General features: G+C 34.0%; 55 protein-coding genes (2 of these 55 cut by a window edge). 31 read left to right on the top strand and 24 right to left on the bottom strand.

The window, feature by feature from the left end; genetic code table 11:
* Positions 1 to 606: the 5' portion of a GDP-L-fucose synthase gene (locus J7574_RS08415; RefSeq protein WP_290966956.1), read on the bottom strand. The gene continues 345 nt to the left of window position 1, outside the view; 606 of the gene's 951 nt are visible here — the first part of the coding sequence; the start codon lies at positions 604 to 606; its stop codon lies off the left edge, out of view.
* Between the two features lie 14 nt (positions 607 to 620).
* Positions 621 to 1,046, bottom strand: coding sequence for an adenylyltransferase/cytidyltransferase family protein (locus J7574_RS08420; RefSeq protein WP_290966958.1), 426 nt, complete (start codon positions 1,044 to 1,046; stop codon positions 621 to 623).
* A gap of 326 nt (positions 1,047 to 1,372) precedes the next feature.
* Here J7574_RS08420 and J7574_RS08425 point away from each other — a divergent pair, with 326 nt between their 5' ends.
* The 4 genes from J7574_RS08425 to J7574_RS08440 all read left to right on the top strand — a co-directional run bounded on the left by J7574_RS08425 (position 1,373) and on the right by J7574_RS08440 (position 5,659).
* Positions 1,373 to 2,302: a T9SS C-terminal target domain-containing protein gene (locus tag J7574_RS08425; RefSeq protein WP_290966961.1), complete on the top strand. Its 930-nt coding sequence runs from the start codon at positions 1,373 to 1,375 to the stop codon at positions 2,300 to 2,302.
* Positions 2,303 to 2,393: 91 nt separating this feature from the next.
* The gene (locus J7574_RS08430) at positions 2,394 to 4,256 is read left to right on the top strand and encodes an ABC-F family ATP-binding cassette domain-containing protein (RefSeq protein WP_290966964.1); all 1,863 of its coding nucleotides are present in this window, start codon (positions 2,394 to 2,396) and stop codon (positions 4,254 to 4,256) included.
* Between the two features lie 125 nt (positions 4,257 to 4,381).
* Positions 4,382 to 4,852, top strand: a complete 471-nt coding sequence (locus J7574_RS08435) for an FKBP-type peptidyl-prolyl cis-trans isomerase (protein ID WP_290966967.1) — start codon at positions 4,382 to 4,384, stop codon at positions 4,850 to 4,852.
* Between the two features lie 27 nt (positions 4,853 to 4,879).
* The gene (locus tag J7574_RS08440) at positions 4,880 to 5,659 is read left to right on the top strand and encodes an O-methyltransferase (protein WP_290966970.1); all 780 of its coding nucleotides are present in this window, start codon (positions 4,880 to 4,882) and stop codon (positions 5,657 to 5,659) included.
* Positions 5,660 to 5,715: 56 nt separating this feature from the next.
* Here J7574_RS08440 and J7574_RS08445 read toward each other — a convergent pair whose 3' ends face one another.
* On the bottom strand, positions 5,716 to 6,381 hold the full coding sequence (locus tag J7574_RS08445) for a DUF6565 domain-containing protein (RefSeq protein WP_290966972.1): 666 nt from the start codon (positions 6,379 to 6,381) through the stop codon (positions 5,716 to 5,718).
* 288 nt (positions 6,382 to 6,669) lie between these two features.
* On the opposite strand from J7574_RS08445, the gene J7574_RS08450 reads away from it, so the two are divergent.
* The 7 genes from J7574_RS08450 to J7574_RS08480 all read left to right on the top strand — a co-directional run bounded on the left by J7574_RS08450 (position 6,670) and on the right by J7574_RS08480 (position 16,344).
* Positions 6,670 to 7,362, top strand: coding sequence for an ABC transporter ATP-binding protein (locus tag J7574_RS08450; RefSeq protein WP_290966975.1), 693 nt, complete (start codon positions 6,670 to 6,672; stop codon positions 7,360 to 7,362).
* Between the two features lie 82 nt (positions 7,363 to 7,444).
* A complete protein-coding gene (locus tag J7574_RS08455) occupies positions 7,445 to 8,014 on the top strand; it encodes a cob(I)yrinic acid a,c-diamide adenosyltransferase (protein ID WP_290966978.1) in 570 nt (189 codons plus the stop codon).
* 239 nt (positions 8,015 to 8,253) lie between these two features.
* Positions 8,254 to 8,475, top strand: coding sequence for a DUF2795 domain-containing protein (locus J7574_RS08460; protein WP_007138072.1), 222 nt, complete (start codon positions 8,254 to 8,256; stop codon positions 8,473 to 8,475).
* An 86-nt stretch (positions 8,476 to 8,561) separates the two neighbouring features.
* Positions 8,562 to 11,903 (top strand): preprotein translocase subunit SecA, encoded by a 3,342-nt coding sequence (secA, locus tag J7574_RS08465; protein WP_290966981.1) that lies wholly within the window; start codon positions 8,562 to 8,564, stop codon positions 11,901 to 11,903.
* Between the two features lie 205 nt (positions 11,904 to 12,108).
* Positions 12,109 to 12,453 carry a hypothetical protein gene (locus J7574_RS08470; RefSeq protein ID WP_290966983.1) on the top strand — a complete coding sequence of 115 codons (345 nt, stop codon included), beginning with the start codon at positions 12,109 to 12,111 and terminating at the stop codon, positions 12,451 to 12,453.
* Positions 12,454 to 12,540: 87 nt separating this feature from the next.
* Complete coding sequence (locus J7574_RS08475; protein WP_290966985.1) at positions 12,541 to 14,700, top strand: TonB-dependent receptor; 2,160 nt, start codon at positions 12,541 to 12,543, stop codon at positions 14,698 to 14,700.
* Positions 14,701 to 14,748: 48 nt separating this feature from the next.
* A complete protein-coding gene (locus J7574_RS08480; RefSeq protein ID WP_290966988.1) occupies positions 14,749 to 16,344 on the top strand; it encodes a PepSY-associated TM helix domain-containing protein in 1,596 nt (531 codons plus the stop codon).
* Between the two features lie 97 nt (positions 16,345 to 16,441).
* Here J7574_RS08480 and J7574_RS08485 read toward each other — a convergent pair whose 3' ends face one another.
* Genes J7574_RS08485 through cysC form a run of 4 tightly spaced genes read right to left on the bottom strand, consistent with a single transcriptional unit; the run spans position 16,442 to position 19,356 of the window.
* Positions 16,442 to 17,104, bottom strand: a complete 663-nt coding sequence (locus J7574_RS08485; protein ID WP_290966991.1) for an RNA methyltransferase — start codon at positions 17,102 to 17,104, stop codon at positions 16,442 to 16,444.
* 60 nt (positions 17,105 to 17,164) lie between these two features.
* Positions 17,165 to 18,133: a sulfotransferase family protein gene (locus J7574_RS08490; RefSeq protein ID WP_290966993.1), complete on the bottom strand. Its 969-nt coding sequence runs from the start codon at positions 18,131 to 18,133 to the stop codon at positions 17,165 to 17,167.
* 1 nt (position 18,134) lies between these two features.
* The gene (locus tag J7574_RS08495; protein ID WP_290966995.1) at positions 18,135 to 18,824 is read right to left on the bottom strand and encodes an aspartyl/asparaginyl beta-hydroxylase domain-containing protein; all 690 of its coding nucleotides are present in this window, start codon (positions 18,822 to 18,824) and stop codon (positions 18,135 to 18,137) included.
* A gap of 4 nt (positions 18,825 to 18,828) precedes the next feature.
* The gene (gene cysC / locus J7574_RS08500) at positions 18,829 to 19,356 is read right to left on the bottom strand and encodes an adenylyl-sulfate kinase (RefSeq protein WP_290966997.1); all 528 of its coding nucleotides are present in this window, start codon (positions 19,354 to 19,356) and stop codon (positions 18,829 to 18,831) included.
* A gap of 166 nt (positions 19,357 to 19,522) precedes the next feature.
* Here cysC and J7574_RS08505 point away from each other — a divergent pair, with 166 nt between their 5' ends.
* The 4 genes from J7574_RS08505 to J7574_RS08520 all read left to right on the top strand — a co-directional run bounded on the left by J7574_RS08505 (position 19,523) and on the right by J7574_RS08520 (position 24,741).
* On the top strand, positions 19,523 to 20,224 hold the full coding sequence (locus J7574_RS08505) for an NAD-dependent deacylase (protein WP_290966999.1): 702 nt from the start codon (positions 19,523 to 19,525) through the stop codon (positions 20,222 to 20,224).
* The gene (locus J7574_RS08510; RefSeq protein ID WP_290967001.1) at positions 20,221 to 20,913 is read left to right on the top strand and encodes a sterol desaturase family protein; all 693 of its coding nucleotides are present in this window, start codon (positions 20,221 to 20,223) and stop codon (positions 20,911 to 20,913) included. The genes J7574_RS08505 and J7574_RS08510 overlap by 4 nt, the downstream gene beginning before the upstream one ends.
* A gap of 69 nt (positions 20,914 to 20,982) precedes the next feature.
* Positions 20,983 to 22,329: an adenylosuccinate lyase gene (gene purB, locus J7574_RS08515; protein ID WP_290967003.1), complete on the top strand. Its 1,347-nt coding sequence runs from the start codon at positions 20,983 to 20,985 to the stop codon at positions 22,327 to 22,329.
* Positions 22,330 to 22,503: 174 nt separating this feature from the next.
* Entirely contained in the window at positions 22,504 to 24,741 is a 2,238-nt protein-coding gene (locus J7574_RS08520; protein ID WP_290967005.1) for a cation:proton antiporter, read from the top strand.
* Positions 24,742 to 24,927: 186 nt separating this feature from the next.
* Here the strand turns inward: J7574_RS08520 and J7574_RS08525 are convergent, their stop codons facing one another.
* Together J7574_RS08525 and J7574_RS08530 are read right to left on the bottom strand one after the other, a co-directional pair.
* The gene (locus J7574_RS08525; protein ID WP_290967008.1) at positions 24,928 to 25,566 is read right to left on the bottom strand and encodes a peroxiredoxin; all 639 of its coding nucleotides are present in this window, start codon (positions 25,564 to 25,566) and stop codon (positions 24,928 to 24,930) included.
* A gap of 112 nt (positions 25,567 to 25,678) precedes the next feature.
* Positions 25,679 to 26,590, bottom strand: coding sequence for an AEC family transporter (locus tag J7574_RS08530; RefSeq protein WP_290967009.1), 912 nt, complete (start codon positions 26,588 to 26,590; stop codon positions 25,679 to 25,681).
* A 102-nt stretch (positions 26,591 to 26,692) separates the two neighbouring features.
* On the opposite strand from J7574_RS08530, the gene J7574_RS08535 reads away from it, so the two are divergent.
* The 5 genes from J7574_RS08535 (at position 26,693) to meaB (ending at position 30,410) form a co-directional block, all read left to right on the top strand.
* Positions 26,693 to 27,259 carry a Crp/Fnr family transcriptional regulator gene (locus tag J7574_RS08535; protein ID WP_290967011.1) on the top strand — a complete coding sequence of 189 codons (567 nt, stop codon included), beginning with the start codon at positions 26,693 to 26,695 and terminating at the stop codon, positions 27,257 to 27,259.
* A 61-nt stretch (positions 27,260 to 27,320) separates the two neighbouring features.
* Positions 27,321 to 27,806: a hypothetical protein gene (locus J7574_RS08540; protein WP_290967013.1), complete on the top strand. Its 486-nt coding sequence runs from the start codon at positions 27,321 to 27,323 to the stop codon at positions 27,804 to 27,806.
* Positions 27,807 to 27,955: 149 nt separating this feature from the next.
* A complete protein-coding gene (locus J7574_RS08545; RefSeq protein WP_290967015.1) occupies positions 27,956 to 28,363 on the top strand; it encodes an Rrf2 family transcriptional regulator in 408 nt (135 codons plus the stop codon).
* 58 nt (positions 28,364 to 28,421) lie between these two features.
* Positions 28,422 to 29,063 carry an NAD(P)-dependent oxidoreductase gene (locus J7574_RS08550; protein WP_290967016.1) on the top strand — a complete coding sequence of 214 codons (642 nt, stop codon included), beginning with the start codon at positions 28,422 to 28,424 and terminating at the stop codon, positions 29,061 to 29,063.
* A 249-nt stretch (positions 29,064 to 29,312) separates the two neighbouring features.
* Positions 29,313 to 30,410, top strand: coding sequence for a methylmalonyl Co-A mutase-associated GTPase MeaB (gene meaB / locus J7574_RS08555; protein ID WP_290967017.1), 1,098 nt, complete (start codon positions 29,313 to 29,315; stop codon positions 30,408 to 30,410).
* A gap of 61 nt (positions 30,411 to 30,471) precedes the next feature.
* Here the strand turns inward: meaB and J7574_RS08560 are convergent, their stop codons facing one another.
* The 3 genes from J7574_RS08560 to J7574_RS08570 form a co-directional block, all read right to left on the bottom strand.
* Positions 30,472 to 32,409, bottom strand: a complete 1,938-nt coding sequence (locus J7574_RS08560; protein WP_290967018.1) for an LTA synthase family protein — start codon at positions 32,407 to 32,409, stop codon at positions 30,472 to 30,474.
* A 32-nt stretch (positions 32,410 to 32,441) separates the two neighbouring features.
* On the bottom strand, positions 32,442 to 32,669 hold the full coding sequence (locus tag J7574_RS08565) for a hypothetical protein (RefSeq protein WP_072973177.1): 228 nt from the start codon (positions 32,667 to 32,669) through the stop codon (positions 32,442 to 32,444).
* A 106-nt stretch (positions 32,670 to 32,775) separates the two neighbouring features.
* Positions 32,776 to 34,158, bottom strand: a complete 1,383-nt coding sequence (locus J7574_RS08570; RefSeq protein WP_290967020.1) for an MATE family efflux transporter — start codon at positions 34,156 to 34,158, stop codon at positions 32,776 to 32,778.
* A gap of 190 nt (positions 34,159 to 34,348) precedes the next feature.
* On the opposite strand from J7574_RS08570, the gene J7574_RS08575 reads away from it, so the two are divergent.
* A complete protein-coding gene (locus J7574_RS08575; RefSeq protein ID WP_290967023.1) occupies positions 34,349 to 34,867 on the top strand; it encodes a hypothetical protein in 519 nt (172 codons plus the stop codon).
* Between the two features lie 173 nt (positions 34,868 to 35,040).
* Complete coding sequence (locus J7574_RS08580) at positions 35,041 to 35,973, top strand: DUF6268 family outer membrane beta-barrel protein (RefSeq protein WP_290967024.1); 933 nt, start codon at positions 35,041 to 35,043, stop codon at positions 35,971 to 35,973.
* A 204-nt stretch (positions 35,974 to 36,177) separates the two neighbouring features.
* On the opposite strand, the gene J7574_RS08585 is transcribed toward J7574_RS08580, so the two are convergent.
* From J7574_RS08585 to J7574_RS08600, 4 genes are all read right to left on the bottom strand, one after another.
* Entirely contained in the window at positions 36,178 to 36,891 is a 714-nt protein-coding gene (locus J7574_RS08585) for a LytTR family DNA-binding domain-containing protein (protein WP_290967026.1), read from the bottom strand.
* A 305-nt stretch (positions 36,892 to 37,196) separates the two neighbouring features.
* Complete coding sequence (locus tag J7574_RS08590) at positions 37,197 to 38,216, bottom strand: sensor histidine kinase (RefSeq protein WP_290967029.1); 1,020 nt, start codon at positions 38,214 to 38,216, stop codon at positions 37,197 to 37,199.
* A 144-nt stretch (positions 38,217 to 38,360) separates the two neighbouring features.
* A complete protein-coding gene (locus tag J7574_RS08595) occupies positions 38,361 to 38,960 on the bottom strand; it encodes a porin family protein (RefSeq protein ID WP_290967032.1) in 600 nt (199 codons plus the stop codon).
* Positions 38,961 to 39,108: 148 nt separating this feature from the next.
* Entirely contained in the window at positions 39,109 to 39,993 is an 885-nt protein-coding gene (locus J7574_RS08600) for a PPK2 family polyphosphate kinase (protein WP_290967035.1), read from the bottom strand.
* A gap of 95 nt (positions 39,994 to 40,088) precedes the next feature.
* Here J7574_RS08600 and J7574_RS08605 point away from each other — a divergent pair, with 95 nt between their 5' ends.
* The 8 genes from J7574_RS08605 to J7574_RS08640 all read left to right on the top strand — a co-directional run bounded on the left by J7574_RS08605 (position 40,089) and on the right by J7574_RS08640 (position 49,150).
* On the top strand, positions 40,089 to 40,925 hold the full coding sequence (locus J7574_RS08605; protein WP_290967038.1) for a hypothetical protein: 837 nt from the start codon (positions 40,089 to 40,091) through the stop codon (positions 40,923 to 40,925).
* A gap of 73 nt (positions 40,926 to 40,998) precedes the next feature.
* Positions 40,999 to 43,155, top strand: a complete 2,157-nt coding sequence (locus J7574_RS08610) for a prolyl oligopeptidase family serine peptidase (RefSeq protein ID WP_290967040.1) — start codon at positions 40,999 to 41,001, stop codon at positions 43,153 to 43,155.
* Between the two features lie 198 nt (positions 43,156 to 43,353).
* Entirely contained in the window at positions 43,354 to 43,854 is a 501-nt protein-coding gene (locus J7574_RS08615) for a sigma-70 family RNA polymerase sigma factor (protein ID WP_290967161.1), read from the top strand.
* Positions 43,855 to 43,856: 2 nt separating this feature from the next.
* Positions 43,857 to 44,825 carry a hypothetical protein gene (locus J7574_RS08620; protein WP_290967042.1) on the top strand — a complete coding sequence of 323 codons (969 nt, stop codon included), beginning with the start codon at positions 43,857 to 43,859 and terminating at the stop codon, positions 44,823 to 44,825.
* Between the two features lie 79 nt (positions 44,826 to 44,904).
* A complete protein-coding gene (locus J7574_RS08625) occupies positions 44,905 to 47,082 on the top strand; it encodes a von Willebrand factor type A domain-containing protein (protein WP_290967044.1) in 2,178 nt (725 codons plus the stop codon).
* Between the two features lie 52 nt (positions 47,083 to 47,134).
* Positions 47,135 to 47,722 (top strand): phospholipid scramblase-related protein, encoded by a 588-nt coding sequence (locus J7574_RS08630; protein ID WP_290967046.1) that lies wholly within the window; start codon positions 47,135 to 47,137, stop codon positions 47,720 to 47,722.
* A gap of 113 nt (positions 47,723 to 47,835) precedes the next feature.
* On the top strand, positions 47,836 to 48,552 hold the full coding sequence (locus J7574_RS08635; RefSeq protein WP_290967049.1) for a 3-ketoacyl-ACP reductase: 717 nt from the start codon (positions 47,836 to 47,838) through the stop codon (positions 48,550 to 48,552).
* Positions 48,553 to 48,646: 94 nt separating this feature from the next.
* The gene (locus tag J7574_RS08640) at positions 48,647 to 49,150 is read left to right on the top strand and encodes a hypothetical protein (RefSeq protein ID WP_290967051.1); all 504 of its coding nucleotides are present in this window, start codon (positions 48,647 to 48,649) and stop codon (positions 49,148 to 49,150) included.
* Positions 49,151 to 49,358: 208 nt separating this feature from the next.
* Here the strand turns inward: J7574_RS08640 and mtaB are convergent, their stop codons facing one another.
* On the bottom strand, positions 49,359 to 50,693 hold the full coding sequence (mtaB, locus tag J7574_RS08645) for a tRNA (N(6)-L-threonylcarbamoyladenosine(37)-C(2))-methylthiotransferase MtaB (protein WP_290967053.1): 1,335 nt from the start codon (positions 50,691 to 50,693) through the stop codon (positions 49,359 to 49,361).
* 486 nt (positions 50,694 to 51,179) lie between these two features.
* On the opposite strand from mtaB, the gene J7574_RS08650 reads away from it, so the two are divergent.
* Positions 51,180 to 51,704, top strand: a complete 525-nt coding sequence (locus J7574_RS08650) for a hypothetical protein (protein WP_290967055.1) — start codon at positions 51,180 to 51,182, stop codon at positions 51,702 to 51,704.
* 68 nt (positions 51,705 to 51,772) lie between these two features.
* Here the strand turns inward: J7574_RS08650 and J7574_RS08655 are convergent, their stop codons facing one another.
* The 7 genes from J7574_RS08655 to J7574_RS08685 form a co-directional block, all read right to left on the bottom strand.
* On the bottom strand, positions 51,773 to 52,303 hold the full coding sequence (locus J7574_RS08655; RefSeq protein WP_290967058.1) for a GNAT family N-acetyltransferase: 531 nt from the start codon (positions 52,301 to 52,303) through the stop codon (positions 51,773 to 51,775).
* Between the two features lie 6 nt (positions 52,304 to 52,309).
* Positions 52,310 to 53,113, bottom strand: a complete 804-nt coding sequence (locus J7574_RS08660; RefSeq protein ID WP_290967061.1) for a Cof-type HAD-IIB family hydrolase — start codon at positions 53,111 to 53,113, stop codon at positions 52,310 to 52,312.
* Positions 53,114 to 53,194: 81 nt separating this feature from the next.
* Positions 53,195 to 53,413, bottom strand: coding sequence for a DUF2007 domain-containing protein (locus tag J7574_RS08665; protein ID WP_290967064.1), 219 nt, complete (start codon positions 53,411 to 53,413; stop codon positions 53,195 to 53,197).
* An 84-nt stretch (positions 53,414 to 53,497) separates the two neighbouring features.
* Positions 53,498 to 54,241: an alpha/beta fold hydrolase gene (locus J7574_RS08670; protein ID WP_290967067.1), complete on the bottom strand. Its 744-nt coding sequence runs from the start codon at positions 54,239 to 54,241 to the stop codon at positions 53,498 to 53,500.
* A gap of 209 nt (positions 54,242 to 54,450) precedes the next feature.
* A complete protein-coding gene (locus tag J7574_RS08675) occupies positions 54,451 to 55,107 on the bottom strand; it encodes a DEAD/DEAH box helicase (protein WP_290967070.1) in 657 nt (218 codons plus the stop codon).
* Positions 55,108 to 55,207: 100 nt separating this feature from the next.
* Positions 55,208 to 56,371, bottom strand: a complete 1,164-nt coding sequence (locus tag J7574_RS08680; protein ID WP_290967074.1) for a sigma-54 dependent transcriptional regulator — start codon at positions 56,369 to 56,371, stop codon at positions 55,208 to 55,210.
* 174 nt (positions 56,372 to 56,545) lie between these two features.
* Positions 56,546 to 57,671 carry the 3' portion of an ABC transporter permease gene (locus tag J7574_RS08685; RefSeq protein ID WP_290967076.1) on the bottom strand. It continues 191 nt past the right edge of the window, so only the last 1,126 of its 1,317 coding nucleotides appear in the window; the start codon falls outside the window, past its right edge; it ends in the stop codon at positions 56,546 to 56,548.

Here is a 57,671-nt window from a genome sequence, read left to right on the forward strand (position 1 = left end):
AAGAGTTACAGGAGCATTATTATCTACTTTTGCATCATGAAACTTTCTTATCATTGCTGGCAAAACATGTGACGTATTTAGATCAAAATTATCATTTGGACCATACAAATTGGTTGGCATAAGACTTACGTAATCTTTTTGATATTGTTTCCTTATGGCTTGACAAACTTTTACTCCACTAATTTTTGCAATCGCATACCATTCATTTGTAGGTTCAAGCTTATCAGTTAACAAGTAATCTTCTTTTAAGGGTTGTGGTGCTAACTTTGGATAAATACAAGAACTTCCTAGAAAAATAAATTTCTGAATATCATTTTTAAGCGCTGCATCAATTAGATTATTTTGAATCTGCATGTTCTCCATAATAAACTGATACGGATAATCATTGTTAGCCAAAATTCCTCCTACACGAGCAGCAGCATCAATAATGACATCTGGTTTTTCTGTTGCAATAAAATCATAAACCGCTTGCTGATTTCTAAGATCTAGCTCTTTACTTGAAAGACCAATCAAATTAGTATATCCTTCAGATAACAAAGTTCTCCAAATGGCATTTCCAACCATTCCAGAGTGCCCAGCTATATAAATCTTATTTTTTTTATCCATTTTAATCTTTGAGTTTATTTTACTTTAGACAACTCCCTCACAGCCACTTCTTTTCTAAGCCCACTGCTTGAAAAACGATGATCACGTCTATTAAAGCACAATCTAATTCCTTTTTTTTCGCAATACTCCCTTCCTGTAAAATTTTTGTCTTTATACTCATCTCCAAGAATGCGCACATCAATTTTATATGATCTCAAAATATCTTCCAGATCAAGTTCTGTTGCGTATGGAATAATTTCATCAACAAACTTGCATCCTTTAAGCTGAATATATCTTTCGACCACAGTTTGTGCTGGTCTATTTTTTTCTGGTCTATCTAATGTTGGATCTGTTTGCAATCCTACGATCAAATAATCACATTCTGCTTTTGCCTCCTCCAACATTTTTATATGTCCTGCATGCAGTAAATCAAAAGCACTAAAAGTTATTCCTACTATCATATTAAATTTAAATCAATGAATGCTCTAAGCACAGCTCCGCTCTTCCAACTCACATGAGTCAGAGTAAAAAAATTATTAGTTAAACAATTAAAAAAGAATATGTTACACACTTAAAAAGCATATATATACTTTCAATTTTTTTGCAAAATTAGAATAACAAAGTGTTTATAAAAAGCCAGAAAGAAAGAAATGTCCTATATTGTTACTTTTAAAACTTATTGGTCTTACCATAGGAAAAGTGGCAAATATTCTACATTACAACTAGCATAAGTAGTTTTTAAGGAATAAGAGCTACTTTTACGACATAAAAATGGAATATTGATAAAATGAAAATCATAGCTTTTTTGTTAATTCTTAATACTGTTACTGGTCAAAATTTTGGCCTCACAACTATTAAAAACGATAGCTCTTATAATTATGATTTAAAGAAATTAAAACCTCAATATTCTTTTCGTCTAAGCGATTCCATAAAAGAGACTTCGGGATTAATTGCTTTTGAAAATTTACTTTGGACACATAATGACGATCACGATACCACCATTTACGGTTTGGATACTTTAGGAAAAATTAAAAAGAAAATTAATGTTCCCGGAATTACTAATCATGATTGGGAAGAAATCTCGCAAGACAGCACACATATTTATATCGGTGATTTTGGCAATAATTATTCGGGAAATAGAACGGATTTGAAAATCTTTAAAATTGAAAAGAAATCTTTTTTAGACCAAAACCCGAAAATTGAAACTATTTCATTTACTTATTCCAATCAAACCGATTTTTCTCCATCAAAACCAAACAAAACTGATTTTGACTGCGAAGCTTTTATTGTTTCTAAAGACAGCATTTATCTATTTACCAAAGAATGGAAATCGTCTAGAACTTCAATTTATATCCTCTCAAATCAATCAGGAACTCAAGTTGCAAAATTAAAATCGACGTTAGACACAAAAGGCTTGGTTACAGGTGCAACTTATTTAGAAAACAAAAAATTAATTGCTTTATGCGGCTATACTAAAGTTGGAAAACCTTTTTTGTATCTGCTTTACGATTTTAAAAATCAAGACTTTTTATCTGGAAATAAAAGACGAATCGATTTAAAACTCCCTTTTCACCAAGTTGAAGGAATTGCAACAAAAGACGGACTTCATTATTTTATCACTAACGAATCTCTTGTTCGAAAACCTATTGTAAACAATCCTCAGCAAATTCATTATTTAGATTTGAGCGCTGTTCTAGGTTTGTATCTCCATAAATAATTCGCAAATGCGAGATAATAGTTTACTTTTGCAGAAAGTTATGTTTTAGAAAACATTCATAACCCATAATTTATAACTTACAATTACAAAAGTGAATTACTTATCTGTAGAAAATATATCGAAGTCATTTGGCGAAAGAGTCCTCTTTGACAACATTTCTTTTGGAATTAATAAAGATCAAAAAATCGCTTTTATTGCAAAAAATGGTTCTGGAAAAACTACCATTATGAGTATTATTAATGGTTTGGAAGAACCAGATACTGGTCAAGTTGTTTTAAGAAAAGGAATCAGAATGGCTTTCCTTTCACAGAATAATAACCTGCAAGATGAGCTTACGATTGAAGAAAGCATTTTTGCTTCAGACAACGAAACGCTTAAAGTTATTGAGGCTTATGAAAAAGCTTTAGAAAATCCTTCTGACGAAGAAGCTTACCAAAAAGCCTTCGATGCTATGGATCAGCATAATGCTTGGGATTTTGAAACGCAATACAAACAAATTCTTTTCAAATTAAAACTGGAAGATTTTAAACTGAAAGTCAAAAATCTTTCTGGTGGACAGAAAAAACGTCTTTCATTAGCTATAATTTTAATCAACCGCCCAGATTTATTGATCCTAGATGAGCCAACCAACCATTTGGATCTTGAAATGATCGAATGGCTTGAAAGTTATTTTGCTAAAGAAAACATCACTTTGTTTATGGTAACGCACGACCGTTTCTTTTTGGAACGTGTCTGCAACGAAATTATCGAATTAGATAACGGAAAATTATACCAATACAAAGGAAATTATTCTTATTACTTGCAGAAAAAAGAAGAAAGAATTACTTCTGAGAATGCAAGTATTGACAAAGCTAAAAACTTATTTGTAAAAGAATTAGAATGGATGCGCCGCCAGCCAAAAGCGAGAACTACCAAGTCTAAATCACGTCAGGATGATTTTTATATTATTAAAGAAAAAGCGCAAAGCCGACGTAAAGAAAATAAAGTTGAGCTTGAAATCAATATGGAAAGAATGGGAAGCAAGATTATTGAGCTTCATAAACTTTCTAAAAAATTCAAAGACCGTGTTATTTTGGACAATTTCAGCTTTGATTTTCAGCGTGGAGAAAGAATCGGAATTATTGGTAAAAACGGAACCGGAAAATCGACTTTCTTAAACCTTCTTACAGGTACGATTCCGCCAGATAGCGGACGCGTTGTAAAAGGCGACACTATAAAAGTTGGATATTATACGCAATCTGGAATTAATCCGAAACCAGGACAGCGTGTAATTGATGTTATAAAAGAATACGGAGAATATATTCCGTTAGCAAAAGGAAAAATTATTTCGGCTTCACAATTATTGGAGCGTTTTCTTTTTGACGCCAAAAAACAATATGATTATGTTGAGAAATTAAGCGGTGGAGAATTAAAACGTTTGTATCTGTGTACCGTTTTGATTCAGAATCCAAACTTTTTGATTTTGGATGAGCCAACAAACGATTTGGATATTGTGACGCTTAACGTATTGGAAAGTTTTCTATTAGATTTTCCTGGCTGCTTATTGGTAGTTTCGCACGACCGTTATTTTATGGATAAAATTGTCGACCATTTATTTGTCTTTAGAGGACAAGGCGAAATCGAAAACTTTCCAGGAAACTATTCCGATTTTAGAGCTTATGAAGACAGCGCCGATGTAGCTCAAAAAGAAGAAAACAAGGCGGAAAAAAAAGACTGGAAACAGAATAATCCAACTGGAAATCTATCTTTTAACGAACAGAAAGAATATCAAAAAATCGAAAGAGAAATTAAAGATCTTGAAGCCGACAAAGCCAAAATAGAACAATTATTCTCTGACGGTAAAGTTGCTGATGCTGATATTGAAAAGAAAGCAAACGAACTTCAAAATATAATTAATAAAATAGAGGCAAAAGAAGAACGTTGGTTTGAGCTTTCTGCTAAGCTTGAAGGATAGTTGTTTTTTGTTTCATGTTTCAAGTTCCAAGTTCCAAGTTCCAAGTTTTAAACTAAATTGAAAAAGCCAAAATTGTAACTGAGACTAATTTTCATATATTTACGCACATTAAAAAATAATACCACATGAAAAAATTATTCGCATCATTGTTCATCCTAACATTTTTTGTTTCTTGTGTAAGCGATTCAGGATTAGAAAGAATTCCAGAAAAAATAGATTATCGTGTAGAAAACGAAAAAGAAATTAATGATTATTTGACTAAAAATAATTTAACAGCACAAAAATCAAGCACTGGCCTACATTATATTATCACACAAGAAGGAACAGGAAAACAACCTACTTTACAATCAAATGTTACTGTTACATATAAAGGAACTTTAACAAACGGAACTATTTTTGACCAAAATACTACAGGAGCAACTTTTCCATTAAACAAATTAATATTGGGATGGCAGGAAGCATTACCACTTTTTAAAGAAGGCGGAAGCGGGATTTTGTTTGTTCCAGCACATTTGGGCTACGGAAGCAGCAAGGTTGAAAATATTCCAGCAGGTTCTGTCTTAATTTTTGAAATAAAATTAATTACAGTAAATTAATTTTATTAAAAATAGAATATAACCCGAATGCTTTTTCAAATAAAATCTTATCTAAAATTTCTTTGGCATTCTAAAAACGAACACGCTGTACATTCGCCTTTTGTTTTTAGTTTATTGACAAAATGTTTTTACGATAAGAAACCCAAACCAGAATATGCAATTTTAAAAAAGTACCGAAAATCGCTTTTGGAAAATAAAAATTTCATAGAAGTAACCGATTTTGGAGCGGGTTCTAGAGTTTTCAAATCCAATAGAAGGCAAATTTCTAAAATTGCGCAGACAGCCGGAATTTCGCCAAAACGAGCAGAATTATTATTTCGCGTAACAAACTACTTTCAGTCTGCAACTATTTTAGAAATAGGAACATCTTTAGGTTTAGCAACTTCTGCCCTAGCTTTAGGAAATCCCAAAACGAAAGTGGTTACTATTGAAGGTTGTCCAAATACGGCAAATGTTGCCCAAAAACAATTGGCTGAATTTGATTGCAATAATGTTGAAAATGTAATTTCAGAATTTGAATCTTTTTTAATTTCTGAAAACATTCAAGCTACAAATTATAATCTTATATATTTTGATGGAAATCATTCTAAAAAAGCAACTTTAGCCTATTTTGATCTTTTGCTGCCAACCATCGACAATGACTCGGTTTGGATTTTTGACGATATTCATTGGTCAGAAGACATGGAAGAAGCTTGGGAAATGATTAAAAACCATCCTCAAGTAAAAGTCACGATTGATACTTTTCAATGGGGATTTGTATTTTTTAGAAGAGAACAACCGAAAGAGCATTTTATAATTCGAGCATAAAAAAAAGACGATCATTTCAGATCGTCTTTTTTATTCTAATTCAAAATTTTCAAAATTTATTTTTTTGCTTCTTTGTTTTCTTCAGATTTAGCTCCCATTCTATTTACAGTGTACATAGGTGCAAACTTAATTTTCAAACCAGCAATTTTTCGATTATCCTCAGCCGTGAGACCTTCTTTTTCAACTGTATTTTTACGGCTGTCAAGAGCTTCATACATTAATTTAATTTCATCCCAGTCTTCTCTAGAATATTTGTCTTTATTATTTTCTACAGTATGAACAAACTGCTGGTAAACGCTATGAATGTTTTTAGCATTTACCCAGCTAAAACTCATATCATCACCAATTCTTCCTGCACCAAATAAAGCATCTCTTAATTGCTGTTTTGGACTAGGAGCTGGGGCTGGAGGGGCAAATTGGGCGGTAATTTCATTTTTAAATTCTTCGTACTTAATTTTACTTGCATTTATTTTTTCTGTCGCTGCAGCATTATCTTTAATATCGGCCAAAGCAGCTTGAGCTTCCTGAGATCTTCTGTCATATTCGGCTTCTACACTTTTCCAATTGTCTTTTAAATCGGCTGCAGCCACATTTTTAACAGAGTCTACATATATTACGTAGTTTTCTACTGTTTTTTGAGCTTTCTCTTGTTTTTCATCTTTACACGATGTTAATCCTAGCACTAATACGGCAATTCCTGTAGCTATTTTGATATTTTTCATAATCTTGATTATTTTAATTAATTAATCAAATTTACCCATTACAAAACTTAAAAAATTACATTATTATCACATTTTTAAAAATAAAAACATTTTAAAACTATAAAAAACACTCAATACTGATAATTATGCAAAACAATCTCAAAAACATATAACTTTTTTCTTTTCGAAAAACATATACTCTATTGCCTTATTTATAAAAGAGCTTTTGTAACAAAATCCAATTCTGAACTACTTATCCTTTTTATTGAAAAGTGTTTTGTACTTTTAAATCCAAAATTGTAAAATGAGATGGCTGAACCATTAATTAAAATAACCGACATCAAACGAAATTTTATTTTGGGAAATGAAACGGTTTATGTTTTAAAAGGAATAGATCTAGAGATACAAAAAGGCGAATATGTTGCTTTAATGGGACCTTCTGGATCTGGAAAATCTACATTAATGAATTTATTAGGTTGCTTAGATACGCCAACTTCTGGACATTATGTTTTGAATGGAAAAGATGTCAGCCAAATGCGAGATGACGAATTAGCTGAAATTAGAAATAAGGAAATTGGTTTCGTTTTTCAGACTTTCAACCTTTTGCCAAGAACTACCGCTTTAGATAATGTTGCTTTACCCATGATTTATGCCGGTTATGGAAAATCGGAAAGAATTGCCCGTGCCACCGAAGTTTTAAAACAAGTTAATCTAGCCGACAGAATGGATCACCAGCCGAATCAACTTTCTGGAGGACAACGTCAGCGTGTTGCTGTTGCCCGAGCTTTGGTCAACAAACCTTCCATTATTTTGGCCGATGAACCGACTGGAAACCTCGATAGTAAAACTTCTGTAGAAATCATGAAGCTTTTTGGCGATATCCATGCTCAAGGAAATACGGTAATTCTAGTAACTCACGAAGAAGATATCGCTGCATACGCACATCGTATTATTCGTTTAAGAGATGGTTTGATTGAAAGCGACACGAGAAAATCTGTCTAACCGTTTATTTGGTTAATCGTTTAATCGCAAAAGAGAAAAACTTAGCATCTCAGCACCTTAGAACCTTAGCATCTTAATAAAAATGAAAGTATATACCAAAACAGGCGATAAAGGAACGACAGCTCTTTTTGGAGGAACTCGCGTACCAAAAGACCATATAAGAATTGACAGTTACGGAACTGTTGACGAATTGAATTCTTATATCGGATTAATTCGTGATCAGGAAATGGATTCGCATTATAAAACCATTTTAATCGAAGTGCAAGATCGTCTTTTTACTGTTGGTGCCATTTTGGCAACTCCGCAAGAAAAAGAAGTTTTAAAAAACGGAAAACTTCGCTTAGAAAATCTTGGCATAATTGACTCTGATATTGAATTACTCGAAAACGAAATAGATAAAATGGACGAAAGTCTTCCGCCAATGACTCATTTTGTTTTACCAGGAGGCCACCCAACCGTGTCACATTGTCATATAGCACGCTGTATTTGTCGTAGAGCAGAACGTTTAGCAGTGCATTTAAGTCATAATGAGCATGTTCCTGAAATTGCAATTACCTACTTAAACCGACTTTCTGACTACCTTTTTGTCTTGGCACGAAAGTTGTCCTCTGACTTAAAAGCGGACGAGGTGAAATGGATACCCAGAAAATAAATCTTCTGGAAATTCCAAATTTTTGAAATCCCAAATTCCAAGGAAAAAAGTAAAAATCCAGGAATTTAAATTACATAGCAAAATTCCGAAACTAGGCGCTGTAACTGCCTTTTTTGGGGTTTGGAATTTAAAAATTGGAATTTAGCAATTGACGTTCTTAAATTTTATTAAAATAAATCAAAATTTACTTGTCTTTTTCAGTAAAAAATTTATTTTTGCACAAACTAAACAGATAACAGATGTATTGGACATTAGAATTAGCATCTTATTTAAGTGATGCGCCATGGCCTGCTAACAAAGATGAACTTATTGACTACGCCATTAGAGCTGGTGCTCCATTAGAGGTGGTAGAAAACCTTCAGTCAATCGAAGATGAGGGTGAGATATATGAATCAATGGAAGAAATTTGGCCTGATTATCCAACAGACGAAGATTATCTTTGGAATGAGGATGAATATTAAAAAATAAACCAAAGAAAAAAGTCTCATCATAGAGACTTTTTTTTTGGTTCAAATACATATTATATAATAAAGAAATACAATAAATCATGAGTTTCATAAACAGTATTATTAAAGTCTTTGTCGGCGATAAGTCGCAAAAAGATGTCAAAGCTTTACAACCTTACTTAAATAAAATTAAAACATTCGAAGCTCCTTTAATGAGTCTATCAAACGACGAATTAAGAGGAAGAACCGTTTATTTTAAAGATAGAATCAAAGAAGCTAGAGCTGATAAGGATGCTAAAATTGCTGCGCTTAAAGCTGAAGTAGAAAACATTGAAGACATCGATAAAAGAGAAGATATTTATGATGCTATAGATGCTCTTGAAAAAGAAGCTTATGAAATCTCTGAGAAAACTTTATTGGAAATTCTTCCAGAAGCGTTTTCTGTAGTAAAAGAAACGGCTCGCCGTTTTAAAGAAAACTCTCATATCGAAGTTACAGCAACTCCAAAAGACCGCGAATTCTCTGCAACAAAATCATATATTACGATTGATGGCGACAAAGCAATTTGGGCAAATAAATGGAATGCTGCTGGAAAAGATATCACTTGGGACATGATTCACTATGATGTTCAGTTAATTGGTGGTATGGTATTGCACGAAGGTAAAGTTGCCGAAATGCAAACGGGTGAAGGTAAAACTTTGGTTGCTACGCTTCCACTTTACTTAAACGCTTTGACAGGAAACGGAGTTCACTTAGTAACTGTGAATGACTACTTGGCAAAACGTGATAGCACATGGAAAGCACCTTTATTCGAATTCCACGGCTTATCTGTAGATTGTATCGATAACCACCAGCCAAGTACAGAGCAAAGAAAAAAAGCTTACGATGCTGATATCACTTACGGAACAAACAATGAGTTTGGTTTCGACTACTTAAGAGATAATATGGCGCACTCTCCAAGCGATTTAGTACAGAGAAAACACAATTTTGCCATTGTCGACGAGGTTGACTCTGTATTAATTGATGATGCTAGAACACCGCTTATCATTTCTGGACCAGTTCCTCAAGGAGATCGTCACGAGTTCAACGAATTGAAACCAAAAATCGAAAACTTAGTTGCACAACAACGCCAGTTAGCGAATGGTTTCTTAGCTGAAGCTAAAAAATTAATCAAAGAAGGTAATACAAAAGATGGAGGTTTCCAATTATTGAGAGCTTACAGAAGTTTACCTAAAAATAAAGCATTAATTAAATTTTTAAGTGAAGAAGGAATTAAACAATTGCTTCAAAAAACTGAAAATCAATACATGCAAGATAACAATCGCGAAATGCATAAAGTGGATGAAGCTTTATACTTTGTGATTGAAGAAAAAAACAATCAAGTTGAATTGACAGATAATGGTATCAAATACCTTTCTGGAGATACTGATGCTGATTTCTTCGTTTTACCAGATATTGGAACAGAAATCGCTGCAATTGAAAAACAAAAATTAGACAAAGACGCTGAAGCAGAAGCTAAAGAAAGATTATTCCAAGATTTCGGTGTAAAAAGCGAGCGTATCCATACTCTTACTCAACTTTTAAAAGCATATGCTTTATTCGAAAAAGATGTAGAGTACGTTATCATGGACAACAAGATTATGATTGTCGATGAGCAAACAGGTCGTATCATGGACGGTCGTCGTTACTCTGACGGTCTTCACCAAGCGATCGAAGCAAAAGAAAACGTAAAAATCGAAGCTGCTACTCAAACTTTTGCAACTGTAACATTACAGAACTATTTCAGAATGTACAGCAAATTGGCAGGTATGACCGGTACAGCTGTTACAGAAGCTGGCGAGTTATGGCAGATTTACAAATTGGATGTTGTTGAAATTCCAACCAACCGTCCAATTGCTAGACATGATAAAGAAGATTATATCTACAAAACAACACGTGAAAAATTCAATGCTGTTATTGAAGACGTTACCGAATTATCAAATGCTGGAAGACCGGTATTGATTGGAACAACTTCTGTAGAGATTTCAGAATTATTAAGCCGTATGCTTAAAATGAGAGGAATCACACACAACGTATTGAATGCTAAAATGCACAAGCAAGAAGCACAAATCGTTGAAGAAGCTGGTAAAGCTGGAGTGGTAACTATTGCAACAAACATGGCTGGTCGTGGTACCGATATTAAATTGTCTCCAGAAGTAAAAGCTGCAGGAGGTTTAGCAATCGTGGGTACAGAGCGTCACGATTCTCGTCGTGTAGACAGACAGTTGCGTGGTCGTTCTGGTCGTCAGGGAGATCCAGGAAGTTCTCAATTCTACGTTTCTCTTGAAGATAACTTAATGCGTTTATTCGGTTCTGAAAGAGTGGCAAAAGTAATGGACAGAATGGGACTTAAGGAAGGTGAAGTTATTCAGCATTCTATGATGACTAAATCTATCGAACGTGCTCAGAAAAAAGTAGAAGAAAACAACTTTGGTGTTCGTAAACGTTTATTAGAATATGATGACGTAATGAACTCTCAACGTGAAGTTGTGTACAAACGTCGTCGTCACGCATTGTTCGGAGAGCGTTTGAAACTGGATATTGCGAATATGCTTTATGATACTTGCGAATTAATCGTAAACAATAGTAAAGTAGCTAATGACTTTAAAGGATTTGAATTTGATTTAATTCGTTATTTCGGAATCACTTCTCCAATTTCAGAAGCAGATTTTGCTAAATTATCAGACATCGAAGTTACAGGAAAAGTATACAAAGAAGCTTTAGCATTCTATACAGAAAAAACAGAAAGAAGCGCAAGAGAAGCTTTCCCAATTATTAAAGGAGTTTACGAAGAGCCAAACAACCATTTTGAAAGAATTGTTGTTCCATTTACAGACGGAATCAAAACTTTAAATGTGGTAACTGACTTGAAAAAAGCCTATGATAGCGAAGGTGCTCAATTAATTGCTGATTTTGAGAAAAACATCACCCTTTCTATTGTTGATGAAGCTTGGAAAAAACACTTACGCAAAATGGACGAATTGAAACAATCTGTTCAATTGGCTGTTCACGAGCAAAAAGATCCATTGCTAATCTATAAATTAGAAGCTTTCAACTTGTTTAGAGGAATGTTGGACAACGTAAACAAAGAAGTTATTTCATTCTTATTTAAAGGTGATTTACCTGCTCAAAACGCTCCAGAAATTCACGAAGCAAGAGAAGTTCGTCAAAAAGAAAACTTACAATTAAGTAAAGACGAAATTCCAAATAGCGAAAGCATCAACCGTGAAGCTGGAGAAACACAACAGCGTCAGGTTACTGAAACTATCGTTAGAGATATGCCAAAAATCAACAGAAACGATACTGTTGTAGTTCAAGAAGTTGCGACTGGTAAAACAGAAACAATGAAATACAAAAAAGCAGAAGCTTTAATTGCTGCTGGAACTTGGGTTTTAATTAACTAATATTTTCTATACAAATAGTAAACATAAACAGACCCGACAGGTTTTTAAAATCTGTCGGGTTTGTTATATATACAAATTCCCTATTGTTGTTTTTTAACATTAAATCGCTAAAATCATTCTTGTAAATAATAATTAAAATGTATTTTTGCTCTCGAAAACAACGAAACACACTTTGAAACGACTTTTCGTCATATTTCTTTCCTGTATGCTATTAGTTCCTTCTTTTGGCAGTTTCTTTGTTTATACCTCATTCAAATTAAATCAAGAAGAAATTTCTAAAACGATTTGTGTGCAGCGTAAAATGGTTTTCAATACCTGTAACGGTCGTTGTGAACTTCAAAAAAGCTTAAAAAAATACGCTGACAACGAAAAAAGAATGCAAAACAATCTGAAAGAAAAAGCAGAAGTAGTTTACATTCAGACTCCAGTTTTAAACAACTTTAAATTAACAGGACTTATCGAATCAAAAGCAAAAATCTTCGCTTCATTCGACAAGAAACCTATTGCAATTGCAAATTCAATTTTTCATCCTCCATCCTATTTTATATAAATTTTAAAAGTCAAAATTCTAGGACTTACAGTTTATAGCTTACGGCCTAAAGCCTACAGCTTAAAGCTTTAATTTATATAATTCAAAATGAAAAAAATATACTTTACCCTATTAATTATGGGGCAATGTGTTCTTGCGCAAAATAAAACAACGCAAGACACAACCAAGTCGCAAGAACTTGAAAATGTTTTTGTAACCGCCAATCGTACGGCAACTTTAAGAAAAGAAACGCCAGTAGCCATAAGCAAATTAACTGCTAAAACGATCAATGAAACGAAAGCTACAGCCGTTTACGAAATTATAAACAAAACACCTGGCGTGTTGATGGTGAATTTAGGAAACGAACAGCATATGATGTCTATTCGCCAGCCTATGACCACAAATGCTTATTATTTATATCTGGAAGATGGATTGCCGATTCGCCCAATGGGAATTTTCAACCACAATGCTTTATTAGAAATAAACCAATACAATCTGCAAAGCATTGAAGTTGTGAAAGGCCCTGTTTCTTCTCTGTACGGACCAGAAGCTGTTGGAGGAACAATCAATTTGATTTCGCTAAAACCACCGGTTGATCCTGAATTTAAATTTGGAATTCAAGCAGACAATTATGGCTATAGAAGATTTCAAGCTGCTGGAGGTGCAACAGTAGGAAAAGTAGGTTTTCATATTGCAGGAATATCAAGTTTGCAAGAAAATGGCTGGATGACGTATTCTGACTATAATAAGGACAATCTGAATGCAAGAATTGACTACAACATTTCTCCTTCTACCCGATTGATAAGCAACACAATGTACGGAAAATACTATTCGGACATGAGTGGAACTGTAAACGAAGAATCTTTTAACAACAGAACTTACAAAAGCACTTCTGATTTTACGTATAGAAAATCAGATGCCTTAAGAACTCGTTTAACATTAGAACATGATTGGAATAGCAATTCTAGCAGTTATATTACCGCTTATTTGCGTGACAATAAATTAGGCCAGAATCCGTCTTACGGAATTAAATGGAGTCCAACTGTAAATCCAACTACAGCAAAAGGCGAAGTCAATTCGAACAACTTTAAAAGTTATGGCGCAATTGGACAACACACTCAAAAATTTGATTTCTTAAACACTAAAATTGTTGCTGGTGCTTTATATGATTATTCTCCTGTAACTTATTGGTCGTATGTAATTGATTTAAAAGCCAATTTAAACCCAGGACAGCCAGGAAAACAAACCGTTGATTCGTATGAAATCATTGCTGAACATCCAGATTCTAAACTTTCTGATTATACGGCAGATATTTTTAACACAGCTGGCTATGCACAAATCAGTTTTAATCCGATCGAAAAATTAGTGATTACAGTTGGCGGCCGATATGACAATATGAAAGTGAATTATGATAACGCTATTGATCTTTCTACAGGAAGTAAAGTATATGATAAATTTACTTTTAAAGCTGGAGCCAATTATAATCCAGTAAAATTTGCAGGTTTTTATGGCAATTATTCTCAAGGGTTTGCTCCTCCTGGAATTACTTCCATTTTTAGAGCTAAACCTGGAACTGGCGGCACATCTGGCGTTCCTGCTGAATTTTATTATAACCTAAAACCAGCAGATTTCGACAATTATGAAGTTGGAGGTTGGTTTTCTTTCTTAGAAAACAAATTAAATTTTGATTATGCTTTTTATTATATGGAAGGCAAAAATGAATTATTAAACATCAGACTTCCAGACAATTCAACCGATTATCGTTCTGCTGGAGAAACTCGCCATAAAGGAATTGAATTTGGCGCTTCGTACCGACCATCAAAACAATTTAATATTCGTCTTGGCGGAACTTATGCGCAACATACTTATGTCGATTTTAAACTTTCAGACAAACCGTCAGATCCTATTCAGGATTTAAACGGAAAAGAAATGCCGTCAGCACCAAAATGGTCAGGAAATTCAGAAGTGAGTTATTATCCAAATTGGCTTCCTAATTTAAGAACTTCTATTGAATGGCAGCTTGTGGGCAGCTATTATCAAGATCAGATCAATACTGTAAAATATGACGGTTACAATATTTTTAATGCGCGAATTGGTTACCAATGGAGAAAAATTGAGGTTTACGGAAACGTGCTAAATCTTACCGACAAATTATATGCTTACAATGTTTCCAGAACAAATGTTGCCAATGCACAACCTACTTACACAGCTGCTGCTCCAAGAACTTTTGTATTCGGAATTCAATATAATTTTTCATTAAAAAAATAATATTTAGCCACTCCCGATAGCTACTGGGAGTGGCAAAAAAACTAAACAATGAGTAAAGAAACTAAAAAAAAGTCTTCTAAGAAAGATTCTAAATTCATCAAAAAAGTCAAGCAACACATGTACAAATGGCATCGTGTTATTGGATTAATTACTATTGTTCCGGTAATTTTCTGGACATTCTCTGGTTTAATGCATCCATTTATGGCTCATTTTTTTAAGCCTGAAATTGCTCGTGATAAAATAGAACAACCCATTATCGACAAAAGCCAGTTGCATTATTCAATTCAGGAAGTTTTACTGAAAAATGAAATATCGCAATTTAAAAATTTCAGAATTGTCACTTTTAATAACGCAACTTATTATCAGGTAAAAACAATTCTGGGCGAGCTTTGGTATTATGATGCTTCTACTGCCAAAAAACTGGAAAACGGAGATCAAAAGTATGCCGAATGGCTTTCTCGTTATTTCTTAAACGACCAAAAAAGTGCCGTAAAAAATAGCGAAGTCGTAACCGAATTTACTTCGCAATACAAATACGTAAATCGTTATTTGCCCGTTTATAAATTAAGTTTTGACCGTCCAGATGGCATGCAAGTTTATGTAGAAACTTCATCGAGCAAATTGGCAACGTACAACCCTATTTCTAGGCAAACTTTCATCTGGTTTTTCGACACTTTTCACAATTGGTCTTTTATAGATGCCATTTCTAATAATAGTATTCGAATTATTACCATGATTTTCCTGCTGTCTATAATTGGATTTTCTGCCTTGAGTGGTATCTTAATTTATGGTTTGCTTTGGAAACAATTCAAAAAAACTGACAGTATAACGCCCAAAAAAGGCTTAAGAAAATACCACCGCCAAATCGGAATTTGGATTTCGCTTTTTACATTGACTTTTGCATTCAGCGGTGCTTATCATGCGACTACAAAATGGGCGCCTTATACTTTATCACAAATGGTTTATGAACCAACCTTTGTAACCAAAGAAATTCCTGAAGCAAACAATAATCTTAATTTAAATTGGAATCGTTTTCAAAATATAAGTATCATTACGCTAAATGACACTACGTATTACAGATGTCAATTGCTTGAAAAAGATACTAAAAGATTTAAAATGCCAAAATCAGATTCGAAATGGAATAAAAAAGAAGAGCCAAAATCTGAAGTGGTTTACATTAACGCAACAACCAATAAAATTGCACCAAATCTCGATTTAGAATATGCTGAATTTTTAGCTTATTATTTTACCGATGGAGCTCCAAAAGCTTCTTGTTGCGAAATGATCGACACTTCAGAAGATGATTCTCAACCTTCTTTTGAAAATATAAAATTGTTGGAATCAAAAGTTCTAACCGATTTTGAAAGCAGAGAATATGGTTTTGTCAACAAAAGGCTTCCTGTCGTAAAATTGGCGTATGACACACCTCAAAAAACAACTTATTTTATTGAAACCTCAACATCGAGATTGGCAGCAGTTATCAATAATTCAGATCGAGTTGAAGGTTACTCGTTTGCCATTTTGCATAAATTCTTATTTATGGACTGGGCAGGAAAAAATATTCGAGATTTAGCAACCGTTTTGGCTGCGCTTTCGATCTTAATTGTGAGTGTTTTAGGTTTTATTCTTTTCTTGAAAAAGTAACTAAAAAGATGCTAAGATACTAAGATACTAAGGTTCTAAGATACTAAGTTTTTTTCTTAGAACCTTAGCACCTTAGTCCCTCAGAACCTCAAAAAACTTATCTCGGATTATCTTGATAATATCTCGCTTCAATTCGTTTTATATCTCTTATAGAGTTTTTAGCCCAGTCTAAGCGTTTGGCTAAAATTTCTTCTTCTGTCAATTTCCAATTAATATCAGATCTGCGAAGTCTGTTGGTTAAACTTTGAATGATAATTGCGGCTGAAACAGAAATGTTCAAACTTTCTGTAAAACCAACCATTGGTATTTTTAAGAAACCATCGGCATTGTCCATAATTTCTTGTGACAATCCTTCTTTTTCTGTTCCGAAGAATAAAGCGCTTGGTTTTGTGATATCAAAATCTTCCAACATACAATCTTTCTCATGCGGAGTTGTGGCAATAATTTGATATCCTTTACTTCTCAAATCAGAAAGACATCCCGAAACCGAATCAAATCTATTAATGTCAACCCATTTTTGGGCGCCTAAAGCAATTTCTTTGTCTATTCGTTTTCCAAAACGCTGTTCGATTACATTCAATTCCTGAATTCCGAAAACTTCACAGCTTCGCATTACAGCGCTTGTATTATGCATTTGGTAAACATCTTCTACTGCAACTGTAAAATGCTTGGTTCTATTTTCTAGTACTTTTAAAAAATTAGCTTTTCTATTTTCGGTCAATATATTTTCTAAGAATGTGAGGTAATCTAAATCAATCATTTTATTTATGTTTGGCGCAAAAATAATAAATAAAAGAGAAAGAAGACTTCAACTGATTTTTCAGCCTACCAAATCTTTCCTAAAATTGGCATTCAATTTTTCATGCAATAGATAGAGCTGATTCAAATCTACAGACAAAACATCCTCTTTATAAGAATCTCCAGTAAAAACAGCACTTTCATTTTTAGAATGTTTTTTAAGACGTTCTAGCATCGCATTTAATTCATTTTCAAGAAAGTTGACATTTATAAAAGCTATAAATTGTTCGATCACATCTTTCATTCCGTCATTATAATTCAACATGATTACATTTTGGTCTCTGTCATAAAAATCCAGAAAAGCTTGGAAATATTTTTCTAAAACTAAAGCTTGATATTGCCTAAAATTCAACTCTTCAATCTCTTTAGAAGTAATTCCGAAAACACTTGGCGGAATTATACTTGCAACCATATGCATTCCTGCCATCTTTTGGTGCGACCTTAAAACATCTGCTGGATTTCGGTACAACAATGCAAAAGGAATTTCAGGAAAAATCGATCTTAAATAAGAAGCTTTAAAAATACTCCAGGCATCCAATTTTATAATTAAATGCTTTTGTTCTGGAAATCTTTTCTGTCCCAGGAATCTTAAAACCGATTGCAGCAAAACTGTTTTGGTATGCTCCTCAAAAGCATCACTTCTCAAAATCTGATCTATGAGAGGCGCTTCAGAAACCATTATATTTTCTGGTGAAGTTGCAAGAGACTGACTCAACATTGTAGATCCGCATCTTGACACATGAAAAACCAATCCTTTTAAGTCAACAAAATCCAATTCTTTCGACCAATCAATAATATTTGCGGCTGTACTTATTAATTTAAATCGCTTTGAATTATAACTGTGGCTTTTACATTTTGCAATGGTTTCTTCAAAAAAAGGCTCTGCAAAGGGTATATCGGCCAAATAAAGCCATTCGAAATACACTTCATTATTTTTTTTGACCAATTTAATCGGAATCCAATTGGAAATAAGCTCTTTTATATTTTCCATTTTATGAGTTCATTTGTGATTGAAGTTCGGCAATAATTTTAGCATTCGTTTCTGATGGATTTCTAGAAAGCTCGGCAATAATTTTTTGTTTCACTTCATCTGAATGTTCATCTTTAGGCACATAATTCACATCAAAACCCATTTTAGAAAACAATCGATCTGACCATTCATTTCTTATACAATCTAGCGTCAAATGAATTCTCGGCTCCGAACTTTTGTTCTGCACACTATGCGGCAACTGGAAATTGGCATACCAGCACTCACCCATTTTCATTGGAACCAATTGGTGATTTACATAAAAATAAACTTCAGAATTGGTAATAATAGGAACATGAATCCTGAAAAATCCCTCTTCATACGAAGTATCATTATCAACATGCTCTTTAATTTCGCTGTTAGGTCCAAGTCTTAATAGCCTCACCGCTTCTTTCTCACACTCAAACCAATCCATTATTTCTTTAAAATAAGGACAGCTTTCAAGCAAAGGCGTATTTTTATATTCTTTGTCTGGAAAAGAAAGAATATCATTTTCTAAACCCGATTGCGAACGCAAAGAAACGCTTGTCCATTTTCCTTCGTATCGATAGGTATTAAAATGCGGTGTCCACAAATTGGTTTCGCAAGTCAGTAAATCGTTTTGCAGTTTTTCTATCGAAAAAGAAATCGGGAGCTGGCAAGAAGAAGGATTCATAACCTTAAAAATTTAAATTGCTAATTATAAAATTATACAGTTTATGAGTAGAAACCGATACCGTTTCAGAATCTGTTTTTAATACTAAATCTGCTTTTTCTGGAACTTCATAAACATCTGTTATTCCGGTGAAATTTCTAATTTTATTCACATGATCTTCTGGCAGTAAGGCTCTTTTGTATAATCCTTTCGGATCTCTTTCGATCAAATTAGAAATGGCGCAATCCAGAAAAACCGTTTTTACAAATTCAAAAGACCTTAGTTCATTTCTAACATTTTCATACGGATTGATAACCGACATCAAAACAATTTTCTTCTCTTCAATAAGATTTCTTCCAACATTAAAAAGGCGCCTTACGTTTTCGCAGCGATCTTCTTTAGAAAACCCCAAATCTTTACAAATGGTTTGTCGGTATACATCGCCATCTACTATTTCTGCTTCATAATTATTTTGAAGCAAAAGATGCTTAACATTCTCTGCCAATGTCGTTTTTCCCGAGCCGGACAACCCTGTAAACTGAATTAAAATCATTTTGCATCACTTTTATCAAACGCAACATTAAAACTAAACAATTCAGAACGAGACAGAAAGAGTATAAATACCCTTTATTTTCTATAAAAATGCCTCGTTAATCCTTTGCATTTACTAAACATTTAAACGAAGAAATCACTATTTTTATCTTTTAATAAAACTAAGAATGAAAAAGAAACTTGTTGTTTTAACAGGAGCAGGAATCAGTGCTGAAAGCGGAATTAAAACTTTTCGCGATAGCGATGGTCTATGGGAAGGACATGATGTAATGGAAGTTGCAACTCCAGAAGGCTGGCATAAAAACCAAGAATTGGTTCTGGATTTTTATAACAAAAGACGCCAACAATTAAAAGAAGTAAATCCGAATCTTGGCCATATCATTCTGGCTGAACTGGAAAAAGATTTTGATGTACAGATTATTACGCAAAATGTGGATGATCTTCACGAACGTGCAGGAAGCACAAACGTTTTGCATTTGCATGGCGAATTATTAAAAGTGAGAAGTACACGAAATAAAAATCTAATTTTAGATTGGACCGAAGATTTGCTTACGGGAGATTTAGACGCAAACGGACATCAATTGCGCCCACATATTGTTTGGTTTGGCGAAGAAGTTCCTGCACTCGAAGAGGCAATTGATATTACCGAAACTGCAGATTATTTTGCTGTAATCGGAACTTCATTACAAGTTTATCCTGCAGCTGGTTTGATCGCTTATACGCCAAGTACAACCCCAGTTTTTTATATTGATCCGAAACCTATTGCCATTCCGAATCTTAGAAATAAAGTGGAAACTATTGCAAAATTTGCTTCTGAAGGGGTTGCCGATATGAGAGAAAAATTATTGAACTTAGAAAAAACCACATGATTTTTGAAAGCTGGTTACAGCAATTAACCCAATTTAATATCTTTTGGCTCTTTGTTTTCTTTTTAATAGAAAATGCAGTGCTGGTTGGATTATCTGTTTTAATTGGAAAATTATTAGAACCCGAGAACACCTTTTTAAAGAACAAAGATCGAAAATGGGTGCTTTCGACATTGCTTTGCAACACCTTTATCACTTTACTAGGTTTTGAATTGTATCGCTACGGAATTTTAAAAATAGATTTTTCAGCATCCATACAGCTTATCATTTTGGATACGCTTTTATTGATTCTCTTAATGGATCTTTTCATGTTTATCTTTCATTTTCTGGTTCATCATTTAAAATGGATGTACCCAATTCATAAATTGCATCATACTCATATCGAAACCAATGTTTACAGTTTGTATGTCCTTCATCCTATAGAAACTTTGGGTTTTGGTTTTATTTGGCTATTCTTAATTACGATTTTGAAGTTTAATTACCTGAGCATTATTGTTTACCTGGTTCTAAATCTGTCGTATGGAATATTTGGACATTTAAAGCGAGATCTATTTCCTGCTTTCTGGTACCAAAATTATTTCACAAAGTGGATTTCTACCACTAAATTCCATAATGATCACCATAAAAATGAGACTCGCAACTACGGCTTTTATTTCACAATCTGGGATAAAATTTTCAAAACCATAATTTAAGCACCAATATAGCTTTCAGAAGTTTTAACAATAGCTTATATTTGCACCTTTCGAAAAAACAACATCACAATGACTACTCTAAACGAATTGAATGCTATATCGCCAATTGACGGAAGATATAGAAATAAAACTCAAAATTTAGCACCTTTCTTCTCTGAAGAAGCTTTAATAAAATACCGCGTTTTGGTTGAAGTGGAATACTTCATCGCGTTATGCCAAATTCCGTTGCCACAACTGAAAGGTATTGATTCTTCTTTATTTGAAAGTTTGAGAAATATCTACAAAAACTTCTCTACAGAAGATGCACTTTGGATTAAAGAAACAGAGAAAGTAACCAACCACGACGTAAAAGCGGTTGAATACTTTATTAAAGATGCTTTTGAAAAATTAGGTTTATCTCAATACAAAGAGTTCATTCACTTCGGATTAACATCTCAAGATATTAACAATACTGCTATTCCGCTTTCTACAAAAGAAGCTTTTGAGCAAGTTTATATGCCAACCTTAATTGCTGTAATTGCAAAATTAAAAGAATTAAGTGTAGATTGGAAAGATATTCCGATGTTGGCTCGTACGCACGGACAACCAGCTTCTCCTACTCGTTTAGGAAAAGAGATTTTGGTATTCGTGGAGCGTTTAGAAGAACAAATGCGTTTGTTATTCAACATTCCGTTTGCTGCTAAATTTGGTGGAGCAACAGGAAACTTTAACGCGCACCACGTAGCATACCCACAAATTGACTGGAAACAATTCGGAAACAAATTTGTTGAAACCGATCTTGGTTTAAAACATTCTTTTCCAACCACTCAAATTGAGCATTACGATCATTTTGCTGCTTTTTTTGATGCTTTAAAAAGAATCAACACCATTATTATCGATTTAGATCGCGATATCTGGACGTATGTTTCTATGGATTATTTCAAACAAAAAATCAAAGCAGGAGAAATCGGTTCATCTGCAATGCCACATAAAGTAAACCCAATTGATTTTGAAAACTCTGAAGGAAACTTAGGAATTGCAAATGCTATCTTCGAACATTTAGCAGCTAAATTGCCTATTTCAAGATTACAGCGTGACTTAACAGACAGCACTGTTTTACGTAATGTTGGAGTTCCGTTCGGACATACTATTATTGCTTTTGAAGCTACTCTTAAAGGTTTGAACAAATTACTTTTAAACGAAAGTAAATTTGCCGAAGACTTAGAAAGAAACTGGGCAGTTGTGGCAGAAGCTATTCAGACTATCTTACGTCGCGAAGCATATCCAAATCCTTATGAAGCTTTAAAAGGCTTAACAAGAACTAATGAAGCGATCGATAAAAATGCCATTCATAATTTCATCGCGACTTTAGAAGTTTCAGATGCGGTTAGAGCAGAATTATTAGCAATAACTCCTAGCAATTACACAGGAATTTAAGAAAAACACCAAATATTTTACCAAAAAAAGCTATCTTTATCGAGATAGCTTTTTTTATTAAATCTAGAGGCTAAAACCAGATTACTTCACTCCTCTTTTGCTCTAATAAGAGTTTTTTGTGAATTTCATTTGAATGAAAAGCTGGTTAAGTCCCTAAAAAATACCACGCTTTATATGATTGCATTAAGTGCCGCTGCTGAAACTACACACCACTTACAACCTTTAATTAGTGATCTAGGGTTAATCCTGATGACTGCCGGAATTGCCGTTCTATTATTTAGAAGACTAAAACAGCCTTTGGTTTTAGGCTACCTGATTGCAGGTTTTTTAGCCGGAAACCATTTTGATTTTTTCCCCTCTATAACCGACATGAAAAGTGTCGAAGTCTGGGCAGAAATCGGGGTTATATTTTTACTTTTTAGTTTAGGACTTGAATTTAGCTTTAAGAAACTAATGAAGGTTGGAGGAACTTCCTCCATCACTGCCATAACACAAATTTTGTTTATGACCGTAATTGGTTATTGTGTTGGACAGTGGATGGGCTGGGGAAAAATGGATAGCATTTTCTTAGGAGCAACACTTTCTATATCCTCTACCACTATTATCATCAGGGCTTTTGATGAATTGGGAGTGAAAGGAAAAAAGTTCGTCGGAATTGTTTTCGGAGCTTTAATCGTGGAAGATATTGTTGCTATTTTGATGCTGGTTTTATTATCTACCATTGCGGTAAGCGATCAGGTGTCGGGAACTGCATTGCTGCAATCTGTTTTAAAACTCATTTTCTTTTTAATTATCTGGTTCTTAGGAGGGATTTTTATTATTCCGACAATCTTTAAAAAAGCGAAACATTTGATGACAGATGAAATGCTGCTCATCATCTCATTGGCTTTATGTTTAATGATGGTTATTTTTGCTTCAAATGTTGGTTTCTCTCCAGCTTTAGGAGCTTTTATCATGGGATCTATTATTGCTGAAACTACGATGGCAGAAAAAATCGAGCATTTGATTCAGCCCGTAAAAGATTTTTTTGGAGCGGTTTTCTTTGTATCTGTAGGAATGTTAATAAATCCTGTAACATTAGTAGATTATGCTCTTCCAGTTGCCTTGATTACTTTAATAACCATTTTCGGAAAAGCACTCAGTTCTTCTTTTGGTGCTTTACTTTCTGGACAGCCCTTAAAACAATCTGTACAAACAGGAATGAGTTTGGCGCAAATTGGCGAGTTCTCGTTTATTATTGCAACTCTCGGAATGACTTTAAAAGTAACGAGCGATTTCTTATATCCCATTATTGTTGCCGTATCTGCAATTACGACATTTACAACTCCATTTTTAATTAAATATTCAGAGCGCTTTGCCTTCTATTTAGAATCAAAAATGCCTAAAAAATGGGTTAAAAACATTAACCGTTATAGTGTAAATGCCCAAGCCATTAAATCGGTAAGCACTTGGCAAATTGTGCTTCGTTCTTCAATTACACAAATTATCCTTCATACTATTATTATTACAGCCATTATATTACTATCGTCCAAATTTGTAGCGCCATTAGTAGCCGATACAAGATTCGGAAATACTTTGGCTGCTTTTCTAACTTTGGTTGTCATTGCACCGTTTTTATGGGCACTTTCGCTTCGTCGTGTAAAAGTAGATGAAGTTGAAGCGCTTTGGGAAGAACGCAAATATCGTGGCGCACTTTTAATGCTAATCTTAATCAGAATGAGTCTCGGTTTATTCTTTGTTGGTTTTTTATTGAATATTTTCTTCTCTCCTTTGGTTGCTTTCGTGGCGCTGATTATTGCAATTGGAGCGTATCAGATTTTCCCTAAAAAACTAAACGAACAATATCACAGAATTGAAAGTCATTTTTTAAAAAATCTGAATGATCGAGAAAACAAAAAGATCGACAGAAGATATGCCAATTTAATGCCGTGGGACGGACACATGTCTTTCTTCGAAATTAAAAAAGAATCTAATCTGGTTGGACAAACTTTACAGGAACTTAAAATTCGTGAACAATTGGGCATTAATATCGCTTACATCAAACGCGGAGACGTTACAATCCCGATTCCAACCAAAACCGAACGTTTATTTCCTGGCGATGAAATCTGCGTGATTGGAACCGATGCACAAATTGCAGAATTCACAAAATTCCTAACCCAAAACGAAACAGAACCACCTTTAAAAGTAGAAGAAACCGATATTGTTTTACGTCAGCTTGAAGTTTCGCAAGACGAATTTATTAAAAAAAGCATCGGACAATTCAGAGCCAAAACAGACGGAATGGTAGTCGGAATTGAAAGAAACGGAAACCGTATCCTAAATCCAGAATCGAGTTTGATTTTAGAAAAAAATGATATTCTATGGGTTGTAGGAGACAAAAAAAGAATGAGTGCTTTGTTGGCGGTGAAATAAGTTTTTTAAAGATGCTAAGGTTCTAAGTTTTTTAGAATTTTAGCATTTTTCATTTTATGAAAAACAAAGAAAATATAAAAGCGTTGAAATTTTCATAAATTGAAAATCTCAACGCTTTTATAGAAAAACTTAGAATCTTAGTGCCTTAGAACCTTAGCATCTCAGTATCTTAGAACCTCAAAAAAATTATTTATTCGGCTGCGGTGTCAAACGCAAATAAGGTTTAATTGGTGTATGACCTTTTGGGAATTTAGCTGGAATGTCGCTATCTGGAATTGCTGGTGCAATAACCACGTCTTCTCCATCTTTCCAGTTTGCTGGAGTTGCAACACTGTAATTTGCAGTCAATTGTAAACTGTCAATGACACGAAGCAATTCGTCAAAATTTCTTCCTGTTGAAGCCGGATATGTTAAAGTAAGTTTGATTTTTTTATCTGGTCCGATCACAAAAACAGAACGTACTGTAAACTTGTCACTTGCATTTGGATGGAGCATATCGTATAGATTTGCTACTTTTTTATCTTCATCAGCAATAATCGGGAAATTTACTTCTGTGTTTTGAGTTTCGTTGATATCTTTAATCCATTCTTTGTGTGAGTCTAAACCGTCTACACTCAAAGCTATAACCTTAGTATTTCTTTTTTTGAATTCTGGAACATAGTTCGCTACAGTTCCTAATTCAGTAGTACAAACAGGAGTAAAATCTGCTGGATGCGAAAATAAAACACCCCAAGAATCTCCTAGCCATTCATGAAAACTAATTGGTCCTTGTGTAGTTTCTGCTTGAAAATCTGGAGCTATATCGCCTAATCTTAATGTTGACATAATTTATATTTTTTAGTTCCTCTAAAATTAACCAAAAAAAGCATATAGAAAACATCGATTTTCTTAAAAAAAGTTAAAATTCTACTTTGTCGATATAATTAGTATTTTACTGCTAAATAAAAGTAAGAATGAAGTACCAAAAAGCAAGCGTTACAAAAGAAATCGGGATTCCGAAACCAATCATCATACTGCTCAATTTTGGTTTTAATCCGTAAGTTGAAGCCAAGATTGCACCTGTAATCATAGGCGCCATTGCAGTTTCCATTATGGTAATTTTGATAACTTCAGAATGCTGATTAAAAATGAAAACATAAAGCACGAAAATCACAAAAGGAATTAAAAGAAGCTTAAAGAAAAGGCCCAATCTCAAGAATCTCCAATGCTGGCTTCTTCTATCAAAAGTCAATTGCAAACCAACAGAAAGCAGTGCCAAAGGTGTTACCAAACTTCCTATTTTTAGCAAAATAGATTGAAAGGTTTCATTTAAATGATAATCAGAAATATTCATCACACATGCCAGAACGAACATTAGAAAAGGCGGAAATAAAATAATCTTTTTAAAGATTGCCAATGCATTCGGACTTCCTTTTGAATAAAAAGCCGCTGTAAAAACACCAAGTGTAGAAACCACCACAAAAGTCCCAGGCTGATCTACCAAAACGGCAGTTTCTAAACCTTTTTTTCCAAACAAAGCTTCAATAATTGGATAACCAAGAAAAGAACTGTTGCTTAGTCCCGCTGTTAAAATCAAACAGCCAATTAGTTTGTTCGACCAGCCATTTTTTCTTCCTAAAAAATGAAAAAATAGAAAAGCCAAAATATAAGTAATCCAGCCTGCACCTATTGGAAACAGCAACTCACTGCTCCATTTTATCTTTGGAATATGATATAAAGTAATCGCAGGAAGACAGAAATAAATAACAATTTTATTGAGCGTCTTATAAATAGAAGTAGGAAATTGTTTTACGTGCTGTAAAACTAAACCTAGCGAAAGAAAGAGAAATATTAATATAAAGTTGTTCATATCACGGCTTACGCACAAAAATAGGAATTTATAAATTGCAATGCTGAACAAATTGTATCGCTTCTTTAAGTTTTTTGTTACTTTTAATATATAAAAAAAGCAATGCAGCAAATACGAGACAATTTAGAACGAATGGTAAAACTTTCTGATGAAGACTGGAATATCTTTTCGTCAAAACTTATCCGTCAGGAATTTTCAAAGAAAACGGCAATTCTACAAACTGGCCACGTTGAAAGTTACCTTTCCTTTATAGAAAAAGGAATCGTTAGATATTACATTCCTTCAGAAAATAAAGATCTCACTTTTACTTTTGTATTTGATGGCGAATTTACAAGCGGTTACGACTCATTTATTACCCGATTACCCGTAAACTATACTATTGAAGCTCTTGCAGACACCATATTATGGCGCATCTCTTATAATGATCTTCAGGACATTTATGCCGAAACCGAAATCGGCAATACTATTGGCCGCTTGGCAAGCGAAGGATTATTTCTTAAAAAATCAAAAAGAGAATTGTCACTATTAAATGATTCTGCAGAACAGCGTTACCTTAATTTATTTATAGAGCAGCCTCAGTTAATTCAAAAAATACCTCAAAAATACCTTGCCTCTTATATCGGTATTACTCCACAAGCTTTAAGCCGAATTAGAAAGCGCATTTATTAACCCAGGTTCATTGCTTTAGGTTTCTTTACTGTGCAACTTTGTACAATAAAAACAAAAAGATATGGAAACCTTAATTGTATTATTTGGTGCTTTTGCTGCAACTCTACTTATTATCTGGCTTACAACCAAACGATTTGAACTATCATTTTCAGGAAGAATTGCTATGGCACTTATGCTGGTATTTACCGCTATAGGCCATTTTGCCTTTACGAAAGGGATGGCAATGATGATTTCTTTTTTGCCTTGGGCAAACGCCATCGTGCTTGCTACAGGAATTATAGAATTAGCCGCAGCAATTGGACTCCTATTGCCAAATACCAAAGTGCTTACCGGAAAACTGCTTATTTTATTTTTCATCCTCCTACTTCCAGCCAACATTTATGCGGCAAGTAATAATATCAATTTGCAAACCGCAGACTATACAGGCAAAGGCCTATCCTATTTATGGCTTAGAATACCAATGCAACTTCTTTTTATACTTTGGGTATATTTTTCTTCTATTAGAAATAATCAAAAATCAAACACGCATCATTCAATTAATTTCTAAACCCATAAACTTTTCACATCTCACCTCTCACAAATAACTAATTACCAATCACTTTTAACTTTTTACTAATCACTCATTTCCAAAAAAATAGTTAAATTAGTGTTTTGTGTTACAAAAAGATGTAAATTTGTAACATATTTTATTACAGTATGATTTCAGGTAAATTTGCCATAACGATTCACATTCTTACTCTGCTCCATAAATTCCCCAATGATTATTTGTCATCGGAGTTTATTGCGGGGAGTATTAATTTAAATCCTGTTTTGGTTCGAAAAGAAATTTCCAATTTAAAAGCACATCATATTGTAGAAAGTAAAGAAGGAAAAAATGGCGGTACAAAATTGGCAGTTAACGCTGCTGAACTGACTTTAAAACAAATATTCGAAATGACCTTTGAAACCATTGGCTTAGGTTTTGCTAAAAATCAGCCGAATCCTGATTGTCCTGTCGGAAAAAATATCAATCAGCATTTGGAGAATTTATATAGCCAAATGAATGAAAAAGTTAGTGCACAGCTGGCAGAGATTTCATTGGAAGATTTTTCGAATCAATTTTAAAACTATTTTTTTTATCTAAAACTGTAACATTTTTTATTACTAAATAAATTTATATATTATGAAAATCGCACTTATTGGAGCTACAGGATTTGTAGGCTCAGCAATTTTAAACGAATTAGCAGATAGAAAACACGAAATCACTGCTATTGCAAGAACTCCAAAAGATACAGCAAACGCCACTTGGGTTGCTGCAGATATTTTTAATGTTGATGCATTGGCAGAAATCTTGAAAGGTCACGATGCCATTATCAATGCTTACAACCCAGGATGGACAAACCCAAACATTTATGATGACTTTTTAGCAGGTTCTAAAGCAATTCAAGAAGCAGTTAAAAAATCGGGCGTTAAGCGTTTCATCACTATCGGTGGAGCAGGAAGTTTATATGTGGCACCAGACTTGCAAGCCGTTGACACGCCAGATTTTCCAAAAGAAATTTTCCCTGGGGCAAATGCAGCAAGACATTATTTAAACATTATTAAAGAAGAAAAAGATTTAGATTGGGCATTCTTTAGTCCTGCTTTTGAAATGCATGCTGGAACAAAAACAGGAAGAACTGGAAAATATCGTTTAGGATTAGAAAATCCTGTTTTCAACGATGAGCAAAGAAGTATTTTATCTGTAGAAGATTTAGCTGTAGTTATCGCTGACGAAGCAGAAAATCCAAAACACCACCAAGTTAGATTTACAGCGGGTTACTAATTTTTTTTTTAGCCACGAATTCACGAATTATTTTTTTTACCAAATTTTTCTATTTTGACGGAAATTTAAATAACACGAAAAAACTTTTGATACTCTGTTTTCGTGTCCTTCGACTTCGCTCAGGAAGACAAAGAAATGCAACAATAATTCGTGAATTCGTGGCAAATAAATTTATACAGTTTCAAAGGTATGATTGTCTTTTGAAACTGTTTTTGTTTTCAGTACTTTTACATTTCTAAAAAGTGCGTTTTGTCAAATTCTAATAAACAATCTGGCAGTATATCTGAAAAAGCTGGAATTTCACCTCCCGAAATCACCAATATTTCGGCTATCAATCAAATTAAAAACAAACGCAGACAGCAGCCCACTTCTCACGAATTAATCAATGGTATTTTAGAAGGCAATCGAACTTCTTTAAGCCGTGCTATTACTTTAATTGAAAGTACCAATCCGGATCATTTTGAAAAAGCAGGCGAAGTCGTTCAAGGCTGTTTACCTCATGCCAATAAATCAGTTCGTGTTGGAATTACAGGCGTTCCTGGTGTTGGGAAAAGCACTTTTATTGAAGCTTTTGGAAAACATTTGACAGAACTTGGGAAAAAAGTAGCCGTTCTCGCGGTTGATCCAAGCAGTTCGCTTTCACACGGAAGTATTTTAGGCGACAAAACCCGAATGGAAGAATTGGTAAAAGATGAAAATGCTTTTATTCGACCAAGTGCTTCTGGTGAAACTTTAGGCGGTGTGGCACGAAAAACTAGAGAAACTATAATTCTTTGTGAGGCCGCAGGTTTTGATACTATTATTATCGAAACGGTTGGTGTTGGCCAAAGTGAAACTGCCGTTCACAGCATGGTAGATTTCTTTTTGCTGCTAAAAATTTCTGGCGCTGGCGATGAACTTCAAGGCATTAAACGAGGCATTATGGAAATGGCAGATGCAATTGCAATCAACAAAGCTGACGGTGATAATATCAAAAAAGCCAATCAAGCAAAAGTGGATTTTAATCGGGCGTTACATTTATTTCCTCCAAAAAAATCAAATTGGCAACCCAAAGTCACTACTTGCAGTTCGCTAACAAAAGACGGAATTCCGGAAGTTTGGAATACGATTTCTAATTATTTCGAACAAACAAGAGAAAGCGGATTTTTCCAAGAAAAAAGAAACGAACAAAATCATTTCTGGATGATGGAAACCATCAACGAACAGCTGAAACAAAATTTCTTCAATCAGCCCGAAATTATTTCATTATTGGAAGAAAGCAAAAAAGCAGTGCAAAACAATGAAATCTCATCGTTTGCAGCTGCTTCTAATTTGTTGAAAATATATTTCAACAAAGTAACAAAGTAACAAAGAAACAGAGCCTCAAAGCTTTTTTACTCTGTCACTCTGTATCTCTGTTACTCTGTCACTATTTTTTAGCTCTAAGCTTATACTTACTTTCTTTATACAAATTTCCTGCTGTAATAACATGCGCTAAGGCATCTTTTGCTAAATCTTCGTTTAGTTTTACAGGAATTAGAGTTGTATCATTTTTAATTTGGAATTGAAGCGGTTTCAAGTTTGGCTGCATGATCACCACTTGGTTTTCTACTCTAAAAGCATTAATATCATTAAACTGCATAATAGATCTTCCTTGTACTTTTGAATCTAGTTTCGTTAAATTACGGCCTACCATTGGCGTTTCAAACGGAATTCCTAAATAACCTAACAATGTTGGCGGAATATCAATCTGGCTTGCTAATCTATCGTAAACGGCTCCTTTTGCAACTCCAGGTCCCATAATAAATGCTGGAATATGGAATTTATTAATCGGAACTAAATTTTTACCGTATGTTCTGGTATTGTGATCGGCAATTACAATAAAAATGGTGTTTTTAAAGTAAGCCTCTTTTTTTGCCATTTCGAAGAATTTCCCAATAGAAAAATCGGCATATTTCATGGCATTATTTACTGTATTAGGCTTTTTATCGTAAGGTTTTATTCTTCCCGCTGGATATTCAAAAGGTTCATGATTTGAAGTTGAGAACATCAAAGAGAAAAATGGTTTGTCTCCTTTTGATTTGAAGTAGTTATTTGCTTTAGTAACCAAATCTTCATCAGAATAGCCCCAAGTTCCTTTGAAAGCATATTTGTTTCCATCGGACTCAAAATCTTCTTGATCGACAATATCGCTGAAACCGTTTCCGTTGAAAAACGAAGCCATGTTGTCAAAATTGGCCATTCCGCCATAAATGAAACTTGTTTCGTACCCTTTTTGTTTTAAAGCATCGGCTAATGTGAAAAATCCTTGTTGCGAATTACCCAATTTTACAACACTTTCTGATGGAGAAGGCAAAAATCCAGTTACAACCGCTTCAATTCCGCGAACACTTCTTGTTCCTGTACAGTACAAGTTGGTGAACAAAGTTCCTTCTTTAGATAATTTATCAAATTCTGGAGTTAAAGGTTTTCCGCCTAAAATTCCAACATATTCTGCACCTAAACTTTCTTGCAAAAAGATTACCAAGTTATACGGTTTCTTTACGACAGAATCTGGCTGCTGCACATGCAAAAACGGAATATCGGCATCGGTAAAATCTTTTGGCCCAGCGACCATGTATTTTTTAACACGAGCAATCGCTTCGGCTTCATCCATTTTGCCATACATCTTTGTATTTCCTTCATTTTTGATTGAATAGGCCGCAAAAGCAACCGTATAAAATGAATTTAATCCCAAAGTATTGGTTAACTGATCTGTTGAGAAAACAGCATTACTACCGTTAATTGGGCGTTTTGAAGTTAGACTCGAACGTGCTCCAAAAAACAATAAAAAAGCCACTAATGGGAATAACATTAATTTGAACTTATAATCTGCACTTGAGGTATAAAATAATTGTTTTCCTTTTTTGATAGCAAAATAAAGGGTCACTCCTAAAATAAGGAAGGTTACAATTATAGAAGTCAGATAACTTTTTAAAAGCATTCCAACTACTTCTTTTGGATAAATCAGATAATCTAAGAAAATCTTATTGGGGCGTGTATCGTATTGTTTTACAAAATCTGGCGAAGCTAATTCTACAAAAAGAATTAGAAATAGAAACAAGAAACTGTAAATTACCAAGAACTTATTGGTAAACTTTATCGCTTTATTTGGCAGAAAAGTAATTAGCAATGCTGGAAGAAATGACAAATAACAAAGCAATATCAAATCCATTCGAAGACCGATTGGAAAAATATGCCAGAAATCTGGTGTTTGCATTACTCTTTCTTTAAAAAGAAAAAATAAAAATATTCTGCTTAGAGTTGTAATCAACAATCCGATTGCAATAAAGCTAAAAATCGGTTTTAAGTAACGTAAGTTTTTCATTAAAAATAGTATAAGAACGTAAAGTCAGATAATTACTCTTCGTAACGATTAATTTCTCTGTCGTAAAACTCATTTGCTTTTTCAATTAAACCTTCCATTTCGGCATTTAATTCTGCTTCGTCAAGATCTTCGGCTTCTTCTAAAAACTCTACCTCATCATCTTTCAAATTGATAATGAATCTTGGATAATCCAAGTGAATGATAAAAATATCATCTGGAAAATCGGTGTTATCTCCAAGTAAAAATTTAGGTAATTCCATATGTGTGTTTATTTTTTAGTGAATGATTTATTATTTTTTTGCCACTGATTGAAAGGATTAAAAAGGATTTTTTCCTTCAATAGCAAGATATATTTTTCAAATTTAATTATTCTGTGTCTGAATTGTTTATTAATCTTTTTGATAAATAATGAAAACGGACATAAAGGCAAATCGCTGCTGCAGTCAAACCTGCCAAAAGTCCGATCCAAACTCCTTGTGCCTTCAATTCAGTATATTCTCCTAGATAATACGAAATAGGAAAGCCAATTACCCAATAAGCTACAAAAGTAATGTACATCGGCACTTTTACATCTTGCAAACCGCGCAGAGCACCTAGAACTACGACCTGAATTCCGTCAGAAATCTGGAAAACCGCCGCAATTAAAAGCAGTTTTGATGCGATGCTAATTACTTCTTCGTTATCTAAAATTTGTCCTGTATTTTCCATATTCAAGAAAATGTTCGGAAGATAATTGTGGAAAACAACAAAGAAAATGGCAAAAATGGTTTCTAGAATGATGGCAAGCAAGAAAATCGAACGCGCCACAACAATCAGTTTTTTGTAATCCATTAAACCTCTCTGATTGCTTACGCGCACCATCGATGTCACGCTCAGTCCCATTGCAAACATAAAAGTCATCGATGCCAAACTCAAAGCAATCTGATTGGCTGCCTGACTTGTTTTTCCGATATTTCCGCAAAGCCAGATAGAAGCTGTAAACAAAACCACTTCAAAAAGCATTTGCATGGCAGAAGGAAATCCGATGCTGATAATCTTTTTTATAGTCGCTTTTTGTATTTCATTAAAACTAAAACCTTTAAAAAAGCGTTTTAAATCATCTCTTCGCGAAAGCATGATATGCATGAACATCACCAAAAATATTCTCGAAATTACAGTTCCTAAAGCGGCTCCGATAATTCCCATTTTCGGAAAAATCCAAATTCCGTAAATCAATACATAATTTATACCCACGTGGAGAACGTTTGCCATAACCATCGCATACATGGAATATTTGGTTAATGACATTCCGTCTGCAAATTGCTTATATCCTTGATACATTACTAGCGGAATCAAAGAAAAAGCCACCCAGCCTAAATAAGGTTTTGCTAATACAATAACGTCTGCTGGCTGTTTTAGCAATTCCATAATAGGTTTAGCAAACATGATTACGGTAAAAAGTACCAACCCTAAAATGGTACATAAAAATAAACCGTGATGAAAGGCCGAACGGATTTTAGTATCGTTTTTCTCTGCATCTCCTTCGGCAACAATAGGTGTAATAGCCGTAGAGAATCCGATTCCTAAAGACATGGCGATAAAAATCATGCTGTTTCCAAGCGAAACCGCGGCCAATTCCGTACTTCCAATTTTACCAACCATGATATTGTCGACAATACCAATTAAAGTATGTCCGACCATACCCAGAATTACGGGATATGCCAGTCTTAAATTATACGAAAACTCTTTGGTGTACTGCTTTAAATTCACTTATATTCTTTTTTAGTCGGCAAAGATAGTCAGAAGCTTCGAATTCTATCCCATCAATAAAAATATATGCCAATTTTAAGACAAAAATAAGACGAACTCAATATTATGTAACGATTTTTAAAAATTGTATAACGATCTCCAAATGTCTACCGTATAATTTTACATCATAGAAATTTCAAAAATATAAGCCATGAAAAAATTACAGATGTTATGCCTAGCTGCGTTCACGTTTTTATTTGCCAACACAACTTTTGCTCAAGACAGCGAAGTCGAAAATTACGATCAGGGATTTAGAATCGGAATCGGGTTAAATGGAGGTCTTCCAACCGACAACGATTATGACTGGTCTCTTGGTGGAGATGTACGTTTACAGTACGATCTTTCAAAAAAAACATCATTAACCTTAACAACGGGATTTACAAATTTATTTATGGGGAAAGATGAACTTGGAAATAACGTAAAAGATCTTGGATTTATACCGGCCAAAGCAGGTTTTAAAGCTTTTGTCTTAAAAGATCAATTTTATGTTTTAGGAGAACTTGGTGCTGGTTTTGCGGTAACAAACGGTTATGACAAAACAACCTTTTTATGGGCTCCAGGTATTGGCTACGCCAACAAGTACATCGACTTAAGTGTTCGTTACGAAGATTATCATGACTTTAAAACCAATCAAGTAGCACTGCGTGTGGCTTATGGTTTTAAACTATAAAAAAATAGGTTTAATTTATTATTTTGTTTTTGGTAAAAGCCCGACAGTCTGAGGAGTCTGTCGGGCTTTTTATTTTATATCATTACCATTGGTCAAAACAAAAGTGCTATTAGTCAAATGATTTTTTAAGATCGATTGAGAACGCGGTAATTCGCAGAAAAATTAATCGAATCATGAACAAAACAGTCATTTATTTATCTCAACTTATTCTTTTATTGATTACAGTTGCGGCACAATCACAATCGGGAATTTCAGGCGAATTTAAACTCGATTATGTCCCTTTTTCTAAATACGTTAGACCAATGGACAGTACTAAAACAAATGCCGAAAGCAATTTTAAAAGAGCACAGATTGCTTTTGAAGTACCGCTTTCTTTAAAAATGGACCAATACAATCATCCAAAACTGTGGTCTGTAGTGTTTAATGCTAGTTATGCCAAAATGGAAAACAGAAACTACAATATTCAAGATCTGCCAATAGAATTTCAAGGAGGGTTTCCAACAGAATTACTCAACACTCAAATTGGAGTTAAACATTTACGTTCTATTTCTCCATCTTGGTCTTTATTACTAATGGCTTCTGTTGGCGTTTATACCGATATGGTCGAAATTAATAAAGATGATGTCTTGCTGCAGGGAGGAGTTCTTTTTATTAAACAATTTAATCCCAAACTGGCTTTAGGGGTTGGACCTGTTTTAACCAATAGTTTTGGTGTGCCAATGGTTCTTCCTGGAATTTATTTTAATTGGGAAACTACTGGAGCGTTACATTTTAAAATTACTTTTCCAGAAGGCGCAGAAGTTGGCTATCGAATGTCTGATACGTTTGACTTAAAAGCAGTAGTAGAATTAAGCGGAATGACAGCTGAAACCAAAATTGGAAATAAATCTTCATTACTTGGATATCAGCAAATAATTGCAGGTTTAAGACCTCAGATAAAATTTGGAGAGCATTGGACTTTAGAACCAACGGGAGGAACTACGCTTCTAAGAAGTTTTTCTACAACTAACCGAAAAATCAAAGAAATTTTTAAAGAAAAAGATATTGCCGATCCAAAATTCACAACAACTTTTTATGGAGCAATAGCTCTAAAATGGAAATTCTAGAGCTATCGGCTTAACACAATTTATAAAAACTTAGCCAATGGTTTTAACCTTGGGGACGCAATGATAATCGCCTTCGTTTGTGTTCCCAAGGTTGAAACCTTGGGCTATATTGACTTACATAATATTGAGCCATACCAAATCTGAAATCAAAAATCGTTAATCCGCGATCTAAAATAACTGAACTTAATGGCATTACCCAACAAGTTATCGGCTTAACAAATTTTTATAAACTACCTCTTTCAATAAAACTTCTCTGCGAGTTCTTGAAATAGGTAGTTCTTGTCCTTTTATAAATAAACGTCCGCCAGAAACAGAATCGATATGGGTAACATTTACCAGAAATGATTTGTGAATTCTAAAGAAAATTTCTGCGGGAAGCGTTTCTTCTAATGAAATCATGGTTTGATGAATAATTAGTACTTTATCCTTAAAATGAAGCTTAGCATAATTTTGCATTCCTTCGATATACAGAATATCTATCCAGGAAATTTTCTGAAATCCTTCTTCCTGACGCACATATAAAAAAGGATCCAATTGATTTTGTTTTGGAGAATTCAGCATTTGATACCATTGCTTTGCTTTTAAAGATGCCTGATAAAAGCGCTGAAAAGTAATGGGCTTTAATAAATAATCTACAACTTGAAGTCGATATCCATCTAAAGCATGTTCGGAATAAGCAGTGGTAAAAATCGCTAATGGTGGATTCTCTAAAGATTCCAAAAACTCTAAACCGGACAAATAAGGCATATTTATATCCAGAAATAATAAATCTATCTGTTTTTCCTGAAGATAGGAAGTAGCTTCCAAAGCCGAAGCGCAAGTAGCTACAACTTCTAGAAAATCAATTTTAGACGCAAAATCCGCTATTCCGTTTCTTGCTATAGGTTCATCATCGATAATGAGACATTTCATATTCATGGTTTTCTGTTTCAGGTTTTGTTTTTTGGTTTCCCGCAGATTTGGCAGATTTTTTTCTTTAACCGCAAAGTTCGCAAAGGTTTTACGCAAAGTTCGCAAAGTTTTTATTTTTAAAAGGATGCAAAGATCACTAAGCGTTGCGGATTAAAAAAATCGTGCTAATTCGTGCAATTCGTGGCTAAAATAAAATCATTTAATCCTTATGATCTGTGGCTAAAAATTCAACCGCAAAGTACACAAAGCAATACGTTAAGATTTCGAAGATTAAAAATTCGTGCTCATTTGTGTAATTTGTGGCTAAAAAATCATTTCAAATCTAAAACCACTTCAACTGTAAAGTCCGAATCGGTTTTATGGATATTCAATTTATGTTTTTCGGGATATTGTATTTCCAGTCTTTTCTTTACATTCTCCAAACCTAATCCCTGATTTTTTGAAGGCATTTTGTATTGTTCCGTATAAGAGTTTTCAATTTTAAAGTTCAATTGATTGTTATGCTGCTTGCAGGACAAATGCACATATCTTTTCTGATCCGGAAGTCTTGAAACATGTTTAAAGGCATTCTCAATTAATGGGACCAAAAGCAAAGGCACAATTTGAAGCTGTCCATCTTCAATATTCCATTTGCTTTTTACCTCGAGTTCATTTCCCCATCTGGTTTCCTCGACAGCAATTAAGTCTTTCAAATATTTAATTTCAAGGTGCAAAGGCACATATTCTTTATTGCATTCGTACAATTGGTATCTCAAAATATCCGAAAACTGAACCAATAAATCTGAAGCCAGCTTTACATCGCTTTGCATCAGAATATGAATATGGTTTAAAATATTAAACATTAAATGCGGATTGATCTGATCTTGCAAAATCTTGATTTGAGCCTCTAAATGAACTTGTTTCAATTCGGCATGACTTCTTTCGATAGCATTATGTTCCTGATAAAAACGAAGTCCGCAGGCAGTACTGCTTATTAAAATTGCTGCTGGAATGCTGCCATAAAATTGTGTCCATAAAAATTCAAGTGTACTTAAGTTAGCTTGATCAGGATATACCCTACTTCTGGATTCTGGGTTTGAAAAAACAGCATAAATTGTAGCCAAACAAAACGACAAAACAAGCACAACTGCAAAACCTTGCAAGGCAAACAAAGCCATTTTGTTTTTCTTTAAAGCTCGAGGCAATAATACATCACTTAAAAAATGCGCTAAAGCGGTTGAACAAAATAAAATTAAAATAGACTGAGAAAAAGCAGACCAAAAACTGTAATCTTCTATTAGCTGTCCCCAAATTGTAAAACCTAACAGACACCAGAAAAAGACTAAAAACATCCAGTGTCTATTTTTATTAATTGCAATCATCTATAATTTAATTAGAAAATTTAACATCAAAAGTAGCCCTATATTTTTTAACGAAACAGCAAAGAACCCAAAAGATTCTTTGCTGCATAATAGGGAAAACGATTAAAAATTGTGCTATAAGAAAAAATAGCCAACACCGATATTAAATGAATTAGGTTTTGAACTAAAACTTTTACTCACATTATTTAGTCCGCCTTGATAGGTTAAATCAACCGTAAATTTCCAAACCTCAACACCTGCTCCAACCTGATATCCGATATTAGATTTATCAAATTTGCCATACGCGTTTTTCAATTGGTTTATTGATGTAAAGTTTTCATCCAAAACATAAGAATATATTCCTCCAGCAAAAACTCTAACATTTATCGTAGAATAATCAATCACTTTATAACCGACAACTAAGGGCACTTCAATGCTTTTCCATTTTGCATTTTTAGAAACTGACGAAGTTGTTTCTTCAATTTTGGAAGATTTCTCACTGTAAAGGATTTCATTCTGAATATAAAATCGCTTATAATCAAATCGAGCCATAACGCCTCCAAAATAGCCCACAGCATATTTTGAACTGAAATCGTCTGAAACTGGCAACTCAGAATAATTTGAACCGCCTTTTATTCCCAAATGAACCGGAAATGCAGATTGAGCATTGATTTTAGAAGAAATTAATCCTAATAAGAAAATAGTAGTTAGCAATAATAATTTGTACATGTTCATGATAATAGTTTTTATTAATTTGATGCAAAGGAGCACAAACCATAAGCGCTATTAAAATTAGTTTGATGAACTACATTGTTGTTTTGACCAACGGAATTTACAAATACAGTTTCAAGAAGTATCTAACTGCAATTCTCGAATTGACTAATTACTTTACCTTCTCGCCCAATTCTTTTTTATACAATTCGATATTTGCAGCTGTTTTTTCGTCCATTTCTGGTTCCTTAATATCGGTATGCTTTTTCATTTCTTCCCAAATAATTTTAGCTACAATATAGCGTGACATCTCCTTATCGTCTGCAGGAACAATGTACCATGGCGCGTGCAGAGTCGATGTTTTATTGATTGCTTCTTCATAATATTTCATATACTCGTCCCAATAGCCGCGCTCTTTCAAGTCTCCAGGCGAAAACTTCCAATTGTGTTTTTCTTCTTCCAGACGTCGCAGTAAACGCTGGCGCTGTTCTTCCTTGCTCAAATGCAAATAGAACTTCATTACAATTGTGCCATTCTGGCAAATATGCTTTTCAAAATTATTGATCTGTTCAATTCTATTTTTCCAAAAATCAGGCGTTAAATCATCAACCGATTCAATCCCTGGCAAGTTTTCACCTAAAATATACTCAGGATGCACGCGAGTCACCAAAACATTTTCGTAATGCGTTCTATTAAAAATCGCAAACTTCCCTTTTTCTGGAAGCGCAATATAATGGCGCCATAAATAATCATGTTCTAATTCTGTCGAAGTCGGCGTTTTAAAACTATGCACCACTACTCCACGCGGATTAAATTCTTTAAAAACTTCCCGAATCAAACTATCTTTCCCCGAAGTATCCATTCCTTGAAGGCAAATCAAAACCGAATATTTGTTGTGCGCATACATAACATCTTGCAAATCGCTCAATTTGGCTTGTACTTTATCTAATTTTTCCTCTTTTTCATCGTCATCTGCTTTTACCGACAATAAAGTCGGAATGTCTTTGAGCTTAATTTTTTCTACAACTTTAAAATCTTTCGGATCTATTGATTTCATATCTTTTTCAATTTTTGTCTTATAAATATAGTAATTTTACGAATTCCGATCGGTATCGGAACTGCTATTCATTGCAATATTCAATAGAAAACTTCATGGAAAAATTCACATTAGAAATATTATTTCAAATTATCGGAATCGGTTCTGCATCAGGATTATTTTTCAATAACAATTCACTTTACGTAATTGGCGACAACAGCGGATTTCTGTACGAATACAATATCGAAAACAAACAATTAAACCAACATGCTTTAATTGACAATCCGACGCAAAATATTCCGAAAAACCTAAAACCCGATTTCGAATCTCTAACACATCATAATGATACATTGTATGTTTTTGGCTCTGGTTCAACCGAAAATCGAAACAAAATGATTGAGTTTGATATGAAATCAAAAACCGTTTTACAAAAAAATAATTTAGTCGATCTGTATGCGGTAATGCAGAATTTCAGTGAAATAAAACCAAAAGATTTTAATCTGGAGGGTGCTATTTTTGATGGAGAAAACTGGTATTTATTCAATCGCGGAAATGGCGTAACCAACAAAAACACCATTTTTACGATTCATGCCAAAAATCTCGGAGAAGAATTTGCCTTGATTTCTGTCAATTACAAACTTCCAAAAATAAAAGGCGTTCGCTCCAGTTTTACAGATGCCATTTTGGTCGATGATAAAATCTATTTCCTTTCAACCGCAGAAGACACCAAATCTACTTACGATGACGGCGAAATCTTAGGAAGTTTTATCGGAAGAATCGACGTGAAAACCATGAAAATAGATTTCACCCAAAAAATTACAGCAACCAATAAATTTGAAGGCTTAACTCTTTACAAAAAAGAAAATAATAAAATAGAGTTTTTACTTTGCGAAGACAATGATACAGAGGTTTTAGAAACTAAGATTTATAAATTAACGTTGCCGATTAAATAAATCGTAACATTTTTCTTAAAATTGCGTCTTTTATACCAAAATCAAATAACTTAAGATAACCAATTTTAAAATAATGATCAGAAAAACCGCTTTCGCTCTTTTAGTTTTTATTACAAGTCAAGCCTCACAAGCTCAGTACAAATATCCTACGACTCCTGAACGTCCTGTTGTAGATGACTATTTTGGAACAAAAATCACAGATTCATACAGATGGCTTGAAGACATGAACAATCCTGAAGTTCAAAAATGGTTCAAAGACGAATCGGATTATACCAATTCTATTGTGAAAACAATTTCTGGACGTGATGTTCTTTTTAATAGAATAAAAGAAATTCAAGCTTTGGGTGGAGATCAATACGGATATATTAGACAGGTTGGTGATATTTTCTACTACACAAAAAATAAAAAGCAAGAAAACATATATAAGTTGTATTTCCGTAAAAACAGAAATGGAGCTGAAATTTTACTATTAGATCCAAATACAATTGCTAAAGGTGCAACTATTACCAATTTTAATATTAGTCCTGATAATAAAAAATTAGCTATAACCATATCTGAAGGTGGTGCAGAAGTTTGCGACCTAAAAATTATGGATCTCGAATCGAAAAAATTCCTTTCAGATAAACTTACGCCTGTTTGGAGCGAATTTCCTTTTGAATTTACTCCAGACAGTAAAGCCATAACATATACACAAATGGCTACGAGAGATAATACAAGTGATGATTTTTTGAAGAACATGAAAGCTTTTTTACATGTTATTGGCACTGATCCAAAAACAGATAAAATATTGGCTTCAAAAGAAAACAATCCTGAATTAGGAATTCTAGCTGCACAATTTCCTTATGTTAAATTACCTGATGATTATTCGTATATTATTTTAGATATTGGATCTACAAAAAATGAAGAATTCTCATTTTATGCTCCATTCTCAGAATTAGGAAAATCAAAAATTAATTGGAAACCATTAGTAAAATTTGAAGATGATGTAACAGATAGTCAAATTATTGGTGATAAAGTTTTTTTTCTTACTCATAAAAATGCTCCTAATTACAAACTGGCATATACAAGTCTAAAAAATCCAGATTTTAATAATCCAACGATTCTTGTTCCAGAAAACGATAAAGTTATACGAAGATTAAGAAAGTCTAAAAACTTCATTTTCTATAATTTGAGCGACGGAATCAATCAGGAAGTTTTTCAAGTTAATGCCAAAACTTTAGAAATCAAAAAAATTCCACTTCCAGCGGGTTCTAATGCATCATATCCATTAAGTCCACGTCAAAACGATAACATGATGCTGTTTAACAATGGCTGGGTTACACCTTCTACTGATTATGATTATGACGCCCAAACTGGCAAATTAGAAAAAAGCAAAGAATTAACCGCTAATGGTTCTTTTCCTGACTTTAGCAAAAATTATATTGTAAAAGAAGTAGAAGTACCAAGTCACGATGGCGTAATGGTACCCTTATCTATTATTTATCCTAAAAATATAAAAATGGATAGTTCAACACCCTGCTATATTACAGGATATGGAGCATATGGAATTAGTCAGTATCCTTATTTTGTAGGTCCAAGTTTAATGACACTATTGGAACAAAATACTATTGTTGCATTTGCCCATCCCCGCGGAGGAGGCGAAAAAGGCAATCAATGGCACTTAGATGGGATGAAAGCTAAAAAGCCAAATACTTGGAAAGATTTTATTGCTTGTTCAGAATATTTGGTAAAAGAAAAATATACTTCTAAAGAAAAACTTATTGGAAATGGAGTAAGTATGGGAGGTGTATTAATTGGAAGAGCAATTACAGAACGTCCCGATCTTTATAAAGTAGCACTGGTTGAAGTAGGTTGTACCAATGCAATTCGAATGGAAACTTCTCCAAATGGAGCAAATCAAATTCCAGAGATCGGAACTTTAAAAAATGAAGAAGATGTGAAATATATTTTAGAAATGGATTCGCAAAGCAAAGTGAAGAAAGGCGAAAAATATCCAGCTACTTTCATTCGTACAGGAATTAATGATCCTAGAGTTGCACCATGGGAACCTGGTAAGTTTGCTGCAATATTGCAAAATTATAATAGCTCAGAAAATCCAATTTTGTTACACGTTAACTATGCCAACGGACATCATTCAAGTGACTTAGATGTTACTTACGGTGATGAAGCAGACATGTGGGCATTTGCATTATGGCAGGTTGGAAACACTAAGTTTCAGCTTAAAAAGTAAAATCACAAAATATAATTTCAAAAAATCTGTAGAAGTAACTTAGTCCTTCTACAGATTTTTTTTGCTTTCGCTGAAAAGCAAAAATGATTATTTTTATTTTTTTTTTCACCCCGTTCCAACCTTTTTATCTTTTTCGCTCTCTATATAAGAAAGACAACAATTGTGATAAACGAGACTCAAATAGCAAACTGTAAAAAAATGCACCGCGATGCGCAGCGTGAGGTGTACGAATACATGGCACCGAAGTTGTACCGCCTTTGTAAAAGATATTTAAAAAAGGAAGAAGAAATTGAAGAAGCACTAGCCGATTCGTTCTTCACTATTTTCACCAAACTAGATCAGTTAAAAGAAGCTTATGCTTTTGAAGCTTGGGCAAAAAGAATAACGGTGAATCATTGTTTGGCAACGATTAGAAAAGCGACTAACTTTAATATGTATCTCGACGACGTAAAGCGGATTTCTCAGCCTTCTGTTGATGAATTGAATACGTTGGAAGAAGAAGATCTGCTTAATTTATTAAACCATATTCCAGACGGCTGTAAAACGGTGTTTAACCTTTTTGTTATTGAAGGTTACGGACACAAAGAAATAGCCGAAATGCTAAAGATCTCTGAAGGCACCTCAAAATCACAATTGAATGCTGCTAAGACCAAATTGAAAGAACTGGTTAATAAATTGTATTATCAAAAAGCAAAATAGTCATGGACAATCAAGATAAATTATTCGATAAAATAAAAGAAGCTTCGCAAAAAGCCGAGTTTCAAGACTTTCCAGGAATGGAAAAAGTCTGGGCACGCGTTGAAGAAAAACTGGACAAAAAAGAAGATAAAAAAACAATCGCTTTATGGAAAAAAATTGCCATTGCAGCTTCTCTTCTTTTACTGATTTCTTTGGGATATCAATTTATAAATTCAAATAAGGAAGTTGCAGCAGAAACTCCGAAAGTAGTTTATGAAGAAAAAGAAATCAAGCAAACTCAAGAGCCCGTTTCAGATCAAAAAGTTGCAACTCCTTCTTCAAACTCTGATATAGTTTCTAGCGAAGAAGCTGTTACAATTTTAGAAAAACAGACTAAACATAAAGAGCGAGTAGCTATTCAGGAAACCACACTTCCTCAAGCAGAACCTGCGTTGTCTGCGCCTGCGCCAAAAATTGCAGCAGAAACAGCTATGCCAGCACAAGTTTTATTAAATGATACTTTTGATGAAGAAGATAATATCTCGTCAAAAAAAGAAGTAACGCCAGATATGGGTTATTCCAATTTTTCTGAAAGAGCTTCTGCAAAAGTTGCCTATTCTGCCGCTTCGCCAACACAAAAAGCTAAGAAAAATGCTCCTTTGGTTGTTTTTAACGGAAAAGCAATGGCACATAGCGATGATGCAAAGAAAGACAAAATGATGCAAGAGCAGCTTCCAAATTTACAGCCTGAAAACATGGAGTCTCTTGTAGTTTTGGATGATCCTTTATACATTATTGATGGCATTTATTATTCTGAACAAGATTTATTTGGCAAAAATCCAACGAGTCCATATGCGCCTTTGGACAAACAGGAAATAAAAACGATCACTGTTTTGCAAGATCTCGAAGCTACTTCTAAATATGGCGAACGAGGCAAAAAAGGTGTTGTTATAATCACTACTAAAAACGGAAAACCGGCTTCGAAAAAATAATCGAACCACAACAAAACTTTGTCAAAGCGCAAAACTTTGACAAAGTTAAATCTCAACATTAATTCTAAAACTTATTATCATGAAAAGTCTAAAACTTATTTCATCAGCCATTGCTATGCTTATATGTTTCGTAACCATGGCACAAGAAAGAACCATTTCTGGAATCGTTACAGACGAAAGTAAACAGCCACTTCCAGGAGTAAATATTTTTAATCAGACTTCAAAAGCCAATGCGGCAACTGATTTCGATGGAAAATATAGCATTAAAGCAAAAACAGGAGACACGCTAGTTTTTAGCTTCATTGGATACAAAAATCAAAATCAAAAGGTTCAAAATTCAAATATTATCAATATCAAACTTCTTCCGTACAATCAAAATTTACAAGAAGTTGTAGTAGTAGGTTATGGTTCAAGTGACGCTGAATACAGCAATCGCAGTTACGAACGTGCGGAACGTGCCGAAAGAAGAAAAGCCAAAATGGCAACTGCTTCGGTAGCTATGCAAGGAAAAGTTTCAGGAATTCAAGTTCAAAATAATGTTGGATATCTTGCCAGTCCAAGTACAGCGGTTGTAATTCGCGGAAATGCTTCTGTTTCCCCAAAAAACGAACCAATGTATATTGTAGACGGAGTGCCTGCAAAAGCCAATCAAATGGCCAAAATTAATCCGAATGACATTAAAGATTTAAAGGTTTTAAAAGATGAAGCTGCGACTTCTATTTATGGAAGCAGAGCAGCAAATGGTGTAGTTGTAATTGCCACCAAAAACGAACTTTACAAAAATCTTACTGAAAAAGAATTGGACAAAAAATTAAATATCCTACCAATTCCGACAGAGCCAACTCAAGAAGACTATGACACTTTTGTAGAAAATGCATTCGAAAGTCCGAAAACAGCTCCTCTTTCTACATTTTCTATAGATGTTGACAATGCTTCTTATACTAACATTAGAAGATTTTTAAACAATGGTCAGGAAGTTCCAAAAGATGCAGTGCGTGTAGAAGAAATGGTCAATTTCTTTAAATACACTTATCCACAGCCCAAAAACGAACATCCGTTTTCTATCAATACAGAAGTAAGCGACTCACCTTGGAATGCCAATAATAAAATCTTGAAAATTGGTTTACAAGGAAAAAACATTCCAACAAACGATTTGCCAGCATCAAACCTTGTTTTCTTAATTGACGTTTCGGGTTCAATGAGCGACATGAACAAACTGCCTTTATTGAAACAATCTTTAAAAATTTTGGTTAACGAATTACGAGCAAAAGACAAAGTAGCTATTGTAGTGTATGCTGGCGCGGCAGGACTGGTTTTACCTCCAACTTCTGGCGATGAGAAAAAAACAATTGTGGATGCACTGGATAAATTACAATCTGGCGGAAGCACTGCGGGCGGTGCAGGAATTGAATTGGCGTATAAAATTGCAACGGAAAATTTTATTAAAAGCGGAAATAACAGAGTAATCTTAGCAACAGACGGCGATTTCAACGTTGGAAGTTCTTCTAATACTGATATGGAAAAACTAATTGAAGAGAAAAGAAAAACAGGCGTTTTCTTAACTTGTTTAGGTTACGGAATGGGCAATTACAAAGACAGCAAAATGGAAATCTTGGCCGATAAAGGAAACGGAAATTATGCGTATATCGATAACATTCAGGAAGCAAATCGTTTTTTAGGAAAAGAATTCAAAGGTTCGATGTTTGCTATCGCTAAAGATGTAAAAATTCAGATTGAGTTTAATCCGAAACAAGTTCAAGCGTACCGTTTGATTGGTTATGAAAATAGAAAATTGCGTCCAGAAGATTTTAAAAATGATGCGATTGATGCAGGAGAATTAGGAAGTAATCATACCGTTACGGCTTTATACGAAATTATTCCAGCTGGCGTAAAAAGCGATTATTTAGCCGAACAGCCAGACGAATTGAAATATACTAAAACAGAAACAAGTTCGAATAATTACAGTAGCGAATTGGCAACCATCAAATTCCGCTACAAAAAACCTGACGGAGAAAAAAGCATCGAAATGGTTCAGGTAATCGAAAACAAATCTGTTGCTTTAGAAAAAGCGAGTGATGATATGAAATTTAGTTCTGCCGTAGCGTGGTTCGGATTGAAATTGAGAGATTCTAAATTAATCACCAATAAATCTTCTGAAGAAATTGTAAAATTGGCCAAACAAGGAAATTCAAACGACGGCGAAGGTTATAAGGCAGAGTTTATTCGTTTGGTCGAAACCTCAAAACAGTATAATTAATCCATATTTTATTACATTTGTGGCTTATTTTTCAAAATTATTTTACACACGTATGAATCCTATTTTAAGCCAAAATTTATTTTTAGTAAAAGAACATATCGGGATGTTCAAAGCCGCAAACAACTACGACATTTACGATCCCGAAACCAATCAAATTATTATGAATTGCCGAGAAAACAATCTTGGTTTTTTCACAAAAGTATTTCGATTTACAGATTATAAGAGAGCAACTCCATTTAATATTGAAATTACAACTGCTTCTGGCGAAAAATTAATTACCGTAAGAAGAGGTGTTGCCATCTTTAGATCGACTGTTGAAGTTTTGGACGAAAAAGATCGTTTGGTTGGAACTTTCAAACAAAAGTTTTTCTCAATTGGAGGAAGATTTGAAATTTTAGATAAAAACGAAAAACCAGTGGCTACACTTCAAGGAAAATGGACAGGCTGGGATTTTAAATTCTCTCATGAAAACAAACAATTGGCCCAAGTAAGTAAAAAATGGGCTGGATTAGGAAAAGAGTTTTTTACAAGTGCAGACAATTATGTATTGAAAATTGAAGAAGCCGTTGCAGCTGATAGTCCGTTGAGACAATTGATTTTAGGAGCTGTAATGTGCATAGACATGGTTCTGAAAGAATAGCAGAAAGTTGTTAAACTTAGATTAAGAATACTTTTAAAGCATCATTTTAGTTTTCAAAAGCTTATTTTTGTAAGACTTATAATGATGCTTTCTGCATTTCTAAAAACATAATCATGACCGACTTAAAAAATAAAAATGCCTTTATTACGGGCGCAGGAAAAGGAATAGGAAAAGCCGTAGCAATCGCTTTGGCAAAAGAAGGTGTAAACCTGATTTTGGTTTCAAGAACTTTAAAAGATGTAGAACAATTGGCAGACGAAGCTTCTAACTTAGGTGTAAAAGCTTTGGCTTTAAGTGCTGATGTTTCTGATATTAATTCGATCAATAAAGCCGCTGAAAAAGCTTTGGCCGAATTTAAACACATTGATATCTTAATCAATAGTGCTGGAATTGCTTCTTTTGGAAAATTCTTAGAATTAGAGCCTGAAGCTTGGGAAAGAATTATTCAGGTGAATTTAATGGGTACGTATTTCACCACTCGCGCTATAATTCCAAATATGATCGAAAGACAAACTGGAGACATTATTAATATTTCGTCAACTGCTGGATTAAACGGAAACGCTTTGACAAGTGCTTACAGCGCATCTAAATTTGCCGTTTTAGGTCTAACCGATTCTTTAATGCAGGAAATGAGAAAACACAATATTCGTGTTACGGCTTTAACGCCAAGTACAGTGGCAACCGATATGGCAAAAGACTTAAACTTAACTGACGGAAACCCAGAAAAAGTCATGCAGTCTGAAGATATGGCAGATTTAATCATTGCCCAATTAAAACTAAACCGAAGAGTGTTTATTAAAAACAGCAGTATTTGGTCTACTAATCCTTAAAAATAAATAAATTCCAATACTTAAATTCCAAATTCCAATTGCACTTGACATTGGAATTTGGAATTTAAGTATTGGAATTTAAAAAAAACATATGATGGAACAATATTTAAGACAATTGGTCGAAATAGAATTTCAGGATAAAAAACAGATTTTCTCCGGATTTCTTATTGATTATTCTGACGAATGGATTTTGCTTCGAAATAATCCAGTAGATTTTGTTTTGGATGGTTTTGTTATTTTGAGAAATAAAAACATTGAAGCCGTAAATCGAGATCACGATTTAGCTTTTACTGAAAAAGTCATTCGTTTAAAAGGTTTAAAAATAAATTCTGATGATATTATTCCGATCAAAGATCTGAATTCGATCATTAAGTTTATTTCGGAGAAATACGGCATTTTTCAAATCGCAAAAAAATCATCAAAATCTGCTTATTTAGGAAAATTAATTGGATTGACTGATGAAGAACTAACCATCGATTTCTTAGATACTCGAGGCCAGTTTGGAGGAGAATTAACTTTTAATCCCGAAAAAATCAGAGTTATAGAATTTGATACCGATTACATTAATTCTTTGAAATTGGTGGTTGGAGACAATTGATTTTATTTATACCGCAGAGATACACTAAGGTTTCGCAGAGATGCACAAAGAATTTTAATAACAACAAAACAGCTCTTTTTAATTAAAAAGAGCTGTTTTGTTGTTAATCTTTATGTAAGACGCACTGCAGTGCGCCTCTACGATATTGCAAATTTTAAATTAACTTTGCGAACCTCTGCGAAATTTTGTGAATCTCTGAGAAATAATCTTAAACGGCAGCAAGCTTATTCAAAAACTCAATTCGAACGCTTCCGTCTTCATCGATTTTTGTCAAGTTGATTTCTTGCAAAGTATTTACCAATTCAGGATTCCAAGGTGTTTTTACTTTTACGTAGTTTTCTGTAAATCCGTGAATGTAACCTTCTTTATTTTCTCCTTCAAAAAGAACAGTTCTGTTTGTTCCTAATTGGCTTTCGTAAAACGCACGACGTTTTTTAACCGATAAGCCACGAAGCATTTTACTGCGTTTTGCTCTTACATTTGAAGGAACAACGCCTGGCATATCTGCCGCTTCTGTATTATCTCTTTCCGAATAGGTAAACACGTGCAAATACGAAATATCCAATTCGTTTAAGAAATGATACGTTTCTAAAAAGTGTTCGTCAGTCTCTCCAGGAAAACCAACAATTACATCAACACCAATACACGCGTGTGGCATTACTTCGCGAATTTTACTTACTCGTTCTGTATAAACTTCACGCAAATAACGACGTTTCATTAATTTCAAAATATCGTTGCTTCCAGATTGTAGCGGAATATGAAAATGCGGTACAAAAGTTCGGCTTTTAGAAACAAACTCTATGGTTTCGTTTTTCAACAAATTGGGTTCGATTGAAGAAATTCTCAAACGCTCAATTCCTTCTACTTTGTCTAAGGCTTGAACTAAATCTAGAAAAGTATGTTCGTGTTTTTTATTTCCGAACTCCCCTTTTCCGTAATCGCCAATATTTACACCAGTCAAAACAATTTCTCGAATATTTTGAGCTGAAATTTCTTTAGCATTTTTTAGCACATTTTCTAAAGCATCACTTCTAGAAATTCCTCTTGCTAGCGGAATCGTGCAATAGGTACATTTATAATCGCAACCGTCCTGAACTTTTAAGAAAGCACGCGTACGATCTCCGATAGAATAACTTCCCACGTAGAAATCGGCTTCTGCAATTTCGCACGAGTGAACTTCACCCATATCATTTTTGCTCAAATCATGAATATAATCGGTGATTTTGAATTTTTCTGTCGCTCCCAAAACCAAATCAACACCATCAACTGCGGCTAATTCTTCAGGTTTTAATTGTGCATAACAGCCAACAGCCGCAACAAAAGCCTTATCATTCAGCTTCATTGCTTTCTTTACTACCTGCTTAAACTGCTTATCTGCATTTTCTGTTACAGAGCAAGTATTAATTACATAAATATCTGCTATTTCTTCAAAATCGACGCGGTCAAAACCTTCGTCATTAAAATTTCTGGCAATTGTAGAAGTCTCTGAAAAATTCAGTTTACAACCCAGCGTATAAAAGGCAACTTTCTTTCTGTTTTCCATAATTTGTCTTAAATTAATGAAATCGTTGTCAAAAAATTTAAGGCTGCAAATTTACAAACAATATTCATCAAAAGAAAGCAATTAATGCACTTCGAATCAATAATTTGCACGAATGTTAATTTAGAAACATTCAAAAGTTAATCTTTTTTATTTTATTTTTATAAAAAAATGAGGCAATGATTGCTCACATGTGGCATTGAAATAAGAATAAAATGACAAAATAATCGACTAAATGCAAATTTTATCGATTAAATACAATTTTTATAGTTTTAAATTCAAAATTTCTTACATTTACCATTGTTATGAATTCAGTTGGCATTAAATTCATATTAAAGAAATTTAGTAAGCTTTAATTAATTTAATAATAATTCGGCCATAACAATTTTGAATTTTACTCGTTATGTTGTTGTTTTGTGTTACAAAATGAAATGGGAAAGCCGAAAACCAAAGAGAGTAGGCAAAATTAAAATACAAATACCACGCTTTATGAAAGCATTTTTACCCACAATCTGCTTGATTTTCTTAACCGTATTTAGTTCGCAAGCGCAAACTAATGCTCCAGCCGCAAATGCAAATCCATTTCCTACTATTAGCACTTTGACGACTTGGGCAAGCTTAAACTCACAACAGCAATTTGATGTTGCTATTCGTGCAGTTGGGTTCAAGTTTGAAGTTAAAGAGCCAGGTGAAGGATCTACAGCTTACACCTACATTCGTAAAGTAACTGTTAATGAAGTAAACTATACGGATAGAATTGTATACAGAATTACAAATAACAATTCTGCAAGTATCATTTCTTTAGTAACAGCTTCTACTGACTTGGTTAGTTTATACACACCACAATTGGCAAGCTTTAAAAACAACAACTGTAAAACAGAAATGTCTAAAGACAAAAACACAACTTGCAGCTGTTACGAAAGTGCAAATTTTGCGATCGATCTTTGCGACGAGCGTGTAAAATTAACTATGGGTGACGGAAATAAATATTTTGTTTCTGTAGCTAAAAAATAATATTTAACTCTGATTTGTTTCCAAATCTTTACTGACTTTTAAGTATGTAAAGATTTGGAACACATTTCTTAGTTAGAGTTTGGATTTTTAAGTTCGTACCAAACTTCTAATTCTTCTTGATATTCGAAAGAATTCACAAAACGAAAACCTAATTTCTCTAGTATTTTTCTTGAATTTTCGTTTCCTGCATCTGCATAAGCATACAGCACTTCTACTTTCATTTTATTAAAGGCGTGATTAATAAAAGTTTTTCCAGCTTCAGTTGCATACCCTTTTCCCCAATGTTTCTCGATAAAACGATATCCTAACTCGTAAAAGTTTTTGTGGCTATTGATTTCGTCTGTAATAAACTTAATTCCAGACCAGCCCAAAAATTCATTCGTTTCTTTTAAAACAACAGCCCAGCGGCCTGTGCCAAAATCTTTGTATTGTTTTTGAACAAACTTAATGTATTCAATACTTTCTTCGATATGTTTCACAGGTTTATTGCCAAGAAACAGATGCACATTCGGATTGGAATCCAATTCAAACATTCCTTCTGCATCAGAAAGTTCTAATTCTCTTAAAAGCAAACGTTCAGTTTCAATTGGATTTTTCATTTTCATTTAGTTTAAAATATAACGTGTAACCACCTCAGCAACGCCATCATCATTATTTGAAGCCACAATTAAATCGGCCTTGTCACGCAATTCGGGCGTTACGTTATCAACCCAAACTCCTAAACCTGCATATTCTATCATAGTCAAGTCGTTTCCTGCGTTTCCAACAGCGATAATTTCACTTTGATGAATTCCGAGCTGTTCAGCCAAAAGTCTCAAACTTGCCGCTTTATCAATGCCTTGCTGTGCTGCTTCTAAGAAAAACGGTTTAGACATCGAAACGCTTAAATGTGGCATAGCATCCTTTAAATCTTTTTCCAACGTTTTCAAATAAGCTGGATCTTGCAATAAAATGCATTTCACTGCTGGCCTGTCTACATAATCTTTAAAGCTTGAAACTTTATGATGCGCCATTCCAGTAATTTCTTTTTCTATCTCGATAAATTCAGAATCCGTTTCGCTAATGATTTGATCATCCAAATACGTAATGATATGTGCCTTTTTTTCTACACTATAATCGTATAAGGCATGAATTTGCTCAACCGTCAGCTTTTGTTCAAACAAAATAAAATCGTCTTTCACACGGCTAATTATAGCTCCATTGAACGAAAGCATATACGAATCGTTTTTATCCAATTCCAGCTCTTTTGCATAAGCCGTCATTGCTGTAGTTGGTCTTCCAGAAGCCAAAACCACGTAAACACCTTTTGCCTGAGCTTCTAATATTACTTTTTTATTTAAATCTGATATTCTATGATCGTCTGTCAACAAGGTGTCATCCATGTCGAGCACTAACATTTTGTATTGCATATTTTTAGTTTTCAGTCGCAGTTCTCAGTTTCAATTTACAGCGCAGAGACTGAATACTGAAACTGAATACTGAACACTTTTTTAAAGGCTCATTCTAAATTCTTCTATAACCGGATTGGCTTTTGCGAAATCTGTTTCTTGTATAAATACTTCAACTGCCAAATCTGTTTGCCCAAAACCTCCCAAACGTGCCGATTGAATATTATCTTTTTTTACTGTTTCAACTCCTGCTTCTTCCAATCTTTCTTTCAAAGCAATTGCTAACACTTCGCTTCCCGAAAATACTTTCATTAATCCCATAATATTCTATTTTGTTATTAAGTTTTTAGTCTCAGTTGCAGTTTTTCAGTATCTAAACTGCGACTGCAGACTGCGGCTTATAATTTATTCTAATATTCTTTTTAATTGTTTTTGAAAATCTTCATTTTCATTCATGCCAATATGCTCTTGATTTTCCAACGGATAAAAATAGGCATTTGATTTTAGCAACTTTCTTAATCTGATTGAATTATCGATTGGAATTAACTGATCTTTACTTCCATGAAAAATATAAATTGGACTTTTTATTTTCGGAAGATAAAGGTTCGTTTCCAAACTAAATCTCTTCATAAAGTCAGGAAAAAATGGCGCCTTTAAACTCGACAATTCCAAGAAATTATAATATGGTGCTTGAAGAATTAAAGCTTTCGGATTATTTTCTAAAGCCAATTTGACAGCGAATCCCGAACCTATAGAATATCCAGCAATTATAATTTTATCTTCAGCATATTTTTCAGCGACCTTTTTATACACGATCGAAATGTCTTTGCTTACTTGTTCCTCATTTTCAATTTCCCCTTCACTTTTTCCAAAACTTCTATAATCTAAAATGAAAATATCATAGCCTAATGAGGTATATATTTTTGCAATTTTCCCCCAAGTTTCAAGTGTTCCTGCATTTCCATGAAGATAAAAAACAAGTCCTTTTGAGTTTTCTGCTTTAAACAACAGTCCATTCAGAACGGCTCCGTCAAAAGAAGGAATATTTACTTCTTCAAATTTCTGCTGATAATCAAACTTATAATCTTTAGGCAATTTCGAACCATGAAAAACCAATTCAACCTGATTAAAATAAAAATAAGAAATCATTAAAACATAAATAATAAGAAAAAAGCACAGAAGTACAAGTCCCAAAAATTTAAATGTTTTTAAAATCTCCATATTTTAATTTAGTTTTCAGTCTCAGTCTCAGTTTACAGGATTGCAACTGTAAAGTGAGACCGAAAACTGCGACTCATAAAAAATCCCGTTTTCCAGTTACTGAGACTGAAAACCGGGACTGTATACTTTAAAGTAAATTATTCTTCAATATCTTCATCCTCTTCGTCAAGCTCTTCACCGTCTTCGTCCATATCAAATAAATAAGGCTCAACCATTATTTTATCTGCCAAAACTTCGATACGTTCTGTCAAGGCTTCAGAAAAGATAATTCGTTGTACTTTAGCAATACTGTTAGAAATACGCGTAATTTTTGGATCGTGGCGCAGTTTCAAAATCGGATCTGCATCATCCACAATAAACATTTTTAAACGATTTACGTTATAACCAGCCGTACTGAACATGTCGTTTAATTTGGTTGGCGTTCCAATTAAAACATCTATTCCTGTAGAAACGTAGTTTTTATCGTAATCCATATCGCCTTTTTCATTTACACCATAAATTTCCAGATCGGTGTATTTTGCATATTTATTAAAAAGCTCAACCATTTCCAGAACCTTTGCTTTGTCTTCAACAAAAATAAGAGCTCGAGGAGATTCTTCGGTTTTTCCAGCCAATTGCTGAATGACATTTAAAACAATCGTCGTTGTTTTTCCGCTTCCTTTTGGCGAAATAATCACACAATCGGCACCACTTTTTATGGTCGAAAAAGTTTCCATTTGCAAAGCGTTTGCTTCTGTCAAACCATTTTCAATTAAAGCGTCTTGTAATCTCTCGTTTATTTTTTTTAGTTTCATTTTTTTTATGCTTTAAGCTTTAAGCTATACGCTGTAAGCAAAAATTATTTAGTTTGTATAAAGCTTAAAGCCTAATGCTTATAGCCTAAAGCGCGCAGCACTATTTGCTGGCAAACATTTTCACATCACTTTCAGAGATTTCGTTTCCTCCCAAAATGATCAATCTTTCTACTACATTTCGAAGTTCACGAATATTTCCTGTCCAATCGTATTCCTGTAATAATTTTACGGCTTGTGCAGAAAATGACTTAGCTGCATTTCCTTGTTCTGAAGCGATTTTTTCTGTAAAATGCGAAATCAAAGCAGGAATATCATCACGTCTTTCATTTAATGGCGGCACTTTAATTAAAATTACTGCCAATCGGTGGTACAAATCTTCGCGGAAACGCCCTTCAGCGATTTCTGTTTTTAGATCTTTATTGGTTGCTGCCACTACACGAACATCTACTTTTATATCTTTATCTGCACCAACTCTTGTAATCATATTTTCCTGCAGTGCTCGTAAAACCTTGGCTTGCGCCGAAAGGCTCATATCTCCAATTTCATCCAAGAAGATCGTTCCTTTGTCTGCTGCTTCAAACTTTCCTGCACGATCTTTCACTGCCGATGTAAAAGCGCCTTTTACGTGTCCGAACAATTCGCTTTCGATTAATTCGCTCGGAATCGCCGCACAGTTTACTTCGATTAACGGAAAACTAGAACGCTCACTTTTTTCGTGCAACTGATGCGCCACCAATTCTTTTCCTGTTCCGTTTGGTCCAGTAATTAAAACTCTAGCTTCTGTTGGAGCAACTTTATCAATCATCACTTTGATATGATTAATCGATTCGCTGTCACCAATCATTTCGTAGTTTTTGCTAACTTTTTTCTTTAGAATTTTATTTTCAACTACTAATTGTTTTTTATCTAAAGCATTACGAACTGTATTCAGCAAACGATTTAAATCTGGCGGTTTTGAGATATAATCAAAAGCTCCCAAGCGCATCGTTTGAATCGCAGTTTCCATATCGCCGTGACCCGAAATCATCACCATCGGAATCTCTGGTTTTATTTTTTTCACTTCTTCCAAAACCTCAACACCGTCCATTTTTGGCATTTTGATATCGCACAAAACCAAATCGTAATCGTTGTTTTTTATTTTTTCAAGTCCAGCAACACCATCTTCAGCTTCTTCAACTTGATATGAATCATTTTCTTCTGATAAAATTTTTACCAAAACTCTTCTGATTGCTGCTTCGTCTTCGACAATTAGTATTTTACTCATTCTTTTTAAGGTTCAAAGTTGCAAAGGGACAGAGGGACAAAGTTTAAACTCTTTGTCAATTTGTTCCTTGAACTGTTGTTATATAATCTTTTCTTAAAGTTCAAAGGGACAAAGATTAAAGACACAAAGTAAACCTTTGTAACTTTGTTGCTTTGTAACTTTGTACCTCAAAAACTAATATTTTAGCCACTTATACAATTCTTTCCAAGTCGGTTTTTTGCCGTACATTAAGATACCTACTCGGTAAATTTTGGCCGCAAACCAAACTACAAGGAAAAATGTAGCAAACAATAATGATACCGAAATTGCGATTTGCCACCACGGCACGCCAAACGGAATACGCATTAACATTACAATTGGTGAAGTTAGCGGAATCATAGAAAAGATAACCGCAACACTTCCGTGAGGATCGCTTACTACTGTGAAAAATCCGATATAAACGCTCAAAATCAGAGGCATTAAAATTGGAAGCAAAAACTGCTGAGAATCGGTCTGATTGTCGACTGCGGCTCCAATTGCTGCGTAAAATGAACTATACAGAAAATATCCTCCAATAAAATAAATTACAAATCCGATTATGATGCTTGCTATTGGCAGATTCCACAATTCAGCAATATACATTTGCGCTGATCCCGAAAATTCGTGCTGGGCAGTTTGCATCATTTCTGGTGAAATTCTTGCTGTTGGTCCTACATTTACTCCGAAAAATGCCGAAGCTGCAAACATCAATCCCAATCCAATTATGGCCCAAATTACAAATTGCAGAATTCCTGCTAACGAAGTTCCGACAATTTTTCCAATCATTAATTGAAACGGTTTTACAGACGAAATAATGATTTCGATTATTCTGTTCGTTTTTTCTTCGATTACGCTTCGCATTACCATATTTCCGTAAATGATAATAAACATCATAATCAAGTAACCAAATGCACCGCCAATTGCGATTTTAATTTCGTTCAGCCCTTTCAAACTTTCTTCTCCAGAAGCTTTTACCAAATGAATATTTACATCAGACTGTGCTTTCTGAATCGCCAAAGTATCAAGTTTGGCTTCTTCGAGATTAAGTTTCGTAATTTTATTTCCAATGATATCTTGAGTGCTTTCGATAAAAGAAATACTCGGACTGTTATTGGAAATAAACTCAATTTTACTTTCTAAGTCTTTTACATTTTTTGTTTTTGGAATAACGATTAATCCGCTAAAATTTTCTTTGACGATGCTATCTTTTAAAGCATTAACATCCGTTCCAGACAAATTCAGATATTTAAATTCAGCTCCTTTTTTATTTTCCTTTAAAAAA

Origin of the sequence: Flavobacterium sp. (assembly GCF_017744675.1) — a bacterium.
Lineage (GTDB): Bacteria > Bacteroidota > Bacteroidia > Flavobacteriales > Flavobacteriaceae > Flavobacterium.

Coding starts and splice junctions, on each gene's coding strand:
- J7574_RS08420 (WP_290966958.1), bottom strand. CDS start 1,046: ATGATAGTAGGAATAACTTTTAGTGCTTTTGATTTACTGCATGCAGGA.
- J7574_RS08425 (WP_290966961.1), top strand. CDS start 1,373: ATGAAAATCATAGCTTTTTTGTTAATTCTTAATACTGTTACTGGTCAA.
- J7574_RS08435 (WP_290966967.1), top strand. CDS start 4,382: ATGAAAAAATTATTCGCATCATTGTTCATCCTAACATTTTTTGTTTCT.
- J7574_RS08440 (WP_290966970.1), top strand. CDS start 4,880: ATGCTTTTTCAAATAAAATCTTATCTAAAATTTCTTTGGCATTCTAAA.
- J7574_RS08445 (WP_290966972.1), bottom strand. CDS start 6,381: ATGAAAAATATCAAAATAGCTACAGGAATTGCCGTATTAGTGCTAGGA.
- J7574_RS08450 (WP_290966975.1), top strand. CDS start 6,670: ATGGCTGAACCATTAATTAAAATAACCGACATCAAACGAAATTTTATT.
- J7574_RS08455 (WP_290966978.1), top strand. CDS start 7,445: ATGAAAGTATATACCAAAACAGGCGATAAAGGAACGACAGCTCTTTTT.
- J7574_RS08460 (WP_007138072.1), top strand. CDS start 8,254: ATGTATTGGACATTAGAATTAGCATCTTATTTAAGTGATGCGCCATGG.
- secA (WP_290966981.1), top strand. CDS start 8,562: ATGAGTTTCATAAACAGTATTATTAAAGTCTTTGTCGGCGATAAGTCG.
- J7574_RS08470 (WP_290966983.1), top strand. CDS start 12,109: ATGCTATTAGTTCCTTCTTTTGGCAGTTTCTTTGTTTATACCTCATTC.
- J7574_RS08475 (WP_290966985.1), top strand. CDS start 12,541: ATGAAAAAAATATACTTTACCCTATTAATTATGGGGCAATGTGTTCTT.
- J7574_RS08480 (WP_290966988.1), top strand. CDS start 14,749: ATGAGTAAAGAAACTAAAAAAAAGTCTTCTAAGAAAGATTCTAAATTC.
- J7574_RS08485 (WP_290966991.1), bottom strand. CDS start 17,104: ATGATTGATTTAGATTACCTCACATTCTTAGAAAATATATTGACCGAA.
- J7574_RS08490 (WP_290966993.1), bottom strand. CDS start 18,133: ATGGAAAATATAAAAGAGCTTATTTCCAATTGGATTCCGATTAAATTG.
- J7574_RS08495 (WP_290966995.1), bottom strand. CDS start 18,824: ATGAATCCTTCTTCTTGCCAGCTCCCGATTTCTTTTTCGATAGAAAAA.
- cysC (WP_290966997.1), bottom strand. CDS start 19,356: ATGATTTTAATTCAGTTTACAGGGTTGTCCGGCTCGGGAAAAACGACA.
- J7574_RS08505 (WP_290966999.1), top strand. CDS start 19,523: ATGAAAAAGAAACTTGTTGTTTTAACAGGAGCAGGAATCAGTGCTGAA.
- J7574_RS08510 (WP_290967001.1), top strand. CDS start 20,221: ATGATTTTTGAAAGCTGGTTACAGCAATTAACCCAATTTAATATCTTT.
- purB (WP_290967003.1), top strand. CDS start 20,983: ATGACTACTCTAAACGAATTGAATGCTATATCGCCAATTGACGGAAGA.
- J7574_RS08520 (WP_290967005.1), top strand. CDS start 22,504: ATGATTGCATTAAGTGCCGCTGCTGAAACTACACACCACTTACAACCT.
- J7574_RS08525 (WP_290967008.1), bottom strand. CDS start 25,566: ATGTCAACATTAAGATTAGGCGATATAGCTCCAGATTTTCAAGCAGAA.
- J7574_RS08530 (WP_290967009.1), bottom strand. CDS start 26,590: ATGAACAACTTTATATTAATATTTCTCTTTCTTTCGCTAGGTTTAGTT.
- J7574_RS08535 (WP_290967011.1), top strand. CDS start 26,693: ATGCAGCAAATACGAGACAATTTAGAACGAATGGTAAAACTTTCTGAT.
- J7574_RS08540 (WP_290967013.1), top strand. CDS start 27,321: ATGGAAACCTTAATTGTATTATTTGGTGCTTTTGCTGCAACTCTACTT.
- J7574_RS08545 (WP_290967015.1), top strand. CDS start 27,956: ATGATTTCAGGTAAATTTGCCATAACGATTCACATTCTTACTCTGCTC.
- J7574_RS08550 (WP_290967016.1), top strand. CDS start 28,422: ATGAAAATCGCACTTATTGGAGCTACAGGATTTGTAGGCTCAGCAATT.
- J7574_RS08560 (WP_290967018.1), bottom strand. CDS start 32,409: ATGAAAAACTTACGTTACTTAAAACCGATTTTTAGCTTTATTGCAATC.
- J7574_RS08565 (WP_072973177.1), bottom strand. CDS start 32,669: ATGGAATTACCTAAATTTTTACTTGGAGATAACACCGATTTTCCAGAT.
- J7574_RS08575 (WP_290967023.1), top strand. CDS start 34,349: ATGAAAAAATTACAGATGTTATGCCTAGCTGCGTTCACGTTTTTATTT.
- J7574_RS08580 (WP_290967024.1), top strand. CDS start 35,041: ATGAACAAAACAGTCATTTATTTATCTCAACTTATTCTTTTATTGATT.
- J7574_RS08585 (WP_290967026.1), bottom strand. CDS start 36,891: ATGAATATGAAATGTCTCATTATCGATGATGAACCTATAGCAAGAAAC.
- J7574_RS08590 (WP_290967029.1), bottom strand. CDS start 38,216: ATGTTTTTAGTCTTTTTCTGGTGTCTGTTAGGTTTTACAATTTGGGGA.
- J7574_RS08595 (WP_290967032.1), bottom strand. CDS start 38,960: ATGAACATGTACAAATTATTATTGCTAACTACTATTTTCTTATTAGGA.
- J7574_RS08600 (WP_290967035.1), bottom strand. CDS start 39,993: ATGAAATCAATAGATCCGAAAGATTTTAAAGTTGTAGAAAAAATTAAG.
- J7574_RS08605 (WP_290967038.1), top strand. CDS start 40,089: ATGGAAAAATTCACATTAGAAATATTATTTCAAATTATCGGAATCGGT.
- J7574_RS08610 (WP_290967040.1), top strand. CDS start 40,999: ATGATCAGAAAAACCGCTTTCGCTCTTTTAGTTTTTATTACAAGTCAA.
- J7574_RS08615 (WP_290967161.1), top strand. CDS start 43,354: ATGCACCGCGATGCGCAGCGTGAGGTGTACGAATACATGGCACCGAAG.
- J7574_RS08620 (WP_290967042.1), top strand. CDS start 43,857: ATGGACAATCAAGATAAATTATTCGATAAAATAAAAGAAGCTTCGCAA.
- J7574_RS08625 (WP_290967044.1), top strand. CDS start 44,905: ATGAAAAGTCTAAAACTTATTTCATCAGCCATTGCTATGCTTATATGT.
- J7574_RS08630 (WP_290967046.1), top strand. CDS start 47,135: ATGAATCCTATTTTAAGCCAAAATTTATTTTTAGTAAAAGAACATATC.
- J7574_RS08635 (WP_290967049.1), top strand. CDS start 47,836: ATGACCGACTTAAAAAATAAAAATGCCTTTATTACGGGCGCAGGAAAA.
- J7574_RS08640 (WP_290967051.1), top strand. CDS start 48,647: ATGGAACAATATTTAAGACAATTGGTCGAAATAGAATTTCAGGATAAA.
- mtaB (WP_290967053.1), bottom strand. CDS start 50,693: ATGGAAAACAGAAAGAAAGTTGCCTTTTATACGCTGGGTTGTAAACTG.
- J7574_RS08650 (WP_290967055.1), top strand. CDS start 51,180: ATGAAAGCATTTTTACCCACAATCTGCTTGATTTTCTTAACCGTATTT.
- J7574_RS08655 (WP_290967058.1), bottom strand. CDS start 52,303: ATGAAAAATCCAATTGAAACTGAACGTTTGCTTTTAAGAGAATTAGAA.
- J7574_RS08660 (WP_290967061.1), bottom strand. CDS start 53,113: ATGCAATACAAAATGTTAGTGCTCGACATGGATGACACCTTGTTGACA.
- J7574_RS08665 (WP_290967064.1), bottom strand. CDS start 53,413: ATGGGATTAATGAAAGTATTTTCGGGAAGCGAAGTGTTAGCAATTGCT.
- J7574_RS08670 (WP_290967067.1), bottom strand. CDS start 54,241: ATGATTTCTTATTTTTATTTTAATCAGGTTGAATTGGTTTTTCATGGT.
- J7574_RS08675 (WP_290967070.1), bottom strand. CDS start 55,107: ATGAAACTAAAAAAAATAAACGAGAGATTACAAGACGCTTTAATTGAA.
- J7574_RS08680 (WP_290967074.1), bottom strand. CDS start 56,371: ATGAGTAAAATACTAATTGTCGAAGACGAAGCAGCAATCAGAAGAGTT.